Annotated in this window: 50 protein-coding genes, 1 tRNA gene and 1 pseudogene (1 of these 52 running past the window's edge); 32 read left to right on the top strand and 20 right to left on the bottom strand. The window is 68.7% G+C overall.

Translation table 11 applies throughout. From position 1 onward, the window contains the following. On the top strand, positions 1–554 hold the 3' portion of the coding sequence (locus AB0H21_RS31775) for an ATP-binding protein (protein WP_358524046.1). Its footprint begins 424 nt before the window's first position; 554 of the gene's 978 nt are visible here — the last part of the coding sequence; its start codon lies off the left edge, out of view; the stop codon is at positions 552–554. 52 nt (positions 555–606) lie between these two features. Here AB0H21_RS31775 and AB0H21_RS31770 read toward each other — a convergent pair whose 3' ends face one another. Genes AB0H21_RS31770 through AB0H21_RS31760 form a run of 3 tightly spaced genes read right to left on the bottom strand, consistent with a single transcriptional unit; the run spans position 607 to position 5696 of the window. Next, on the bottom strand, positions 607–2211 hold the full coding sequence (locus AB0H21_RS31770) for a CATRA conflict system CASPASE/TPR repeat-associated protein (RefSeq protein WP_358524044.1): 1605 nt from the start codon (positions 2209–2211) through the stop codon (positions 607–609). Further along, positions 2211–2513 carry a CATRA system-associated protein gene (locus AB0H21_RS31765; protein WP_358524041.1) on the bottom strand — a complete coding sequence of 101 codons (303 nt, stop codon included), beginning with the start codon at positions 2511–2513 and terminating at the stop codon, positions 2211–2213. The genes AB0H21_RS31770 and AB0H21_RS31765 overlap by 1 nt, the downstream gene beginning before the upstream one ends. Before the next feature lie 9 nt (positions 2514–2522). Further along, positions 2523–5696: a CHAT domain-containing protein gene (locus tag AB0H21_RS31760; RefSeq protein ID WP_358524038.1), complete on the bottom strand. Its 3174-nt coding sequence runs from the start codon at positions 5694–5696 to the stop codon at positions 2523–2525. 260 nt (positions 5697–5956) lie between these two features. Here AB0H21_RS31760 and AB0H21_RS31755 point away from each other — a divergent pair, with 260 nt between their 5' ends. Further along, positions 5957–6379, top strand: a complete 423-nt coding sequence (locus AB0H21_RS31755) for a hypothetical protein (RefSeq protein WP_358524035.1) — start codon at positions 5957–5959, stop codon at positions 6377–6379. A 130-nt stretch (positions 6380–6509) separates the two neighbouring features. Continuing rightward, positions 6510–6704 carry a hypothetical protein gene (locus tag AB0H21_RS31750; protein WP_358524033.1) on the top strand — a complete coding sequence of 65 codons (195 nt, stop codon included), beginning with the start codon at positions 6510–6512 and terminating at the stop codon, positions 6702–6704. A 231-nt stretch (positions 6705–6935) separates the two neighbouring features. Here the strand turns inward: AB0H21_RS31750 and AB0H21_RS31745 are convergent, their stop codons facing one another. Together AB0H21_RS31745 and AB0H21_RS31740 are read right to left on the bottom strand one after the other, a co-directional pair. Beyond that, a complete protein-coding gene (locus tag AB0H21_RS31745) occupies positions 6936–7448 on the bottom strand; it encodes a hypothetical protein (protein WP_358524030.1) in 513 nt (170 codons plus the stop codon). Next, a complete protein-coding gene (locus AB0H21_RS31740; protein WP_358524027.1) occupies positions 7445–8281 on the bottom strand; it encodes a hypothetical protein in 837 nt (278 codons plus the stop codon). The genes AB0H21_RS31745 and AB0H21_RS31740 overlap by 4 nt, the downstream gene beginning before the upstream one ends. 223 nt (positions 8282–8504) lie before the next feature. Here AB0H21_RS31740 and AB0H21_RS31735 point away from each other — a divergent pair, with 223 nt between their 5' ends. Further along, on the top strand, positions 8505–9092 hold the full coding sequence (locus AB0H21_RS31735) for a hypothetical protein (protein WP_358524024.1): 588 nt from the start codon (positions 8505–8507) through the stop codon (positions 9090–9092). Beyond that, positions 9089–9226, top strand: coding sequence for a hypothetical protein (locus AB0H21_RS31730; protein WP_358524021.1), 138 nt, complete (start codon positions 9089–9091; stop codon positions 9224–9226). Before AB0H21_RS31735 ends, AB0H21_RS31730 begins: the two co-directional genes overlap by 4 nt. Positions 9227–9331: 105 nt before the next feature. Here AB0H21_RS31730 and AB0H21_RS31725 read toward each other — a convergent pair whose 3' ends face one another. Next, a complete protein-coding gene (locus tag AB0H21_RS31725; protein WP_358524018.1) occupies positions 9332–10879 on the bottom strand; it encodes a plasmid pRiA4b ORF-3 family protein in 1548 nt (515 codons plus the stop codon). Between the two features lie 258 nt (positions 10880–11137). Here AB0H21_RS31725 and AB0H21_RS31720 point away from each other — a divergent pair, with 258 nt between their 5' ends. From AB0H21_RS31720 to AB0H21_RS31710, 3 genes are all read left to right on the top strand, one after another. Beyond that, positions 11138–12337, top strand: coding sequence for an RNA ligase RtcB family protein (locus AB0H21_RS31720; RefSeq protein WP_358524015.1), 1200 nt, complete (start codon positions 11138–11140; stop codon positions 12335–12337). Continuing rightward, the gene (gene prfH, locus AB0H21_RS31715; RefSeq protein WP_358524012.1) at positions 12334–12975 is read left to right on the top strand and encodes a peptide chain release factor H; all 642 of its coding nucleotides are present in this window, start codon (positions 12334–12336) and stop codon (positions 12973–12975) included. Before AB0H21_RS31720 ends, prfH begins: the two co-directional genes overlap by 4 nt. Positions 12976–13159: 184 nt before the next feature. Further along, the gene (locus tag AB0H21_RS31710) at positions 13160–13549 is read left to right on the top strand and encodes a hypothetical protein (RefSeq protein ID WP_358524010.1); all 390 of its coding nucleotides are present in this window, start codon (positions 13160–13162) and stop codon (positions 13547–13549) included. Positions 13550–13756: 207 nt separating this feature from the next. Here AB0H21_RS31710 and AB0H21_RS31705 read toward each other — a convergent pair. The 3 genes from AB0H21_RS31705 to AB0H21_RS31695 all read right to left on the bottom strand — a co-directional run bounded on the left by AB0H21_RS31705 (position 13757) and on the right by AB0H21_RS31695 (position 16284). After that, a tRNA-Arg gene (locus AB0H21_RS31705) sits at positions 13757–13830 on the bottom strand. A gap of 584 nt (positions 13831–14414) precedes the next feature. Next, the gene (locus AB0H21_RS31700) at positions 14415–15008 is read right to left on the bottom strand and encodes a thermonuclease family protein (RefSeq protein ID WP_358524008.1); all 594 of its coding nucleotides are present in this window, start codon (positions 15006–15008) and stop codon (positions 14415–14417) included. A 298-nt stretch (positions 15009–15306) separates the two neighbouring features. Then, entirely contained in the window at positions 15307–16284 is a 978-nt protein-coding gene (locus tag AB0H21_RS31695) for a Gfo/Idh/MocA family oxidoreductase (protein ID WP_358524006.1), read from the bottom strand. Between the two features lie 221 nt (positions 16285–16505). Between AB0H21_RS31695 and AB0H21_RS31690 the strand changes: the two genes are divergently transcribed. The 8 genes from AB0H21_RS31690 to AB0H21_RS31655 all read left to right on the top strand — a co-directional run bounded on the left by AB0H21_RS31690 (position 16506) and on the right by AB0H21_RS31655 (position 24945). Then, positions 16506–17258, top strand: coding sequence for a phosphotransferase (locus AB0H21_RS31690; RefSeq protein ID WP_358524003.1), 753 nt, complete (start codon positions 16506–16508; stop codon positions 17256–17258). A gap of 246 nt (positions 17259–17504) precedes the next feature. Then, complete coding sequence (locus tag AB0H21_RS31685; protein WP_358524000.1) at positions 17505–18455, top strand: cobalamin biosynthesis protein; 951 nt, start codon at positions 17505–17507, stop codon at positions 18453–18455. A 149-nt stretch (positions 18456–18604) separates the two neighbouring features. Next, a complete protein-coding gene (locus tag AB0H21_RS31680; RefSeq protein ID WP_358524229.1) occupies positions 18605–20098 on the top strand; it encodes a cobyric acid synthase in 1494 nt (497 codons plus the stop codon). Between the two features lie 587 nt (positions 20099–20685). Beyond that, a complete protein-coding gene (locus AB0H21_RS31675) occupies positions 20686–21048 on the top strand; it encodes a DCC1-like thiol-disulfide oxidoreductase family protein (protein ID WP_358523997.1) in 363 nt (120 codons plus the stop codon). Positions 21049–21373: 325 nt separating this feature from the next. After that, positions 21374–22279, top strand: coding sequence for an ABC transporter ATP-binding protein (locus tag AB0H21_RS31670; RefSeq protein WP_358523994.1), 906 nt, complete (start codon positions 21374–21376; stop codon positions 22277–22279). Further along, a complete protein-coding gene (locus AB0H21_RS31665; protein WP_358523991.1) occupies positions 22260–23060 on the top strand; it encodes an ABC transporter permease subunit in 801 nt (266 codons plus the stop codon). The genes AB0H21_RS31670 and AB0H21_RS31665 overlap by 20 nt, the downstream gene beginning before the upstream one ends. Then, positions 23060–24124 (top strand): helix-turn-helix domain-containing protein, encoded by a 1065-nt coding sequence (locus AB0H21_RS31660; protein WP_358523988.1) that lies wholly within the window; start codon positions 23060–23062, stop codon positions 24122–24124. The genes AB0H21_RS31665 and AB0H21_RS31660 overlap by 1 nt, the downstream gene beginning before the upstream one ends. Positions 24125–24186: 62 nt before the next feature. Next, complete coding sequence (locus tag AB0H21_RS31655; RefSeq protein WP_358523985.1) at positions 24187–24945, top strand: SHOCT domain-containing protein; 759 nt, start codon at positions 24187–24189, stop codon at positions 24943–24945. Between the two features lie 254 nt (positions 24946–25199). On the opposite strand, the gene AB0H21_RS31650 is transcribed toward AB0H21_RS31655, so the two are convergent. Next, on the bottom strand, positions 25200–26162 hold the full coding sequence (locus AB0H21_RS31650; protein WP_358523983.1) for a quinone oxidoreductase: 963 nt from the start codon (positions 26160–26162) through the stop codon (positions 25200–25202). Between the two features lie 247 nt (positions 26163–26409). Here AB0H21_RS31650 and AB0H21_RS31645 point away from each other — a divergent pair, with 247 nt between their 5' ends. After that, on the top strand, positions 26410–28869 hold the full coding sequence (locus tag AB0H21_RS31645; protein ID WP_358523980.1) for a GH1 family beta-glucosidase: 2460 nt from the start codon (positions 26410–26412) through the stop codon (positions 28867–28869). Between the two features lie 145 nt (positions 28870–29014). Here the strand turns inward: AB0H21_RS31645 and AB0H21_RS31640 are convergent, their stop codons facing one another. Next, positions 29015–29620 carry a hypothetical protein gene (locus AB0H21_RS31640; RefSeq protein ID WP_358523977.1) on the bottom strand — a complete coding sequence of 202 codons (606 nt, stop codon included), beginning with the start codon at positions 29618–29620 and terminating at the stop codon, positions 29015–29017. 1299 nt (positions 29621–30919) lie between these two features. Between AB0H21_RS31640 and AB0H21_RS31635 the strand changes: the two genes are divergently transcribed. Beyond that, the gene (locus AB0H21_RS31635; protein ID WP_358523974.1) at positions 30920–31183 is read left to right on the top strand and encodes a hypothetical protein; all 264 of its coding nucleotides are present in this window, start codon (positions 30920–30922) and stop codon (positions 31181–31183) included. Positions 31184–31417: 234 nt separating this feature from the next. Here AB0H21_RS31635 and AB0H21_RS31630 read toward each other — a convergent pair whose 3' ends face one another. Both AB0H21_RS31630 and AB0H21_RS31625 read right to left on the bottom strand, forming a co-directional pair. After that, positions 31418–32671, bottom strand: coding sequence for a hypothetical protein (locus tag AB0H21_RS31630; RefSeq protein ID WP_358523971.1), 1254 nt, complete (start codon positions 32669–32671; stop codon positions 31418–31420). 5 nt (positions 32672–32676) lie between these two features. Further along, positions 32677–33237, bottom strand: a complete 561-nt coding sequence (locus tag AB0H21_RS31625) for a DUF4365 domain-containing protein (RefSeq protein WP_358523969.1) — start codon at positions 33235–33237, stop codon at positions 32677–32679. Between the two features lie 1487 nt (positions 33238–34724). On the opposite strand from AB0H21_RS31625, the gene AB0H21_RS31620 reads away from it, so the two are divergent. After that, on the top strand, positions 34725–35459 hold the full coding sequence (locus tag AB0H21_RS31620; RefSeq protein WP_358523966.1) for a Mut7-C RNAse domain-containing protein: 735 nt from the start codon (positions 34725–34727) through the stop codon (positions 35457–35459). Positions 35460–35493: 34 nt separating this feature from the next. Continuing rightward, the gene (locus tag AB0H21_RS31615; RefSeq protein WP_358523963.1) at positions 35494–36393 is read left to right on the top strand and encodes an aminoglycoside phosphotransferase family protein; all 900 of its coding nucleotides are present in this window, start codon (positions 35494–35496) and stop codon (positions 36391–36393) included. Here AB0H21_RS31615 and AB0H21_RS31610 read toward each other — a convergent pair. Further along, entirely contained in the window at positions 36387–37754 is a 1368-nt protein-coding gene (locus AB0H21_RS31610) for a hypothetical protein (protein WP_358523961.1), read from the bottom strand. The genes AB0H21_RS31615 and AB0H21_RS31610 overlap by 7 nt on opposite strands. 126 nt (positions 37755–37880) lie before the next feature. Between AB0H21_RS31610 and AB0H21_RS31605 the strand changes: the two genes are divergently transcribed. From AB0H21_RS31605 to AB0H21_RS31570, 8 genes are read left to right on the top strand one after another with little or no spacing between them, the layout of a single operon-like run. Further along, positions 37881–38333 carry a hypothetical protein gene (locus AB0H21_RS31605; protein ID WP_358523958.1) on the top strand — a complete coding sequence of 151 codons (453 nt, stop codon included), beginning with the start codon at positions 37881–37883 and terminating at the stop codon, positions 38331–38333. Further along, on the top strand, positions 38330–38839 hold the full coding sequence (locus AB0H21_RS31600) for an ATP-binding protein (protein ID WP_358523957.1): 510 nt from the start codon (positions 38330–38332) through the stop codon (positions 38837–38839). Before AB0H21_RS31605 ends, AB0H21_RS31600 begins: the two co-directional genes overlap by 4 nt. Before the next feature lie 16 nt (positions 38840–38855). After that, a complete protein-coding gene (locus AB0H21_RS31595; protein WP_358523954.1) occupies positions 38856–39731 on the top strand; it encodes a radical SAM protein in 876 nt (291 codons plus the stop codon). Then, positions 39728–40924: a methionine adenosyltransferase gene (locus AB0H21_RS31590; protein ID WP_358523951.1), complete on the top strand. Its 1197-nt coding sequence runs from the start codon at positions 39728–39730 to the stop codon at positions 40922–40924. The genes AB0H21_RS31595 and AB0H21_RS31590 overlap by 4 nt, the downstream gene beginning before the upstream one ends. Further along, positions 40921–41565 (top strand): class I SAM-dependent methyltransferase, encoded by a 645-nt coding sequence (locus AB0H21_RS31585; RefSeq protein ID WP_358523949.1) that lies wholly within the window; start codon positions 40921–40923, stop codon positions 41563–41565. Before AB0H21_RS31590 ends, AB0H21_RS31585 begins: the two co-directional genes overlap by 4 nt. After that, positions 41562–42236, top strand: coding sequence for a phytanoyl-CoA dioxygenase family protein (locus AB0H21_RS31580; RefSeq protein ID WP_358523946.1), 675 nt, complete (start codon positions 41562–41564; stop codon positions 42234–42236). The genes AB0H21_RS31585 and AB0H21_RS31580 overlap by 4 nt, the downstream gene beginning before the upstream one ends. Then, complete coding sequence (locus AB0H21_RS31575) at positions 42233–42856, top strand: FkbM family methyltransferase (protein WP_358523943.1); 624 nt, start codon at positions 42233–42235, stop codon at positions 42854–42856. Before AB0H21_RS31580 ends, AB0H21_RS31575 begins: the two co-directional genes overlap by 4 nt. Beyond that, the gene (locus tag AB0H21_RS31570) at positions 42835–44166 is read left to right on the top strand and encodes a hypothetical protein (protein WP_358523940.1); all 1332 of its coding nucleotides are present in this window, start codon (positions 42835–42837) and stop codon (positions 44164–44166) included. Before AB0H21_RS31575 ends, AB0H21_RS31570 begins: the two co-directional genes overlap by 22 nt. Positions 44167–44171: 5 nt before the next feature. Here AB0H21_RS31570 and gltX read toward each other — a convergent pair whose 3' ends face one another. Further along, entirely contained in the window at positions 44172–45563 is a 1392-nt protein-coding gene (gltX, locus tag AB0H21_RS31565; RefSeq protein WP_358524227.1) for a glutamate--tRNA ligase, read from the bottom strand. On the opposite strand from gltX, the pseudogene AB0H21_RS31560 reads away from it, so the two are divergent. Further along, positions 45535–45756, top strand: a pseudogene (locus tag AB0H21_RS31560) (hypothetical protein); the annotation flags it as partial. The gene gltX and the pseudogene AB0H21_RS31560 sit on opposite strands and share 29 nt — an antisense overlap. A 70-nt stretch (positions 45757–45826) precedes the next feature. Here AB0H21_RS31560 and AB0H21_RS31555 read toward each other — a convergent pair. Genes AB0H21_RS31555 through AB0H21_RS31540 form a run of 4 tightly spaced genes read right to left on the bottom strand, consistent with a single transcriptional unit; the run spans position 45827 to position 49844 of the window. Further along, positions 45827–46900 (bottom strand): ABC transporter ATP-binding protein, encoded by a 1074-nt coding sequence (locus AB0H21_RS31555; RefSeq protein WP_358523937.1) that lies wholly within the window; start codon positions 46898–46900, stop codon positions 45827–45829. Beyond that, positions 46897–47769, bottom strand: coding sequence for an ABC transporter permease subunit (locus tag AB0H21_RS31550; protein ID WP_358523934.1), 873 nt, complete (start codon positions 47767–47769; stop codon positions 46897–46899). Before AB0H21_RS31550 ends, AB0H21_RS31555 begins: the two co-directional genes overlap by 4 nt. Beyond that, a complete protein-coding gene (locus AB0H21_RS31545; protein WP_358523932.1) occupies positions 47757–48653 on the bottom strand; it encodes an ABC transporter permease in 897 nt (298 codons plus the stop codon). Before AB0H21_RS31545 ends, AB0H21_RS31550 begins: the two co-directional genes overlap by 13 nt. Before the next feature lie 21 nt (positions 48654–48674). Next, positions 48675–49844: an ABC transporter substrate-binding protein gene (locus AB0H21_RS31540; protein ID WP_358523930.1), complete on the bottom strand. Its 1170-nt coding sequence runs from the start codon at positions 49842–49844 to the stop codon at positions 48675–48677. Between the two features lie 279 nt (positions 49845–50123). Between AB0H21_RS31540 and AB0H21_RS31535 the strand changes: the two genes are divergently transcribed. Next, positions 50124–50390, top strand: a complete 267-nt coding sequence (locus tag AB0H21_RS31535) for a DUF6504 family protein (RefSeq protein WP_358523928.1) — start codon at positions 50124–50126, stop codon at positions 50388–50390. Beyond that, on the top strand, positions 50390–54031 hold the full coding sequence (gene dnaE, locus AB0H21_RS31530; protein ID WP_358524224.1) for a DNA polymerase III subunit alpha: 3642 nt from the start codon (positions 50390–50392) through the stop codon (positions 54029–54031). The genes AB0H21_RS31535 and dnaE overlap by 1 nt, the downstream gene beginning before the upstream one ends. An 88-nt stretch (positions 54032–54119) precedes the next feature. On the opposite strand, the gene AB0H21_RS31525 is transcribed toward dnaE, so the two are convergent. Then, positions 54120–54797, bottom strand: a complete 678-nt coding sequence (locus tag AB0H21_RS31525) for a hypothetical protein (protein ID WP_358523926.1) — start codon at positions 54795–54797, stop codon at positions 54120–54122. A 631-nt stretch (positions 54798–55428) separates the two neighbouring features. On the opposite strand from AB0H21_RS31525, the gene AB0H21_RS31520 reads away from it, so the two are divergent. Next, positions 55429–57303, top strand: a 1875-nt coding sequence (locus tag AB0H21_RS31520; RefSeq protein WP_358523923.1) for a PQQ-binding-like beta-propeller repeat protein, incomplete at its 3' end; no start/stop codon positions are given.

Raw genomic sequence — 57303 nt, 5'->3', positions numbered from 1 at the left:
CGGCCCGTCGCGCCGACGCGGTGCTGTTCATCGATGAGGCCGAGTCGCTGCTGTCGCGCCGTTTCGAGAGCGTCAGCCAGGGATCCGAGCATGCGGTGAACACGCTTCGTGCGGAGCTGATCCAGCATCTGGACGTCTTCGAGGGAATCGCCGTCTTCGTCACCAACCTCGTGACCAGCTACGACCCGGCGATCAGCAGCCGCCTGCACCATGTGCGCATTCCCGAACCGGACCACGCCGCCCGGCGGGCGATCTGGGCGGCCCATCTCCCGCCCGGGCTACCGCTCGCCACGGACGTCTCCGTAGACGAGTTGGCCGAGACCGAGGGCGTCGTCGGCCGGGACGTCAAACGCGCCGTCATCAATGCCGCCGTGACCGTGGCCAGGGAGGGCCGCGGGCAGATCACCCACGCCGACCTCGCCCGGTCCCTGGCGAACATCATCGCCGCACGGCCCGCCGCCGCGCCCGACGACGGAGAGGTCTCCGAGGCGGAACGGGACTCCCTCAACGGGGTGATCCGGGGACGTCTCGCGAGGGATCCGCAGGACGGTTGACCCCGGACAGGAGCCGTCCCACCTGCTAGGGCGGTGGGATGGCTTCCGTCCGTCAGGAACCTGGAGGCTCCCGGGTATAGGCGGTGATCGAAGAGAAGCGGGTCGGGTTCCGCCAGTCCATCCCGGTGTCGTCCACCGCGCACCCTGCGGCCTTCAACGCCTCCACGATCTTGCCCAACGCCGTCGCCGATCCATCGAACCGCAGGTATGTGCGGCCGTTGAGGTCGGCGATCGGCTTGTGCCGCCCAACATGGACGATCACCGTACGGTCGGGGTAGGAGCCGAGGGCGATCCCCAGTTCGATCAGCACGTTCGGGCGGGGCTGGCAGGTCGGCCGTACTTCGAAGGGGTCCTCGTCCGCCTTGTGGAGCTCTGGGTGCAGGCTCACCACGTCGTCAGGCGAGAGCAGGACGAGCGCCGCCTGCGTATGGTCGGGCGCTCGCACCACGACCTCCCCGAGGAAAGGGGACGCGTCGCCGCTGAGCCGTACCAGCTGGTTCCACTCCAGCGGACGCAGGTCGAGGGCGCGTAGGAAGTCGAAGAACGCATCACGCAGGCGCCGGTCCCTGCCGTGCACGACGAACACGTTGTGCCGTTTTCCGGCTGGGGGGTCATCGTGTGCCCGCGTGCCGTCCGGCTCGGCCAGAGGACGGCGGGCGGTTCCCGTGAGCTCCTCGATGACGCGCTCGGTCCGTTCCCGTCCGGCCTTGATGGCCTCGAGGTCGGCGTCGAGGTGCCGCAGGAACCACTCGGCGCGTTTCAGATCGGCCTGGACCGGCCCGGTCGAGCGTTCGCGTGGCACGGCGGCGACGATGTTGTCGGCCGACCGGCGCACCGCCGTGCGCATCACGGCGAGGTCGTCGGCGGTGGCGATGAGATCCGCTCGGCCCCGCCGCAGACGTTCCAGCCGAGTACCGCCCGGGACCTCGCCGACGAGATCCTCGGTCATGCGCTCGACACGGGTGCGCGGGCGGTGTGACGACTCCCACAGCCGGAGTTGCTGGCGGATCTTCGCGGCGTTCAGCAGGTACCGGGCGAAGGGCGGGGGCTGCGGACCGCCGTCCGACCACAGCCAGGCGCTGACCTCCCTGTCGCGGTGGGCTCCCGCGGCCACGAGGAAGTCGCGATGGGCGTCGCCCCCGCGCTCGGCGGTCGGCTCCCACAGGTGGAATCCGTCAGCGGTGCGCGTCCCCTGGCCGAACCAGCCGGCGCCGGGGAGGCCGCACAGCGCCGCGAGGTCCCGGGCGGTCTCGGCGGACGGGGCGGCGCCGAGACCGGTGAGCCGCGCGAGGTGGATGCGAACAGAACCGAGAAGACCGTCGGCGTTCCTTGCGGACGCCTCCTGCCACAGCCGCGTCGCTTCCTCCCACGCCTGCGGTTCTGTTCCCGAGAGCGCGAGTGACAGGTTGGGGAATCCGCCGATGACCCGCAGGACGCACTGGCGTGAGCCTGTCGTGTCCTGCCGGGCGGCGAGCGTCGTGTCGGCCGCTGGGCCGGGCTTGCCGGGCGGCGGGTCGGAGGGGAGCCCGGCGTCGGCGATCGGGCTGGTCATGCCGAGCCGGTGTGCGCATGCGTCCCAAAGGCTGAGGATCCGGAGCAGATCCCGTTCGTCCTCGGGCAGGGCGAACAGATGGACGATGAAGTCCCAGCCTTCCATCAGCGGCCGCCGGAGCCGTCCTCGGCGAGGCCCAGCCGCCTGGCGAGATCGGTCCGCTCCTCTTCGTGGTCGGGTCGAGGCTCGTCGGACGGTTCCTTAGGTCCGATGCGCGTCACCCGCAGGCCGATGATGATCTTCAGGTCCTCAACGGCCTCGAACAAGGCGACGGCATCGTTCCGATCAAGAGCGTCGGCCGCGGCACGGAGCGCGGGACCGACCTGCCTGGCGCGGTCGGGTGGCAGTTCAGCGGTGGACAGTTCACGCAGCACCGCCCGCAGGTCCTCACGGAGATCGTGCGACACACCTGGAGTCTACGGGCCGACATGGACATATGCCGCCCAAACAAAGGGCCTCTGTACCCGGGTGATGCCGTCCGGGAGGTCGTCTCCGTCCCGCATCGCCCGGACCGCCGCGTGCAGCGCCTCCGCCGATCGCGCCGAGTCCGGGCCGCCGTCCGTGCTCACCCGTGTGTAGAAGCCCTCGGTGACGGTGGCCGTGTCGGGGCCGACCGGCCAGAGCGTGCCGATGACGTGCGTGAATCCCGCGAGATGCAGCGCCCCGGTGAGATGCGCCGCCTCATCGGCGTTGCCGAAGGGCTGCGAGGCCGTCTCGCACGCTGACAGGTACGCCAGACGGGCCCGCCCGAGATCGAGGGCCGCGAGGTCCGCCACCCGCAGCCAGCCGGATGGATCGTCCCGCAGGACGAGGTGGCTGAAGGACGGGTGTGCTGCGGCGCTCGCCGCGTGGCAGGCGAAATGCGCGATAGAGCAGTCACGCAGAACCGACAGGACGGTCTCCTTCGTGGGGGGATCCGTGCCGTCCGCGTTGAGGACGAGCGCGCCCGGCAGATGACGGCGGAGCACGGCGGTCTCAGCGTCGACCGAGCCGAGCCTGACATATCCCGATGTCGAGGGCATCGCCACCACGACGGCCGCGTTCGGATCCGATGGCGCGGCGTCGGCCGACTCCCGCTCGCGAGCCCGCAGAAGCGTCCGCAACGTCGGACTGTAGGAGGGGATCACCCGGTCGAGCATGTTCCGGTTCCGGTCGGCGTGATAGCCCGCCGCATGCAACGGGAGGCGCGCGAACGGGCCGCACGGGACGAGCCACAGGCGAGACGCCACCGGCGCCCTGAGTTCTGTGAGGACGGGTTCCATGATCTCGTCCCACATCCGGCCGAGCAGATCGGTGAGCCGACGCTGCCCGTCCCGGCGTTCCTCCACTCCGGGACCTTCGGTGATCTTGGATATGGCTTGGTCATGCAGGTCGGCGAGGTTTTGGAGGGCGTCGCGGGTGAGTCCACGCAAAGGAAGGCAGGTGACACCCTCGGCGGTGACGAGCAGGGCATCGGTGCGGTGGCGGCTCGCTGTCAGCACCACGACCGGGCCATGCCTGCCGGCGGTCAGCAGCGTGTGCGGATCGGGCGGCCGGGCGAAGCCGTCGAAACCGGGGAGTGCTCTGATCTTGTCGAGTACCGCTTCGAGTTCCCGTGCGGCCTGGTGCCGGGCATGGACATCGCGGGCGTCGCCGTCGACGTCCCAGCCCGACGTGGTCGATTCGAGGTAGGCGCGCAGGCGCGTCAGCCGGTCCGCCAGTCCTGGGTCGCGCGCCCGCAGTGGGGAGAGGTCTTCTCGCAGGTCGAGCACCTGGCCCAGGAGCACGCCGCGGCCGGACTCCAACACGGCCAGTGCCTCCTCCGGCGGCCGTCCTGCGGCCAGAGCCAGCGCGGCGGCGTCGGCGGCCAGGCCGTCGTGCTGGACTATCGCGGCGAACTGGTCGGCCTGCCGCAGTTGCCGGGGAGCGCGCTGCACGAGCATGGCGACGGCGTCGCGCAGAAGGTCGGCCGCGCGACCCGGATCGTCCGCGGCCAGCAGCATGCTGAGCTTCGCCGCCGCCTCGATGCGCAGCAGCAGGGCGGTCGGCTCGGAGGCGACGATCTCCTCCAGCGTTCTCACGGCCTCGGCCATGTCCTCCCTGACGCCTTCGGCCAGATAACGGTCCCTCAGGACCTCACCGAGAACATGGCGCACATAGGCGCCGTGGCGGTCGTCCGGGTTGGTCATGGCGACGGCCTCGCGGCAGTACTTCACCCCCTCGTCCCGTTCTATACGCGTTTCGCCCAGATCGATGGTCACATGACCGAGATGCGCGAGTTGCAGGGGGCGGTCCGGCGAATCGTCGCGCATTCCGGCCGTGGCCTCACGCAGGGCGTGGAGCACCGGTATGAGGTCCTCCCGTCGGCCCGTCACCAACATGAGCGCCCGCGAAGCCGCCATCAGCGCGTCGAGACGTGGTGCCGCCAGCGGGTGCCCGGAGTCGGAGCGCTCGACGCTGTCACGGAGTGAACGAACGGCGGCCACACCGTCGTCGATGTCCAAATAGCGCAGGAACCGCTGGTACCGGCAGAGCCCGGCGATGTGCAGGTGCTGGGCGTAGGCGGGCGCGCTGGGCGGGGTCTCCTCCAGCGCGGCCTCCGCCCAGGTCAGGGCCGCAGTGAGATCGCCCTCGTCGGAAAGGAGGGTATAGCGCTTGTAGGCGGCCACGGCGAAGTTGTGGGAAATGAACGCGGAGAAGCCCATGAAGTGGGGGATCTTATCTGCTATCTCCCAGAAGAGGCTGATCGCCGTGTTGAGGTCCTCCGGATCGTCGGTGAACTCGGAGCGGCGGTGAAGACTGTGTGCGAGTTCGGCGGTCACCAGCCAGCGCTGGTCGTCGGGGAGATCCGGCTCCGCGCGGCACGCGGCGAGCAGGTCGATCGTCTCGGATAGCGCGCTGCCGTCCCCGGTGGCCTCAGCGAGTTGGCCGAGCGCGCCGGCGAGCACCATCCGGGCGTCGGCGAGTTGGAAGACGCTCGGGGTGTCCGAGGCGACCGCCTCCCTGAACACGGCCACCGCCTCCTCAAGGTCGGCCAGGTCCCCGGTGTGGCCATACCTGGTCATGAGGGCGCCGCCGAGAGGCAGCCTCGCGAGCTCGACGTCGGCACACCCGCGGAGCAGGGCGATACCCTCCGCCAGGTCGCCGGGATCACCGAACCGCATGTACCTCTGGTGCAGGACCGCATTCAGTCCGATCAGCGCCTCCACGCCTCCTGTTCCGGCCGCTGCCCGCGCGCTCACGATCGCGGTCTCCAAATGGACGGGGTCGGGGTCGCGGTTGGCGAGTCGGCTGGCAAAGCCGGTGAGCACGAAGCACCGCTCCCCGTACTCGGGGTGGGAAGCGGGCGTGGCTTCGACGATCCTGCTCCATATCGCGGTGAGCCTCGTCAGCAGCACCACGTCCTCACTGTCGACGAGCTCGACGGTATGCTGCCTGACCTCGGGCAGCAGGCTCTCGGCGATCATCGTCGCAAGACCGGCCGGCAGCGCCTCGAACTCCTCGAAGAACAACGGTTTCCCGGCCTGGAGCGCGTACCGGAGCGCAATGCCCCGGCCGATCATCAGCCTCTCGGCCCGCAGCCAGTGGAACCATGCGAGCGCCACCCGCACCGGCACATCATCCGGCCGCTTCCGCAACCACTTCTCAAGCCTGGCGGCTTGCCGGTTCACCCGCCACGAAAGCAGTCCATCATGAGACCCCTCGTCCCGAGCGCGATGTACAGCCTCTGCGACCGCAGCCAACGCCTCATCCCGCATATACCTGACCTACCAGTAGATCTCCCTGGATTGGGGGTGTTTTCCTCATCACGGTGGTCATGCTGCGTCCTGGACGTTGCCGGGTCGCCCGAGCCGGTGGTCGTCTGTGACGGGTGATCCAGGTGTCGAAACGGAAGTCCCGCCAGGGAGGCAACGAATTGCCCGAGGCCGTCGCCGTAGAGCAGGATGACCTGCTGTCGGACGGATCTCAGGTGGGTGGCTTGAGTCCGGGATCTTCGGGGGAACTGGTTACTCCGGATGGAACCAAGTGGCGGGCCCGGCAGCGTAATGCCGATCTCCGGATCGTCAAGCGGCTGATAGCCAAACCGGGAGTGCCGTTCGTGGTCGGCGCGGCTGGAGGGTTTCACCGCTCTGTCATCGCTCCCGAAGATCGGGCGCGGGTCTGGGCTGAGCTGCGTCCTTCGTTCGAAGGCCCCGGCGTGAAGAAACCGCCCGCTGAATGGGTGACGTACACGGCTACATGGTTCGTCAACGATGCCGGCGACGAACTGATCTATCTGGAAGAGCACTGTTGACAGAGTTTGCCAGGCGGATGTGGCATGGCGGCTCGGCCAAGGCGGGATGTAGGACTGGAGCGCCGAGTGCCGAGTTCATCGACGGTCAGCAGGAGATCGCCTATCGGCAGATCACTGCTGCTGTCGCTGGATGAGCGTGTCAGTCTCCGTCCAGGTGGAGTTCCAGCGTCGGGTCCGCTGCGCATTCTCGGGCAAGCTCCTCGAATGCCTGGATGACGTGAAGCTCCTCTGGCGTCTTGACCAAGGGCTGGAGGCGGGCCAGCTCTTCGAGGAACTGTGGCATCTCCGCAGAGGACAAGATCACACTCCCGTACGGGTCGTGTGACTGCCGGGTCATCGACCTCGCCGAGGAGCTCGTCGGGGTTGAGACGGGATTGGGGTGGCGTGCCGGCGCGGGCGTCGCGATGGGCTCCCTGCCTACGATGGTGCGTTGACGCCATTCGGCTGACAGCCACCGGGGGATTCGTCCGCAGCTTCAACGGTGACCCTGCCGTGTGAGCTCGCGACAGTGTCCCCCGACCGTCTGCGCCTCGAAACTCACCCCGTGATGTAGGACTCAGCCGAACCCGACAGCCGTCCGGGGCCGGAGCGCCCGGGCACGGAGCGCGGCCAGCGCCGCGGTCCGCCCGGCATCGGTGAGCCGGTCGCCGACCTCGTCCAGACTCCGCTGACGGCGAAGCAGCCCCAGCAGATCCAGACGGCGGTGGACCACCCCGATGAGCCAGCCGACGTCCTCACCGGTGATCGGCTGGCCGGTGGAGGGAGAATGCCAGCCCTCCCCGGCCATCGCCTCGGCCACCGCCGCACACTGTTCCCGGTATCCGACCCTGCCGGTCAGATGGAGCATCAGTGTGATCTCCGCAGCGACGCCTTCGGCCTGATCGGCAGGGATCAACGCGCTCGTCACCGCTGTCCACAGCGTCGAGCCATCGGCTGCGGCGAGCTTCTTCCCCGCCGGGGTGAGCAGCAGGCTGCGCTTGCTACGCCGTACCGCGCTCAGCTCACGGACCAGCTCACGCAGCGTCCACGCCTCCACGATGTCGGACTCCGAACGTGGCCGGCCGGTCAAGGTGAGCCAGCCGAACCGCTGACAACCCTGGCGAGGACCGTACGCGCCAAGTTGTGGTTGGCCGTGAGCGGGACCCCGCCCTCAGCGGCGGCCAGGTCCAGCAGCCACCACCGCACCGGAGCCAGCCGCTCCGCGGCCCCCTCAGGCACCCCCGGCACGGTCTCCAACTGCGGCATGACCGCCTCAGCGAGCCGTTTGCGTGCCGCACCACGCGACATGGCCCACGTCTCCATCCGCTCGCCGTGAATCGCCTCCAGCCAGCTCCCCCCACCCGGTACGGCACACGGCACCGTGAGGCACTCGCGGGTGACCTGCTCGGCAACGGCCCGCCAGCCCCGCGTCCCGGGAACCAGCTCATCCGCGGCGATCGTCGCCTCCAACTGCGCGGCCGCCAACTGGAAAGCGTCGTTCTCGTGCAGGCCCATCACCTTCCCCCAGACGAGCACGCCCTCGACATCGGGCGGCTCCACCCCGGACGCACTCATCGCCTTGTTCAGCGCGGTGAACCCGGACTGGCGGCTCTGGCGCCAGGCCGAGATGACCTGCGTGGTGGTGTCGGACGCGCAGACGGCCGCATAGCGCGGCAACCTCAGATGTTGGAAGAGCGCGCCGAGCGCCGCGGCGATCTGCAGATGTTCGGCCAGATCGGTCCACCATTTCGTGGGCAGCTGATACCACAACCAGTACTGCAGGCCGTACAGAGTGACGCTGTCGAGCCCTGCGCCGAAGGTCAGCGAGCCGAACGCGGACCGGGCCGCTTCGGCCTCGCCCTTGTCCCGGCGCGCCGGCATGGCAAGCGCCTCCTCCACCCGGCTGTCCACGGTCTCGCCCACCACATCCCGTCGTCGCAAGCGCCTCTGCCTGCGGATATCGCTCGTATTCAGTTTCTCATGGCCTCAGGGTCCAGACGCTGGCACGCGCGCCAGGTCCCCCGCCTCATGCCCCGCGACTTCCCCCCTTGGTGACATTGGCCCGCCCGCCACGCTGCGGAACGGAACAGTCGTGATTGGCCGTCCGAGCGGTGCCCGAGAGGCTGGCCGCGATACGGTCTGAGCCATGCCCCAGCAGACCCCCGCGCTCTTTGATCTGCCCGCCCCGGAGATGCCTCCCGTGACCGGGTCTCATGACCCCGGCCGCTCCGGTCAGCGTTGGCGACGGACTATGACCGCGCAGGTTGTCGTCCGCAATCTCGCCGTGCTCCGCGATAAGGCGCTGGACGATTTCGACAGCGGTGCCTTCATCGGGATCGGCGACGCCGACGACGATGATGAGGACCTCCCCGACACTCGGGAGGTGATCGCATCGACCGCAGAAGGAGCACTCGATTGGTTGATCGATCCGACGGCGGGGCTATGGCCGCTGATGGAGAGCGGCGCGATCCGCCTTGAGGCAGCCGAGCACGCGGTCGGACAAGTAGCCGATCGGGAGTTCCAGGTCTCTTGGTCGGTCCAGGTCCAGGTGGGCGACCTCGCCGCACTGCGAACGATCGCCGTGCACAACGCCCCCGACGCCGCGGACGAGATCAGCGGCAGCTTGGCGGCGGCGTGGAACAACGCGGCCGCCCCCGCGGCCCCGCTTACCGGCATCCCGGCGATCACCTGGACCATCACCAGCACCACCGTCGAGCGTGAGACACGCCGGTGAGCTCGACAATTTACGGGCCGGAGGTCTGGAAAGTTGACGATACCGGCGAGTGGTCGTACTGGGACCTGTGGTTCTGCACGCTCTGCCTGGTCGACCACGCCGGAAGCGTCCTGACATCGCCCGAGACCTCCTGAATTCGGTGATCGAGCACACGGGCGACGAACGCGTGCGGACCCGCGCGCAAGAGGTATTGCAGGGCCTACCGGAAGCCTGAGCCGGGCATCTGGGTCAGTGCCTCGTCACTCGTCATCGCCCTCACCCGCCAGAGTCCGTCTTGCCAGCGCCCGATTGATGGCATCCCGGTCGAAGGGCACCGGATCTTCGGGGTACTCCGGGTTGTAGTCCTCGATCGGGTTGTCGCCGCGGCCGTCCACACAGACCGGGGCAGCGAGTTCCTCGGTGACCACCCTCTCCAGGAGAATCTCGTGCTCCCAGCAATCACCGAGATCGTAGGTGTACCGCAGCACCGATCGCGGTGCGGGCAGCACCCGGTTCAACCGGCATAGGTCTTCATCCCCGCACTCCTCCAACGGCCGGAAGGGGTCGCTGAAGTGGCGTTTGCCGACCCTGAACACATGTAGGTGGTGATCCGACCAGCCGAACAGCCTCCGGATGATCTGGTGCAGATCACCCAGCGAGTAGTTCTCCGGAACCAGGACCCGTCGCCACACCCCGGCGGCGGAGATCTTCAGCTGGTAGCCAGGAATCGCCGGTGCCGTCCGTGGCAGGACGGCCAGGAGCCGACCCGCTTCTGGGTGCCTGCTGCCCCCGACTCCTTCATGGAGGTCGCCGCCCATCATGTCCAGCAGGGCATACCGAGCGTCAATTACCCCATAGCGATCAAGCGCCGCAAGCGCGTAGTCGACCGCCCGCCACGCCCGATCCCCTTCAATCTCCGCATCCAGCCACCAGCGGGCATGCGGCCCCAGCAGAGGCAGGTCACGCACCGCCTGCCACAACACCTCGGCATCACCGCGCTCAGCCACGACCTCGACAACACTAAGCCGTCCGGCAGGGGACGCCTCAGCCGCGGCCCGCAACAGTTCGGGGAGCCGATCAACCACCCTGCGTGAGCCCGGTTCGAGATCCTCGATCCGCCACCGCCACAGCAGCTCCGGCACTTCCTCCGGCGGGGCGGTAGCGATCCGGTGCAGTACCTCCGCCGCGCTCAGGTCCGCGGTGATCGGCAGCGGCAACCGTTCCGCCAGTTCTTTGCGAGCGTGTTCGCCCAGCTCCGTGACCATCAACCGGTCGTCGACCGCACCGAGTGCGACCAGGATCGTCAGCAGGTGGTCGACGGGATGCCGGTCGGCCAGCCTGATGAAGCGCCAGTCCCAATCACCACGCTGCCGCATCTCATGCTCCACCGCCTCGCGCAGCGCCTGGCCCAGCGGCGGTGCCTCCTCCGCCAACAGGTCCAGCGTGACCAGGCAGCAGATCCGCGGGTCCACCTCGCAGGGGTCAGTGATCTGCGCTGCGACCACCTGCTCCAGGGCCGCATACCAGGCGTCAGCGCCAGGCGCCGGCGCGGGTTCGGCCCGTACGGCACGCGAGCCCTCGATCGTGACCAACCCTGCCGCCACCGCGGTCAGCCAAGCCCGCTGCACCTCCGGCACATCGCTGAGGCGTCGGACCTTGGCCGGACACGCCACCCCGAGGGCCAGTGCGGCGTCGGGCACCAGTGCCGGTTTGATCGCGATCGATGGCGTGACCGCCCGACCGGTGCCTACCCAGGAGGCCAGGGCGTGGGCGGCTGTGAACACCGGACTCTCGGCGACGGAGGGCATGGCGGCGAGCGTATCGCCTCGCCGATCTCAAGGTGCGGACCCCGGAACACCCCGCAGCGCGTCGCACGTCGTTGAGTGAGGGTGCGTACCGACATACAGGCCCGCACGGCCGAAAACCGCTTGCCTCGCATGGCGGGCTCAGGGAAATGTGGCGTCCATGATGCGCTGACGGACAACACCCCGCTACTCCAAGATGCCACGGCGCCGACTCGCGCCGTAATGCCACCCACCCATACCTGTTCAGCAAAGAGAGCATCTTTGTCCCAGCAACACTCCCAGCAGGAGCTCCTGCCACCGTCCACCCCGGCCACTGGGTCGGCCGGCGTCACCGTGTTCGCCTCCCCCACAAGCTGGATCGAGTCCGATGCCGTCGCGCAGTGCCACCAGGTGGCAGCCCTCGACGGCATGATGCACGTCGCCGCCATGCCGGACCTGCACCCCGGCAAGGGCGCCCCCATCGGCGCGGCCATGGCGTCGACCATCTTGTACCCGTTCCTGGTGGGTTCCGACATTGGCTGCGGCATCGCGGTGTTCCCCGTCAAGCTCAAGCGCGCCGTACCCGAGAAGCTCGCCGCCCGGTTCCCCGATCTCGATCGCGCACTCGACCCCGAGCAGGACGCCGACGATCCCGCCTGGGCCGCTGTGAAGGGCGACATTCCCGCCGGCCACGTCGAGGGTCTCGGGACGGTCGGCCGGGGCAACCACTTCGTCGAGCTGGCGCGAATCGGGACCGTCTTCGAGCCGGACCACGCGAGCCGTCTCGAACTCGCCGCCGGCGACCTCGTTCTCATCGTCCACAGCGGTTCCCGAGGACTGGGCGAGCGGATACTGAGGGCACACACCGAGGTCCACGGCGCGGGCCCCGCCCCTGATCCCGGCGCCTACCTGGCCATGCATGACGACGCCGTACGCTGGGGATCACTCAACCGGCGGCTGCTGGCCGCCCGGGTCGCCCACGCGCTGGGGACCGAACCCACCGAGCCGATCGTCGACCAGTGCCACAACCTGGTCGAGATCCGCGACGGGATCTACCTGCACCGCAAGGGGGCGGCGCCGGGTGACGGCCGCGACGTGCTCATCGCCGGTACGCGAGGCACCCCTTCCTACCTCGTGGCCGCCCACGCCGGGCCGCACGCCAACCACTCCGTGGCGCACGGCGCGGGCCGCAAGATGTCGCGCGCGGACGCCCTGCGCCGGGGCCGGGCCAAGCACACGGTCGAAGAGCTGCGCCGCACACCGATGGGATCACTGGTGGTGTGCGGCGACCGCCAGCTCCTCTTCGAGGAGGCGCCGACGGCCTACAAGCGCATCGAGCAGGTCATCGCCGACCTCGTCGACCATGACCTGGCCACGCCCGTGGCCACCACCATCCCGCTGGTCACCTACAAGACGCCCGACCTCGGGTCCACGCCCCAAGGGGACCACCGGGACCACCGCCGCAAGCGAGGCCGGCCGTGAGCGTCCACCTGCTCCTGTCGGCCGGGCGCGGCCCGCAGGAGTGTGCCTGGGCCTTGGCCCAGCTGCTGCACCGCCTGGAAGCCGACGCCACCCGGCAGAACCTGGACACCCACCGGATCCACAACGTTCCCGGTGACCGGCCCGGCACCTACCGATCGGTCCTCATCCGAATCACCGGAGTCGGCGCCGAGACGTTCGCCGCCTCGTGGACCGGAACCCTGTGCTGGCAAGCCTCCAGCCCATACCGGACCAGTACCGGCCGAAAGAACTGGTACGTCATCGCCCAACCGTGCCAGGTCGACACCCCGCGCACGACGTTCGCGGAAGCAGACGTCGACATCGTCGCCTGCCGCACCGGCGGCCCCGGCGGTCAACATCGAAACAAGGCCAGCACGGCGGTACGGGCGACCCACCGGCCCACGGGGATCGTCGTCGTGGTCGACACCGAGCGGCAGTTCAGCCTCAACCGCCGCATCGCCATGCGGCTGCTGCGACAGCGCATCGAGCACGGCGACGAGGCGGCAGAGCGCGCTGTCACCACCGCCCGCTGGCGCATTCACGACGAGCTCGTACGCGGCAACCCCACCCGCATCGAACGTCCGGCAACGTCGAATCAGGACCTGGCCCCGCAGAAGTAGACGCGCCGCCGGACGCGTTTCACCCTCTCCCGCATCCACAGCGTCACGCCCGGGCAGGGGTAAGACAGTATCGATAGCGATAGTATCTCTATCGATACTGTCGGCTACGGGGGTGTCATGCGTCGTTTCATCGGGCGGGACCGGGAGCTGAACGTGCTCCGCAACGCCTTCCAAGCGGTTCACGATGCCGCCGGGTCGGCCAGGCCAGGTCAATGCATCCTCATGCGGGGAAAGGCGGCGGGTCGGCAAGTCGAGCCTCGTTGAGGAGTTCCTCCGGCGCACAGAGACGCCGAACCTCTTCTTCACCGCGGCGGGCGGCACGGCGGAGGACGAACTGACGGAGCTGCTCGATGCCGTCGCCAGATCCACGCTGCCGGAGCGAGGACTGTTCTCGGAGGAGACCCCTCACCGCCTGATCACGAATAAGCCACCAGGGTCACCCCGGGTACGGGCGCCGGACATCGCCGAGCGGGCCGGACACAGTATGGACGTGCTGCTCCGGGTGTACGCGAAGTGCATCGACGGGCAGCGCGACATGGCGAACAAGCGGACAGCCGAGGCGCTGTCGGCGTGAAGACGATCTACCACCGGAGGGTCGCGGTCATCCCGTGGCCCTCCGATTTTGTGCCTCTGATCTGGGAAAACGGCCTCGGATCCATCCCGCGTACATCCCGTGGTCACCGACTGGGGGCTGCTTCTGGTGGCATTCGGCTGCTGCTGGTGTCACTCGCCGATCAACGTAAAAGACCAGGTCAGGCGGTGGGTGACCTGCTCTGGCGGGCGCGCCCTGCAGGATTCGAACCTGCGACCGTCGGATTAGAAGTCCGGTGCTCTGTCCAGCTGAGCTAAGGGCGCTCTCGGATAATTGTGCCTGATGCTGGGATGTCTGCGTACCGCTCGGGGGTGAGTCGGCTGGGGCATGTGATCTCGTGACACCAGATGGGAGGGTGAGAGGGATGTCGGGGCATGCGCGAAAGGGGGATAGCGGAGGGCAAGCAGTAGACCCCTCCACCGGATGCGACGAGTTTGCCGCGATGGCCTGCCCTACGCTGCGGTCGAGATGTACACGCGCCACCGTCTCTTTTGAGTGTGACCGGGGGTTGAGCGTGACCGGGCGCGGCCCGCCATTGTCTCCAGGGGCGCGCTGAGCGCGTCGCCCCACTGCGCGACGATCTGCACGTGCCGGGCGAGGTTCTGTGGGACCGGGGTCGCCCTGCCACCAGGTGCCAGGTCAGCGGTGGCAGGCCGGGGAGCCGGGCGCGTAGTCCGGGTGACGGCGCGGCGGTGAACCGATTCAGGCGGGGAGAATTAGAAGTCCGGTGCTCTATCCGGCTGAGCTGAGGGTGCTCTTGGACGGTGCGCAGGTGGTTGGAAGGGTCAGGCGGTCGGACACGGTGTAGCGGCCACCTCGTCGGAGGAGGCCGCTTTGTGCCCGAGAGCTACCTTTCGCAGACGATGCCGTCGCCGTCGCGGTCCCGGTACCAGTGGTACTCGGGGTCGCGGTCGCGGTAGTACGGTCCGTAGCCGTTCCTGTTGGCTTCCGCGCAGGTGCTGAACCGGGGGTCGTTCCCTGACGGTGGGTCGGACGGCGAAGGCGTCGGCTTGGGAGTGGGTTTCGGCGTCGGGGTCGGCTTGGGGGTGGGCTTGAGAGTCGGGCGGGAACCGCTGTCGCAGCGGCCTGACCAGATGCGCAGCCGTGCGGCCTTGGCTGCGGCCTGGTCGTCAAGCAACTCCTTGATGTACGCGGCGTTCGCCCCCACCTGGACCGCCCTGGCGTACCCGTATCGGACCAGATTGCGGTTCACGAACACCCCGGCGCTGTTCCAGGCGTAGAAGAGGTAGCGGCCGGCGGAGTCCCGCGCGGTCTTGTCGCGAAGCAGCTTGACGGTCTTCCCGGCGGCGAGCAGCGTCGCTGTGCGCGTGGTCGCGGCAGCCGCCCAGCACTGGCCCTTGTCCGGGGCGTTCACATCCAGCAGGCGGACACGGAGCGTCTTTCCCTTGTAGGCGACGTCTACGGTGTCCCCATCGACCACCTTACTCACCTTCGCGGCGATGGCCCCTTGGGGAACGGGGGCGGCGTCGGCGGGTAAGGAGGGAACGACAAGGCCGCCGGCCAACAGGGTTCCGGCGGCTAAGAGGCGGGTGCGCAAGGAGGCTCCTCTTGTGAGTGAAGTGACGCAAGGGGAGACGGGAAGTGGAGTCCACGGGTTGTCGTCGTGTCCGGATCCGGACAACCCGCGCTGACGAACGCGCAGGGCGACCAGGAACATGCAGGGCGATCAGCCGGGGATGGGACGCCTGCCGTTGAGAGGAATTGGGCGGGTATTCGGGTCAGAGCACGCCGCGGAGGGGGAGGCCGGCCTTTTCGTAGATTGCGTCGATTACGGACATGTTGGCGATGGCGTCCTCGGGTGGGGTGAGGGGTGTGGTGCCGTCGTGGATGGCCGTGCGGAAGGCGCGGAGCTGGTAGGCGTACGTCGGCTCGCCCGGCACGCGCTCGCGGCGGCGGACGCCATCGACCGTCACGGTGAGGCGGTGGAAGTAGTGCGGGGCGACGAAGTTGGTGATGTGCAGCGTGCCGTACTCGCCCTCCACCCGCGCGGCGATCTTGAGCAGGTGCCCGCCGGACCACATCGAGGCGTTGATACGGCCCGTGGCGCCCGTCGGGAAGCGCAGGTCGGCGGCCATGGCGCGGTCGACGCCCGGGGATCGCAGCAGGGCGGCGGCGGAGACCACAGACGGTTCGCCGGGCCCGAGGGCGCGCAGGCAGTGGACGGCGTAGCAGCCCGCGTCCATGAGCGCCCCGCCGCCGAGCTCCAGGGAGTACCGGATGTCGGAGAAGCGGGGGAGTGGGAAGCACATCCAGGTCTCGACGTGCCGGACCTCGCCCAGTTCGGTGTGCACGATCTCCAGCGCGCGTTCCATCAGCGGGTGGTAGCGGTAGTGGAACGCCTCCATGACGACGAGACGGGACCGCCGCGCGGCCTCCGCCACGCTCGTCGCCTCGTCGGCGTTGGAGGTGAAGGGCTTCTCGCACAGGACGTGCTTGCCCGCCTCGATCGCGCGCAGCGTCCACGCGGCGTGCAGGGCGTTCGGCAGCGGGTTGTAGATCGCGTCGATCGAGGGGTCGGAGATGAGGGCCTCGTACGACCGGTGGACCACGGGGATGCGGTGCTTCGCGGCGAACCGTTCCGCACGGGAGCGGTCACGCGCGGCGACGGCCACGACGTCCACGCCGGGGATGGACCGGGCAGGCCTGACGAGCGCGGTGGGGGTGATGCGTGCCGCGCCGAGAGTGCCGATACGCATGATCAAATCATGCCAGAGGGTGTCGGGTGGTTGGCGCGGGGGAGTGCGGCCAACCGCCGGCTTCGGCGTTGTTTCGGGTTCGGGTGCTCGGGGGCGCTTGGGCTTCTGGGAAAGTGCTGGGGTTTTGGGGAAGGCTCCCGTGGATCCTGGGGGCGCGACTAAACTGTTACGTCATGTTCGTCAGCGCGGCCTTTCCTGAAATATCGCTGGATGGCGGTGATGTGACGGAGGGAGTCGTCCGCGTCGGCGACACGGTGCGCCGGCCGATGCGTCCGTACAGCCCCTCCGTTCACGCGTTGCTCCGCCACTTGGAAGCGGCCGGTTTCGACGGCGCCCCGCGGGCGCTCGGGGTCGACGAGCGTGGCAGGGAGATCCTCTCGTACGTCCCCGGCCGGGCGGCGATGTTCCCGCTGGCCCCGCACGTGATGACCGACGAGACGCTGGCCGCGCTGGCCCGGCTCGTGAGGCGCTTTCATGACGCGGTCGCCGGGTTCGTCCCGCCCGCTGGCGCCGTCTGGGAGGGTGGCTCGTGGGACGACGCCGAGCCCGAGCTGGTGGGCCATTGCGACATCACCCCTCAAAACGTGATTTTTCGCGACAACGTGCCCTGTGCGCTCATCGACTTCGACACGGCCCGCCCGACGACCCGGCTGTTCGACATCGTCACGACCCTGCGCCACTGGGTGCCGATCGCCGACCCCGTCGACCGGGAGCCCGCGCAGCGGATGTGCGACGTCGGCGCGCGGATCCGCCTCTTCTGCGACGCTTACGGCCTGTCCGCGCGCGAGCGTCGCCGGCTGCTCGACCTGACCAGGCTGCGCTTCGACCGTTCGTACGTCGCCATGCGCACGCGGGCGCTGGAGGATGGCGGCGGCTGGGCACGCATGTGGGAGGACGGCGCGGGCGAGCGCATCCGCAGAGCCGCCGCGTGGCTCGACGACAACTGGGACGAGCTGGACGCCCACCTGCGTTAGCCGATTCACTGGCACTCCTGGACAATCTCGAATTCGGTGGGTCGCGGATCCGGAGTCGTGGTCCACCATGCGTCTGGGATGTCCGGAAACCGGGAGTGGGGTCGAGTGAAGCGGGCGGGTATGAGGTCGGCGTACGAGAGCGGGCAGGCGTCGCGTGCGGGGCGGGAGATGGCGGCACGCGGGACGCGGGCCCCGGGAACGGCGGCTCAGAGAACGGCGGCCCGCGGAACGGTAGGGCAGGGGACCGTGGGGCGGGCGCGGGCTCTTGGGCTGGCCGCCGGGTTCGTCCTGGATTCGGTCTTCGCCGATCCGCGCAACTCGGCGCATCCCGTGGCGCTGTTCGGCCGTGCCGCCGGTCTGCTGGAGCGCCGCTTGTACGGACGATCGCGTGCGCGAGGTGCCGTGTACGTCGCCGCGTGCGTCGGTTCGGCGGCGGCCTTGGGGGTGGTGGCCGAGCGGCTCACCCGGCGCAGCCCTGCGGCTCGTACGGCCGTCACCGCCGTCGCCACCTGGGCGGTGCTGGGCGGGACGAGCCTGGGCCGTGAGGGGGCGTACATGTCGGCCGCGCTCGAACGAGGGGACGTGACGGCGGCGCGGGCGCGGCTGCCGCACCTGTGCGGGCGGGATCCGTCGGCTTTGTCCTCTGGGGAACTGGCGCGGGCGACGGTTGAGTCCATCGCCGAGAACACCTCGGACGCCGTGGTCGCGCCGCTGGTCTGGGGAGCGGTGGCGGGCGTGCCGGGGCTGCTGGCGTACCGGGCGGTCAACACGCTGGACGCGATGGTCGGCCACCGGTCGGCGCGGTACGAGATGTTCGGCTGGGCCGCGGCGCGACTGGACGACGTGGCGAACTTCGTGCCCGCGCGGATCACCGGCGTTCTGGCGTCGCTGCTCGCCCCTCTCGTCGGCGGGTCGTCCCGGCAGGCGGCGGCCATGCTGCGCAGGGACGGTCACCGGCATCCGAGCCCCAACTCCGGCCGGTGCGAGGCGGCGTTCGCGGGGGCGCTCGGCGTGCGGCTGGGAGGTCGTAACGACTACGGCGGCAGGATCGAACACCGGCCCGAGATGGGCGACGGGGACCCGCCCGCAGTGACGGATATTTCGCGATCTGTACGCCTGGCGCGCGCCGTGAACCTCGCGTCCGCCGCGCTCGCCTCCGCCGGGGCGTGGGCCGTACACAGGCGGCGGCGCCGGTAGCAGCCACCGCCCGATAGCGGGCGTTGCCGCCTGAGGCGTGGCCGAGTCGCACCCGGCCGCGCTTCCCGAGCCGGCGTGGCTGTTCGTGGTGGGTTGTGGCCGTATGCAGAATTGGTGGGCTCTGGCATCTTTGGGGGGTGCCTACAGGGATGTTGCTCGTGGCGGGGACCACCTCGGACGCGGGGAAGAGCGTCGTCACGGCGGGGATCTGCCGCTGGCTGGCGCGCCAGGGCGTGCGGGTGGCGCCGTTCAAGGCCCAGAACATGTCGCTCAATTCGTACGTGACCGCCGACGGCGCCGAGATCGGGCGCGCCCAGGTCGCCCAGGCGCAGGCGGCGGGGGTGGAGCCGGTCGCGGACATGAACCCGATCCTGCTCAAGCCGGGCAGTGATCGGCGCAGCCAGGTGGTCGTGCTCGGCAGGCCGCTCGCCGAGGTGGACGCCATGGAGTACGGCGCCTACAAGGACCGCCTCAGAGCGGTCGCGCTGGAGTCCTTGGAGCGGCTGCGCGCGTCGTACGACGTGGTGGTGTGCGAGGGCGCGGGCAGCCCGACGGAGATCAACCTGCGCCGGGGGGACATCGCCAACATGGGCCTCGCCCGAGCGGCGGGAATGCCGGTGGTCGTCGTGGGGGACATCGACCGCGGCGGGGTGTTCGCCTCGCTGTACGGCACGCTGGCGTTGCTGGAGGCAGAAGATCAGGCACTCATCAGCGGCTTTCTGATCAACAAGTTCCGGGGCGCGCGCGAGCTGCTCGACCCCGGCCTGGACACGCTGTACAAGCTCACCGGGCGTCCGGTGTACGGCGTGCTGCCGTGGCTGGACGGGCTCTGGATGGACCTGGAGGACTCGCTCGCCCTCGACTCCCGGCGCGGCACACTGCCGGAGAACGCGGGCACCGGGCAGAGCCTTCGCGTCGTGGTGGTGCGGTATCCGAGGATCTCCAACTTCACCGACATGGACGCGCTCGCCGCCGAGCCCGGGGTCGTGCTCCGCTTCGTCTCCTCGGCCGCCGGAGCCGGGGAGATCCGCGAGGCCGACCTGGTCGTCCTGCCCGGTTCGCGGGCCACCGTCTCCGACCTGGACTGGCTTCGCCGCACGGGCCTGGCCGCCGCGCTGCTGGAGCGGCGCGGCCCGATTCTCGGCATCTGCGGCGGCTACCAGATGCTCGCGCGGTCGATCCGCGACGAGGTCGAGTCCGGCGCCGGGACGGTGGACGGGCTCGGACTGCTACCGGCGACCGTCGAGTTCGCCCGCGAGAAGACGCTCGCGCGGCCGATCGGCGAGGCGTACGGGCACCGGGTCGAGGCGTACGAGATCCACCACGGGGTGGTCACCATTGACCGCGAGGCGGAGCCTTTCCTGGACGGGTGTCGGGTGGGCGCCGTCTGGGGCACCACCTGGCACGGGGCGCTGGAGAACGACGGCTTCCGCGGTGCCTTCCTTACTGACGTCGCCGCCGTGGCGGGCCGCGATTTCGTCCCCGCGCCCGGTGTCTCGTTCGCGGCGCTGCGGGAGGAGCACCTCGACGCGCTCGGCGACATGATCGAGCGGCACGTGGACACCGCCGCGCTGCTGTCCCTGATCGAGAACGGCGCGCCACCCAGCCTCCCCGCCCTCCCTCCTGGCGCCCGCACAATGTAGTCCGCCCCGTCTGGGGGGAGGCGTCGAACGTGATAACGCAACAAAGCCACTGGCATGGGTCGATCAGCTATAACGTCTCGCCATGTTTCTTGGCGTGTGGTAGCCGTCGAGGAGTCAATCGAATGGAAGGTCGCTCCGAAGAAGAAAAACCCACCAGCTCGAAGGTTGCCTGGTATGTTGAAGTTATTTCTATACCGGCGCTTGTGGATCACATTAGCAAGAATCCACACAGTTGGATTAGATGGCTGATCGCAGGGCCTGCTGCAGCTTGCTGTGTGGTAGATCTCGTCCGGCGCATGGTCGGTTATTTTGGCAGTAAGTTGCGCCAAAATAAAGATAGAGGCAGTGAGTCCCCTGAGCGATCTTGATGGCGGTCGGCTCGAACAGCGTGCTGCCGAACCCCCTGCGTTGGACTGGATGAGCGACACGCGGCGGGCGAGCCGTTCCCGGGGGACGTGAAGTGGCCTGGCATGTGGGCGGCGGTCGAGACGCGGGCGTGGCCTTACCGCCGCCGAGGGGCGTCCGGGCCGTGCTCCGTGGGTGCCGGTCGCCGGAGCGGGCGCGAGGGCCTATGGGAGAATCGTGCCGTGCTGGTCTACGACGGGGACTGCGGGTTCTGCCAGCGATGCGTGGACTTCGGTCGTGCGCATCTGCCCGCGATGCCTCCCGTGAGCCGTTGGCAGGATCTCGACCTCGCTGAGCACGGTCTGACCCGTGCTCAGGTCACCGAGTCGGTGCAGCTCCTCGGCCCGGACGGGCTGCGCGCCGCGGGCGCCCGTGCCGTCGCCGTGGTGCTGGCCGTGCAACCCCGGATCGGCTGGCGTGCCCTCGGCCGCCTCATGCTCGTGCCTCCGGTCGACTGGATCGCCGAGGCCGTTTACCGGGTGGTGGCGCGCAACCGGCACCGCCTCCCCGGAAGTACAGGCGCCTGCTCGGTCGCCCGCCGCTGAGAGCCGCCCGCGCACGACGGTCGCCTCGCGCACGACGGATCGTCTCCCTGCACGATCGCCATCCCCGCGCACGGTGGCCGCTCCGCGCATGAGGATCGTCCCGCACATGATGGGACCGCGCGCGTGAGGGCCGCCCTGCACGGACACGCCCTGCACAGGTAGTGGTCACTACGCACATGAGGCGACCCCGCGTGTGAGCGCAGCCCCGCGCGGTGAGCGCGCATGTGCGTACGAGGGCGTTGCCGGATTCGGGAAAGGAAGCGTCCCCGAACTGTCCAGGTGTGGTCCTGTCGGGGACGTGCCCGCGCACGCCACCATTCCTCCCATGACAGCAGTGGTGGAGACCGAAGGACTGACCAAGTTCTACGGTAAGCGCCGGGGCCTGGAGGATCTCAGCCTCCAGATTCGTCCCGGCGAGGTTTTCGGGTACCTCGGCCCGAACGGGGCGGGAAAGACGACCACGATCAGGATGCTCCTGGACGTGATCCGTCCCACCCGGGGCGTCGTCCGCGTGTTCGGCGCGTCACCGCGCGACGCGTCCGTCCGCCGCAGGATCGGTTACCTCCCCGGCGAGCTCGCCCTGGAGGGACGCGAGAAGGCGGGCGAGTACCTGCGGTTCCTGGCGGGCGTGCGGGGCGGCGTCACGGCGGGCCGCATCGAGGGGCTGGCCGAGCGGCTGGAGGCCGACCTGTCGGTCACGATGGGCCGGCTCTCGAAGGGCAACAAGCAGAAGGTCGGCCTGATCCAGGCGTTCATGCACGAGCCCGAACTGCTCATCCTCGACGAGCCGACCAGCGGCCTGGACCCGCTCGTCCAGCAGGAGTTCCTGACGATGGTCCGCGAGGCGCGCGCGGCCGGCGGGACGGTGCTCATGTCGTCGCACGTCCTCGCGGAGGTCGAGCACGTGTCCGACCGCGTGGGCATCGTCAGGGCCGGGCGGCTGGTCGCGGTGGAGGACGTCGTCGCGTTGCGCGAGAAGGCCGTGCGGCGGGTGGAGTTCCACTTCGACGCGCCCGTGCCGGAGGAGGCGTTCCGCGACCTGCCGGGCGTGCGCGACCTGAAGGTCGAGGGCGCGAGCGTGAGCTGCACGATCGACGGCCGTCCCGACGCGCTGATCAAGGCGGCGGCGCGGTTCACCGTCGTCCACATGGTGTCGGCCGAGCCCGACCTCGAAGAGATCTTCCTTACCTACTACAGCGAGGACGTGCACCATGCCCGTGTTGGTGCGTAAGGCGCTGCGCGAGTACCAGCGCGCGATCATCGGCTGGACGGTCGGCATCTGCGCGTTCGCCGGGTTGTACATCTCGTTCTTCCCGCAGATGGTCGCGAATCCGGACTTCTACAACCAGGCCGCGCTGGCGAAGTACCCCGACGGCGTCCGCAAGCTCATGGGTGGGCTGGAGAACATCTCCACAGGTGTCGGGTTCCTCCAGGCGGTCGTCTACCAGCTCTTCATCCCGCTGCTGTTCACCATGTGCGCGGTGATCCTCGGCACCAAGGCCATCGCCGGGCCGGAGGAGTCCAGGACGCTGGAGCTCACCCTCACCCTCCCCGTGGACCGCAAGCGGCTCGTGCTGGAACGGTTCGCCGCGCTCGCCGCCGGCCTGCTCGCGGTCGCCGTGCTCTCGCTCGCCGTGATCGCCGTCCTTGGCTCCCTGGTGGACCTGAACGTGCCCTTCGGGCGGATACTGGCGGCGCACACCGGCCTGTACCTGCTTGTTCTCTTCTTCGGTACACTCTCGCTGGCCGTCGGGGCGGCGACCGGGCGCAGGGCGCTCGCGATGGCGGTCGCCGGCGCGTACGCGGTGGCGGGGTACGTCGTGCAGGCGCTCGCCGGGGACGTCGAGGCGATGAAGTGGCTCAGCCACCTGTCGCCGTTCCACTACTACATGGAGGGAAGCCCGCTGGTCAACGGCTTCCAGGTCGGCGACTACCTCGTCCTGCTCGCCGCCGTGGCCGTGCTCGCCATGACCGCTGTCCTTTCGTTCGACCGGCGTGATGTAGGGGTGTGATGGACGTTCTCGCTCACGTGAGCGAGGCCACCGGGGTGCCCGCCGACCTGCTCGGCGGGTATCTTCCGGTCCTCACGGCCGCCGCCGCGACCGGCCGGCTACCCGATCGCGACACCGTCGACGGCCTGCGCGCGTTGGGCGCCGCTGCGGCCGAGCGGGGCGTCCCCGTGCGTGCGCTCGCCGACGCCTGCCTGCTGGCCCGCGAACTGGACGCGCCCCCCGCCGAGGCTCAGGTGCTCGCCGCCGTGCGCCGTGCGCTGGCCGCGTACTACGACGGGTACGAGGAGGCGCAGCACCAGGCCATCCGGCGCGAGGACGAGGCCCGGCGCGAGTTCATCGGCGACCTGTTACAGGGACGGGCCGACCGGCTGGCCGAGCGCGCCGAGCACTTCGGCCTGCGGTTGGCCGAGGGGTACGTCGTCGCGGTGGCCAAGGACGTCGCGCCCGTGAGCGACGGCGACCCGATCGTCCGGCGCGTCGAGGAGGCGCTGGTCACCCGGTTCGGCTCGCACAACATCCTCGTGGCGGCGCGCGACGGCCTGTTGGTGTGCGTCGCGCCGGCCACGCTCACCGCCGCGACCGGCGAGTTCACCCACCACGTGCGGGGCAGCCTCGGCCAGGGCTGGCGCGTGGGCGTCGGCCGCCCCCACCGCGGGCCCGGAGGCGTGGTGACGTCGTTTCGCGAGGCCTGCGACGCGATCAGCCTGGGGGAGCGGCTCGGCCTGCGTCCTCAGGTGCTCAAGGCCGCCGACCTGCTGGTCTTCCCGGTGCTGCTGCGCGACCGCGCCGCGATCGAGGATCTCGTCACGAGCGTGCTCGACCCGTTGCGCGAGGCGCGCGGCGGGCCCGAACCGCTGCTGGAGACCCTGGAGGCGGTGTTCGGCGCGCAGGGCAACCAGGCGGCGGCCGCCCGCAGGCTGGGCATCAGCACCCGCGCGGTCACCTACCGCCTGGAGCGGATCCGCCGCCTCACCGGCTTCTCCCCGGACGACTCGACTCAGCGCTTCACCCTGGAGACGGCCGTCCTCGGCGCCCGCCTTCTGGAGTGGCCGGCACGGGATTGAGGCGCTGAATCCCGTCTTTGTGGTCCTGTCGAAAAAGCGGCGTTTGTCCTACGATACGGAGCGTGATCACCACCCGTGGGCTGGTTTACAGGTCGATCGGGACCTTTATCGGGATGGGCGGGCTCGTTTGCTGCCTGACCCTGCTCTTCCTCGAGTTCCACGCCCTGATGGCCATGCGCGGGGCGTGTTTCGACCGGGTCGTGGGGTGTCCCCAAGACGCCGTGTGGATCATGCCGGTGTCCATTCTGGGCGGCGCGGCGGCGCTCGGAGTGTACGCCCTCGGCCGGCTTCCCGTCGGTCCGAGGCTGAGCCTGCTCGTCTGGCCCGCCCTGTTCCTGAGCCTCGGGTGGGGGTTCATGGAGGCCGCGCTGGCCGGGCCCGGCTTCATGTGGGGCTTTTTGATCTGTGCTGTCCTCTTCACGCTCATGGGGGGAGGGCCGCTGTTCATCCTCGACAGGGAGGCGTTGCGCAAGGTCTTCCTCGGACCGGAGCCCACGCCCGTTCCGGGGGCTTCGGGGCCGAGCGGGGGGAGCGTGCGCTGGACGACGTCCGTGGCGTTGCCTGGTCAGAACGACCTGCCGCGCGACGCCGTGGACCTGGACGACCCTCCGCAGGACCGTCCGACGTACCCGCCCCAGGACCGTCCGGCGTACCCCTCGCAGGGCCGCTCCTCGTACCCCCAGGACGCGCCGTCGTCCGACGCGGTGCCCGACGACCTCGTCGGCCGGCTCGAACGGCTGGCGGTCCTGCACCAGTCCGGCAGGCTGGACGACGACGAGTACGCCGCCGCCAAGGCCCGCCTGCTGAACGGCTCCCGATGACCCCGCCGCGCAGGCGTCCCGGTCCCGACGACGAGAAGGCACGATGAAGAACTGGAAGGCGTTGCGCGCCTGGTCGATCGCGCTGCACGTGATCGCGATCGCGGTGGGCGTCTACCTGGGCGTCCTGTTCTTCGGCCTCGCCACGACACCGGGCTGAGCCCGACGTCGAGGTAAGTCCGACACCGGGCTGAGCCTACGCCGGGCTGAGCTCGACACGGGGGTGAGGCCCACCGCGGCCCGCGATGAGAACGCCCCTACGGGATCAGCAGCAGCTTGCCCGTCGTACGGCGGCCTTCCAGGTCGTCGTGCGCCTGCTTGGCCTCGGCGAGCGGGTACCGGCGGGAGATGTGCACGTCGACCGCCCCCGACTCGACCCAGCCGAGGACGTCCCCGGCCCGCGCGAGCAGTTCCTCCCGCGTGGTGGTGTAGTGCGCCAGCGTGGGCCGGGTCAGGAACAGCGACCCGCCCTGGTTCAACCGCTGCGGGTCGAACGGCGGCACCGGCCCGCTCGCCGCCCCGTACAGCGCCATCATGCCGCGCAGCCCGAGCGAGGCCAGGCTGCCGTCGAAGGTCGCCGCGCCGACGCCGTCGTAGACCACGCGAACGCCGCGCCCGCCGGTCAGCTCGCGCACCGCGTCGGGGAAGCCCTCGTAGCCGATGACGTCGTCGGCCCCCGCCTCCTTGGCGAGCTTCCGCTTCTCGTCGCTGGAGGTCGTGCCGATGACGCGGCCGCCGCGCAGCTTCGTCATCTGCGTGAGCAGCAGCCCCATGCCGCCCGCCGCCGCGTGGACCAGCACGTCGTCCCCGGGCTGCACGGCGTGTACCGAGTGCGTGAGGTAGTGCGCGGTCAGTCCCTGGAGCAGGGAGGCGGCGGCGGACTCGAACGACAGGCCGCCGGGAAGCGGGATCGTCTTGGCGGCCGGGATGACCGCCTTGTCCGCGTACGACCCGATGACGTTCACCCAGCCCACGCGGTCGCCCACCGCGACGTCGGTGACGTCCGGGCCGACGGCCGAGACGGTGCCCGCGCCCTCCGAGCCGGGCACGAACGGCGCCGGGAGCGGGTAGCGGCCCTCGCGGTGGTAGACGTCGATGTAGTTGACGCCGATCGCCGTCACGTCGACGAGCACTTCACCGGGCCCCGGGACCGGGTCCGGCGTCTCGGTGTAGACGAGGGCGTCGGACCCCCCGGGGGTCGTGACCACGATGGCGTGCATGGCGGCGGCTCCTTCGGCGCGGACGGTCTGTTGATCGTCCCCAACCTAACGCGGGCTACTCCTTGTTCCCCGTTCCTCGCCTTGTTTGCCCAAACATTGATTGGTTCCTAGGGTCATGTCCACTGCGCGGGCATGGTCCGCTCCGTGATTAAGTGTTCGAATCGGTGCTGGTACGGGCCGCCGCACCGTTGCTACATCACCGCTTCGCCATGGTTTCACCATGAGGGAACAGACGGGAGGTCATGCGATGACCGCGACGACCATCGCGAACCGGGGACAGACGCTGGCCTTCCCCGCCGGGTTCGTCTGGGGGTCCGCCACCGCCGCCTACCAGGTGGAGGGCGCCGCCCGCGAGGACGGGCGCGGCGACTCGATCTGGGACAGCTTCTGCCGCAGACCCGGCGCGATCGTCGGCGGCCACACCGGCGAGACGGCGTGCGACCACTACCACCGGTACGCCGAGGACGTCCGCCTGATGAAGGCGCTCGGCCTCGCCGCCTACCGGTTCTCGGTCGCCTGGCCCCGCGTCCAGCCGGACGGCTCCGGCCCGATCAACCCCGCCGGGCTCGACTTCTACGAGCGGCTGGTCGACGAGTTGCTCGCGGCGGGCATCGCGCCGTACGCGACGCTCTACCACTGGGACCTGCCCCAGGCCCTGGAGGACCGCGGCGGCTGGACCGCCCGCGACACCGCCTACCGGTTCGCCGAGTACACCGTGGCCGTCCACGACCGGCTCGGCGACCGCGTGAGCACGTGGATGACCGTCAACGAGCCCTGGGTGTCGGCATTCCTCGGGTACGGCATGGGCGTGCACGCCCCGGGACTGACCTCGTCGGTGGACGCCTTCCGCGCCTCCCACCACCTGCTCCTCGCGCACGGCCTCGGCGTCCAGGCGCTGCGCGCCGGGGGAGCCCGCGAGATCGCGCTCACCCTCAACCTCGCCCCCGTGATGACGCCCGCCCAGGTGAACGACCCCGGTCTCGTGCTGTCCCCGGCGGACGCCGAGGCGGTGGGCCGCGTCGACTGCCTGATCAACCGGCAGTTCCTCGACTCGGCCCTGCGCGGGGCGTACCCGGAGCAGCTGCTGAAGATCGTCGACCGGATCGCCGGGCTGGGCCACATCCACGACGGCGACCTCGCCGCGATCCACCAGCCGATCGACCTGCTCGGCATCAACTACTACACCCCGTGTGTGGTGAGGTCCGGGCCCGGCCTGCCCGCCAACCCGGCGTACCCGGGCACCGAGGACATCGAGTTCACCGGCGCTTACGCCCCCACCACCGCGATGGGCTGGCCCATCGTCCCCACAGGCCTGTCCGAGCTGCTCGTCCGCCTGTCGCACGACTACCCCGAGGTCGGGCTCCTCGTCACCGAGAACGGCGCCGCCTTCGACGACACCGTGTCGGGCGACCGCGTCCACGACGCCGACCGCACCGCGTTCCTCGAGGGCCACCTGCGGGCCGCGCACTCCGCCATCGAGGCCGGCGCCGACCTGCGCGGGTACCTCGTCTGGTCGTTGCTGGACAACTTCGAGTGGGCCGAGGGGTACAACAAGCGCTTCGGCATCGTCCACGTCGACTTCGACAGCCAGCGCCGCCTGCTCAAGGACAGCGCGCTGTGGTATCGCGAGGTCGTCCAGCGCAACGGCCTGCGCAAGGAGCGTCCGCGCCGGCCCACCCTGGAGGAGGTCGCCGCCCGCGCCGGGGTGTCCCGGTCGACGGTCTCGCGCGTCATCAACGGGCAGGGGATGGTCAGCGGAGAGGTCCGCGAGACGGTCATGCACGCCGTGAACGAGCTCGGCTACGTGCCGAACTCGGCGGCCCGCAGCCTGGTGACCCGGCGCACCGACACCATAGCCCTGGTCGTCCCCGGCACCCAGGCGACCGGCGAGGACCCGCTGTTCTCCTCCGTCGTCCGCGCGGCCGCCCACGCGCTGGAGGAGGCCGGCAAGCAGGTCACCCTCATGCTGGCCGGGTCGCCGGCGAGCCGCCGGCGCGTCGAGCAGTACGTCTCCGCGGGCCACGTGGACGGCGTCGTGCTCGTCTCCAACCGCGTCGCCGACCACCTGCCGGGCGTGCTGTCCCGCACCGACACCCCGGTCGTGTCGCTCGGACGGCCCGCCGGGGCGGCCGCGCTGCCTTACGCCGCGGGCTCCGCCGCCCTGCCGTACTCGACCGTGGGCGGCGCGCTCTCGTACGTCGACGCCGACAACGCCGGCGGCGCGGTGGCGGCCGTCGAGCACCTGCTCGCGCGGGGACGGCGCAGGGTCGCGATGATCTGCGGCCCCGTCGACAGCGTCGCCGCGCAGGACCGCCTGCAGGGGTACCGCGACGCGCTGCGCCGTGACGACCGCCGCTCGATCGTCGCCGTCGGCGACTACAGCCGGATGTCCGGCATCGAGGCGATGCGCCAGCTCCTGGAGGACGACCCCGCCCTGGACGCCGTCTTCGCCGCCGGAGACCTGATGGCCATGGGCGCCCTGACCGTCCTGTACGAGTCCGGCCGCCGGGTCCCGGACGACGTCGCCGTGGTGGGCTTCGGCGACATCGAGGCCGCCCGCTACGCCATCCCCCCGCTCACGACGGTCCACGCCCCCGCCTCCGACCAGGCCCTGGCCGCCGTCCGCCTCCTGCTCCGCCAAATAGACGGCGGCCCGGTCTCATCGGTCATCCTCCCCACCGAAGTAGTGATCCGCCACTCGTCCTAGTACTCCAGCTGGCGCATCGAGAGATCACGGAGGTGATTGTCCAGCGATCACTACCTGATCGGAAGCTCGTCGTCGCCTTTACTTCTCGATCAGAACATCGGATCTGGCACCCGCCTGTGACCTGCGGCATCACGGTGAAATGGGCTCAGCGAACGGTCACCAGATGGCCGCTGAGGTCGAGGACGACCCGCTCATTCAGCGGATCGGCCAGTGAGAATGATTCTTTTCGGGCCACCGCGTCCGCCGGGCGGACGCAATCCTGCCGAGGCTGCGGGAACGTGAACCGCAGACCTACGGCGACGCTGGCCGGTGATTCGATGACCACCGGTTCTACCTGGGGAGTACCGCCACACCAGTGCCCGGGCAGGGTGACGAACGCGGTGAGGACACGGCCGTCCGCGCTCATACTCGCCTGGCTCATATCGGCGGAGGCTCGTAATTCCCCCAGCCGCCAGAAGGCGTCGGGTGACAGCGCGGGCCATGTCGCGGTTCCCGCCGTCTCGGTGGCGAACCGCCAGGCGGGCAGGTCCACAGGGCCCCGATCCGTCGCGAAGGAACTCGTCGTGTAGGTGGCGGACGTGACTTTCACCGATTGCCCGGCCGGTCTGCCGGTGTGGTCGGCCATGGCGGTGAAAGCCTCCGTTGCCGTGACGACGGGCAGAGTGGCGGGGCCGTCCGGCAGGTTCACCGTGGCCCGGGGAGGGACCTGGGTGGGCAGGGGCCCTGCCGGCTCGAAGCCGCTCCCCATCATCTTTCCGTCACCGAGTAGAGGGAGATCGGATACCAGCACCAGTGGGCGGGGCTTGTGCGCGACGGGAAAGTCGCGCCAGGAATTCAGCGCCGCCCTGTCGTACGTCGGCCCAGCGACGGACTCCTCGATCCCTTTCGCCGGCCCGCATGCCGTCACCCCGAAAAGGAAACCGACGAAGGCACTAACGAGGACCCTCGAATTTCGGCGCATCCATAACTCCTTTACTAGGCAAGACCAAGCATGATTACGCTGGTGCCGGGCGATGTTTCCCTAGGCCGATCGGGGGCACCATCTCGACGGCGAAATCGACTATGACGGCGGCGTGGCCCTATTTGCACGCCGAAGTCGGTCATGACGGTATAGAATTCTTGGAACACCATATAGTCGCCCTCTACTGTGCAACCGCTGATGATGCCCTTCGCGATCAACGGGAGTAGTCGGAATCCAACCCGAACACCGTGCCGCCGCTGTCTCCGTGTCGACATTCAAGAACATGGTCCGCCCGCCTAGCAGCTCTCCGCAAACTCGGCGTTCCGCTCTACCGCCCCGCGTCCAGTTCGTTGCTATCGGCGCTGGACCTTCATAGATTTGGAGTCGTGAAGTCACACATCGTCCAAATCCTCGACCCTCAGCCTTCGGCTTGGTACGAGAACCCGAACAGTACGGCTGCCCGGAGCGGTTGCAGCCAGCACGGCGCTCCTCCATGTGACGATGAAATCGTCAAAAGCGTCATCCTCGCCGATGCTGGGAGCGACCATATCCGGTTGGGCCGTATGCCAACGTGGGCTCCAAGAACTCCAGGCTAACTATTCACTTCCAGATGAGGACACCATCTGATCCGTAGGGAAGGCAGGGGCTTGGTTGGTGAACTGCGGCGCTGCTCGGGTGGTGGATGCGGCGCGGTAACGTGTGATCGCGTACCGCGGTGTTGCTGTATGAACTGCTCTACAGCGGTCAAGCTCAGAGCTCGCTGCCACTGCAGTCATCTGATCCAGAGTTCGGGAGGAATCGGCGTCGATCCTCGCTTCTCGGTCGGCCTCAGACGGATACCGCGCTGAGGCGAGGTCTTCGGCAAGGTCCTCCAGGGTTGCATCGGCGTTCAGCGCGGCGATGACCGCCGACAAGGGCATAGACATGCCGCGCTGCCTCCAGGTCCAGGCAGACCTCGTAGTACTCCTCAGCGAACCGTTGGAACGCCTCCGGTGACGGATCGACGAGCAGCCCGAACAGGTGAGCTGCCCCATCGGGGTCATTCTCGCCGTCCGGGTACTCGATCTTCCCTATCCGCCAATGCTCATCATGCGTCTCGCGCAAGAGGCGGTCACGACCGGCATGCCGTCCTCGTCAGAGAACGCGGGCTCCTCCACACCAGATGACGGAAGACGTCGGCACCGAGTCGAGCACCCCCCGGCCACAGCCCACCGTCCGCGTACGGGCTATCGCCGCCTCGTGGGCGAAGCCCAGATGTACGCACCGGCCGCCGAGAAGACGCTGGAGTATTCATCTCCTGAGCCGTTCTCCATCGAGGCCCTCTCCCAGCTCCAACTCGCATCGAAGGAGTGATAGCGGCTCTCCAATCAGGGCTCAGAATCGCCTCCAGTATGGCCATCGACCGGCAGAGGTCAATGAGAACCGGGATGCTGGGTAGCAAACGGGCAATGTCATGAGCAGCCATGTGCCCAGCACCGTCCAGAATTCTGGATACGGGCCTGGCCCAGCAAGTGCCTATGGATGCCTTCGAAGGCCGGCGGGACAGATTACCGTGAATGCAGACTACGTACGGATCTGGACTATCTCTTATCCAATCTCACTTTGGGCGCGCAAGAGATCGGGATCAACCGCGCCGAACATCTCAGCCTGATTAAAGGCTCCCGCCTCAACAGCTCCGAGCTCCGCCGGATTGTATAACCAGTAATTATTGCCATCTTTCTCAAGGTCTCCCGTTACTCGAAGTAGATCACCATTTTGATGAGCAGAGATTGCTTGTTCGTAATCTGCCCTAGAAAGGCGCACCCTGACACGAGATACAGATGCGCCGTAGATGACGTTAAGCACGATTGTCCCATGTAGACCAAACTTTGGACGACTAAGGTTCGTGACGGTTCCCACGACTACAATCGTACGGCGCGGTTCAGTTGACGCCAGTCGGGTGCTAGCCTTTTCGAGGGCTGGTAGGTCGTCCGGCAAGAATTCCATTGTCCATGCGTCCCCGAATGCCGGGGTCGACCTGCCCACCGGAAACCAGTAGACGGATACTTGCGCGCCATCTGAGCCCGTCACAAGTGAAGCCAGCGCTCGAGTCAATTCATAAGAAACTCCCTGGCCCACCCCTGCATCGAATCCCGACAAGGAGCCGGTGCTAGCAAAGTGCTCGATTGCCTCTCGCGAGGCAATCAGAGATGCGGTCATTTTGTTCATCACATCTCTTCCCGTCGTCGCACTGCCATGCACTACATCCAGATTAGAGGCTAGCCTTTCCGTGCCCGATAAGGATGGATCGGACTGGCTTACTCTGCCAGCCTCTTCAACTTCTCGAATCGGCCCTGTCGGAGTGTACGCCGTCACGACATAGCTTCCGATTCTTGTTTGCCCCATGAATACCTTTTCTAGATATTCACGAGCAAATCTCCACTCTCTTTGCCCGTGATAGGCCGAGGGGCGCCGCGCAGCTTTAGCCGCCGCAAGGAGTATCTGCTTTGCAGATGTGATCAGCGCTTCACCTTGACTCCAGGATATTAAGCCTGGAATCGCATGCGGTTCTTTCTGCCAGTGAACCTCGTCACCTGGTGTTCGAAGTCTGGAGAACACGGATTGCGCACTAGGAAGCCGCGACTTGCTGAGAGTTAAAAGTGCCTCCTCAAGAAGGTCGGTATAATCGTCGTGCGAAGGATCTAGAGGAATGAGAACTGACAAGCGTTCATCTTCATCCCTAACCTCCCACCGCTCGTAGACGTTCGGGCGCCCTCCTCGACTACCCCAGCCCGCAACAGCAAGCAGGGTGATCAAATTCGAAGGATCAAGCGATGCCGCGTTGATGTCAGAGCCTCCCATGTGAGTCATGGTCGCCCTCCCGCTCCCACGCGTAACATAATCTTACAAAGAGCAACATCGTCAAAGATCTGTCTCGTAGGAATTCGAACAGTAGTACGATCTTTGCCGCTGGGTTGGACTCCGGCTAAGTTGACCCAGTAACAGCAGCGACGTAGTTCCGTCCACTCGTGATCCGCCTTCAACCACTCCGCCATGTCTGCAGGACTAAGCATGGCAACCAACAGCCTAGGAACGGACGGGTTTTCGTAGTTCAGCTTCGTCAAGTGTCGGTTGTTCAGCGTCAACGCGAAGTCCTCCCCATCTGGCGGGAGCGGGTACTGCGTAGTTGCCTTCAGTTGGATCTTGAGTGTGGCCTCCGCCTCTTCCGACAGGTGCGAAGTCGCCCCGTGCGTCACATCCCAGTCAATCCCCCGATAGTCCTGGTTGTGCGGCTGGAGGGAACACCCGGCAGCGGCGGCTACTGCATGGAGATAGCCGATCTGCAGTGTCTGCATGCATTCCGTCTTGGGGATGTCTCCCCGCACCACGTACAGACTGCCGTCGGATGCGTTGTGTTCCAGGGTCATGCATGCGGCTCCTGAGACGGCGTAAGAACAGTAGACCTTAACCTGTTTATAGGGCTAGATGCTACTTCTGCATATCTTGCGACCATATAAAGCGTTATGTGGTCACCCAAACCAGAAGCCCGCTTGATGTAAAAGGAGCCATATATGGAACATACGGGCACATTCCGCCCATACGGCAACTTTGGGGCGTATTTGTCGGCGTGAAAGGTCCGTTGCTTGCGGGATGACCACGGCGCGATTGTCGATAAGTATCGAGGAGTTGTGTCGCATCGGACTGAGCAACGCATCATGACTGTCCGTGCAGGCCCGACGACGGTGGACCGGTGGTAGCCCATCGACAGTGGTTTGCCGTGGCCGGCGTATTAAATGTTCGCCTGCATGTACTACGCGGCTCTCCGTCCCGAGGAGGCTTCGGGGCTACGGCAGCAGAACTGCGACCTTCCCGCCGAGGGGTGGGGCCTGATCACGCTTGAGAAAGCGCGGTCACAGGCGAACACGCGGTGGACGAACTCGGGGGAGGCCCACGACGAACGCGGTCTCAAGCATGGGGCCGTGGACGACACGCGGGAGATCCCGATCCCTCCGATCCTCGTCACGATCCTCCGTAAGCATGTCGACAAGTACGACGCGGCCAAGGACGGCAGTCTTTCCAGACGAGCAAGGACCGGCCTTTCTCCTCCTCGACGTACTCCGCCGTCTGGCAGGAAGCTCGGCGGCTGGCCTTCACGTCGAACAGGTTGCGTCTCCGCTGGCGGCTCGCCCGTACGACCGACGGCACGCGGCGGTCTCTCTGTGGCTTAACGCGGGCGTTCCGCCGACCGAGGTAGCGCAGCGCGCCGGCTACGGCGTTGACGTGCTTCTCCGTGTATACGCGAAGTGCCTCGAAGGGCAGAGAGATCGCGCTAACGGCCAGATCGCCAAGGCTCTCAATGATTTAGATCCCTGGACAAGGAAGGGGAACAAGATTCGAACCTCGGGGTGATGCTCATCAACTAGCGATCGGCGGACATCCGCAGCCCCCTGGCGAAGAGGCTCGACATATACCGAGTCCCGGTGCCGCAGGGGAGGTGGGCGAGTTGCAGCGCGGATCAGGCTGCTGGCCCGGCGAAAATCCCTCAAGATCATCCCGTGTATATCCCGTGAACCGTGATCCACGACTGCTCTCGGTGACCTACGGTTGCGCACTAGCGGCGAACATGTCGTCATAACATTCCAAAGTGCCTTTCGAACTGTTGTGGACAGGACCCTCAGCAAGTCAAATCCTCCCAGTTCGGGGCACTTTTCGCGTCTAAACGATCAATTCAGATGTCCCCTCGGTGAAAGCGCGAGGTCAATGGCTGGAGTCTGTGAGCCCCACCCGTGCCGGTCCATCGTGGTCGCTCACCGTGAGCCCACCCACAAGGCTCGCCGCCGTCCCAGGCGGTGCGGGCGCATCTCTCCTGGGGGCTTTGTGGTCGGCGGGCTCGGGCGTGGAGGATGCTGGATGGATGGGTGCCATGGGTGCGGAGCTGTGCTTGCGGGTCGAGGCCGGGTTGTTGTTGTTCCTGGCGCCGCGGGATCGGCATGACGAGCTGCGGGTTTCCTATGACGGCGTCTCGTCGCTGGGGCATGTCGTGGAGTCGGTCGGCGTGCCGTTGCCCGAGGTCGGCTCGCTTCTGGCCGGCGGCAGGGGCGTCACGCCCGCGTACCGCCCCCGGGACGGCGAGGTGGTGGACGTCCGCGAGATGACGCGCCCGCAGCCGGTCCCGACCTCACGCTTTCTGCTGGACGTGCACCTGGGGACGCTGGCCCGGCGGCTCCGGCTCGTCGGGGTGGACACCGCCTACGAGAACGATCTGGACGACGACACGCTGATCGAGCGCGCCAACGCAGAGCGGCGCGTTCTTCTCACGCAGGATCGTGGCCTGCTGCGCCGGAGGATGCTGTGGCTGGGGGCGTACGTCCGGGGAGCCAGGCCCGAGGAGCAGTTCGACGACGTGCTCGGCCGGTTCGCGCCCCCGCTCGCGCCGTGGAGCAGGTGCACGGCGTGCAACGGTCTCCTGGTTCCCGCACACAAGGACGAGGTCGAGACCGGGCTACGCCCAGGAACGCGCCGCAGCTACGACACCTTCGCCCGCTGCCGCACCTGCGACCAGGTGTACTGGCGAGGCGCGCACGCGAGCCGCCTGCAGTCGATCGTGGAGCGCGCAGAGCGCGTGGTCATGACGGCCGCCGCCGAATGAACTCGGAGCAGACTCCGGTCACTCTGCTCCTTGCGTGGAGGGAGATCAGGTGGTGGCGAACTCATTCGCGGAGCGCTCAGGGGAGGCGGTCCGTAAGGCCGCCGGGCTCATTGGTCTTTCCTGCGAAGGGATCGAATTGCTTCGCATCGGGGAGCGGGCGGTCTTTCGTCTGGATGAGGGGCGGGTTATCGCCCGGGTGACACGTCCGGGAGTTGGTTTTGGTGACGCTCGGCGGGAGATCGAGGTCGCTCGCTGGCTGTGGCTGGAGGGAATTCCGGTCGTCGAACCCTTGGCGGGCCAGCAACCAGTGGATGCCGGTGGGCTGACGGTGTCGCTGTGGTGGAGAGCCGAAGGTGAATGGACGGTTCCGGCGGAACTTGGGCGGCTGCTTCGAAGGCTTCACCTGCTGAAGCCACCGGAGTCGCTTTCGTTGCCTAACCTGCACGTCCTTGATCAGGCTCAGGGACGGATCGAGCGAGCTCGGGGACTTTCCGAAGCGGAGCGTGGGGCGCTCTCCGGGGAGGCTGATCGGCTGAGCGACGCGCTGCCAAAGGTGGAGTTCGGGCTCCCGCGGTCGGTGATCCACGGGGACGCGAACATCGGGAACGTGCTGAAGCAGCCGGACGGGCGGGTCGTGATGTTCGATCTCGGTGGGATGTGCTGGGGGCCGCCGGAGTGGGATCTGACGGCGACGGCCGTGTACCGGGATCTCGGCTGGCACTCAGAGGACGAGTATCGGGAGTTCTGCGAGGTCTATGGGTTCGACGTCACCCAGTTGTCCGGGTGGCCGGTGTTGAAGGCGCTTCAGGAGCTGCGGATGGTGTGCTGGTTGGCGATGAAATTCGAGGAGGACGAGGAGATCGCTGACGAGGTGCGGCGGCGGGTGGATGACCTGGCGCATCCGGGAAGGGCTCGAGACTGGCGGCCCTACTGAGGTCGGGTGGGATGGAGGATCGGGCCGATCTGGGCTGTCAGGTCGCGAACGTCGTGGTGGGTGGCGTGGTTGTTGAGGGTGGTGGTCAGGCCGCGGAGGTAGGTACGGCAGCGGGTTGAGCCGGTCTCACGGATGCGGGGTAGGGCAGCGGCGACGACGGTGCAGGCTTCTTCGAGTTCGTCCTGGGCGAGGAGGGCTGCGGCGAGGACGAGGCGGGAGAACGTGCGGCTGCGGGCGTAGTCGGCGGTCTCGGCATCGAGGCACTGGAGGGCGTAGCGGCGAGCGTCGGTGGGGCGGCCGAGGTCGCGGAAACAGTGGGCGAACTCGTCGGCCAGTTCTGACTCGTCGAAATAGGTGATCCACTCCGGTTCCTTTCCGGGGTGGTGCCGGGTGAAGGCTGCTTCGGCGGCGGAAAGCGCGGTGAGGCACTCGGTCTGTCTGCCGGGCAGGGCTGCGGCGGCTCGGGCCTGCATGGCTGCGAACTGGGCTTCGAGGAGCGGGCTGGGATGGTCGCGGATCGCCTGGGAGGCAGCGCGGGCGAGGGTGAGCGCCTCAGTGTGTTCGCCGAGGTAATTGGCCTGATGAGACATGGCGGACAGGACGCTAGCGCCGAGGTGCCGGTCGCCGGCGTGGTGGGCGAGGTTGAGGGCCTGGAGTAGGTAGCGCCGGGCGAGTCCGTGGAGGCCGGTGTCGTAGGACATCCATCCGACGGTCAGGCTGAATTCGGCGACCGCGCTGAAGAGGGCGGGGCCTACGGCCGATGTGTAGGCGCCGTTGAGGAGAGGGGTGACCTGGTCGGTGAGGTACTGGATCGCGGCGGTGCGGGCGTGCGCGCCGCCGAAGCGGTTGTCGAGGCCCGCGAACATCGCTGTGGTGGAGCGGATCGCTTGGACCTCCGTCATGCCTATCTGGCGGGGTCCGGTGTGCTCGGGGCGGCTGGCTGGTGCGGCGAGAAGCCACTGGAAAGCCGGGTCGGAGACCGCAGTGGCGGTTACCTTTCCGGTGAGGAAGCGGCGGCGTTGAATGTCGGCGGTCCATAGCCCGGCGAGGTTGGCGATGAGGTCGTCGGCCGTCTCGACGAAGTCGAGACCGATCTCCGGGGAGTCAGTGGCTCCGGCCATGCCGATGTCGGCGAGAGTGACGCGGCGCCGGAGTTTGCGGCTGAGGGCCTCGGCGATCAGGGCGGGGGTGGCGCCGCGGGGTTGTTGACCGGCGATCCAGCGCGCCACCTGGGTATGGGCCGGGCGGACGGATTCACGCCACTCCTCGGCGATCGCAGTGATGCGACTGGCGAGTCCGAGATGGGAGACACCGGCCTCGGCGATGAGCTCGGCGAGCTTGGTGTTGGGCTGCCGCTCCATGGCCTGAAGCGTAATTCTCCGGTCACCGGAAGATAAGACCGGCGAACCAAATGCACAACGGTTTGCACACATGCACGGCGCTCGTGCGCTGCCGCTGCCACGGTCGGCTGGCGTTCCCTGGTCCGCATGGAACCTGCTTCGACCGCGCCGCCGTCGCCCGCGGGGCGAGCGGCGCTCGAATATGTGACGTGGTGGCGGTGGCCGTTGTTCGTCGAGGGGATCACCGGAACCACCGACCCCGAGCTCGTCCGAGGATGCGTAGTGGCCGTCTCAGGCGACCGGTTCGACGCCGTGCGGTTGCGGCTCGCGACGGGAGAGGCGGTGCTGTCGCGCCTGACCGAACGGGGTTGCTGGCTGGGGCCTGCCCTCTCCGACGGCGACAGGGTCGCCTTCCTGGTCCGTCCGGGCGAGCGGGAGCATTGGGAGGCGCTCGCAGAGGTCGTCGATGACGGCCTGGTCCTGCCACTGACTCCGACGACGCGTTGGGTCGTCCCCCCGACAACCGCTAATGTCCCGAGGCTGCCCGGCTTCCATGAACTGGGGCGCGTGCTCGCCTGGGTGTGCAGCAGGCGCTCATGAGGCGGGAGCGTCGTCTGAACCTCGACGGCCGGGAGCTGCCCGTCCGGGTGGCGCGGTCCGAGACCGACAAGTTCCTCGCCGAACTCGGGCTGCTCGCCGAGGGCGAGACCGTCCTGCTAGTCGTGTCCGAGCTCGTCACCAACGCAGTCCGGTACGGGGCTGCGCCGGTCATCCTGGCGCTGCGGCTGTTCGAGGCCGGACTGTGCGTCGAAGTAACCGACGGGTGCCCCCAGATGCCTGTCGGACGGCCGGGAGACGAGAACGGCGGATTCGGCCTGGATCTCGCCGGGGAGCTGGCAGCACTCAGCTTCCACCCGCTGGCGGAAGGCAAAGTCGTCCGCGCCTTCGTGCCGTTGGCGCCGTCCTCGTGCCCACTCGCCGAGGAGATCGTCCGGCTCGTCGTCGACGGTTGCGGCACCCATGATCTCGAGTCGTCCCGGCTCGCCGTCGCGCGGCTCCTGCGCGACCTGGAAACCGATCTTCAGCTTGTCCACACCGGGAGGTGACATGAGGAAATCAGCCATGACGCCGGAGCCCGCCCCCTGGGAATGGGAGTTCGACTGGCACCTGACCAACCGCTGCAACTTCGACTGCGCGTACTGCCACCCGCAGATCAAGCACGTCCTCAACCGCAAACACCTGAACGAGCCCGATCCAGCGCTGGTGGTGCAGCGGTTCGACGAGACCGGTCGGGTCTGCCTGGTGCACATGTCGGGTGGCGAGCCGTTTCTGTTCCCTGGCTTCGTTGACCTGTGCGCTGGGCTCACCCGCCAGCACTACATCAGCATCAACACGAACCTGGCCACGCCTGACGTCGCGGAGTTCGTCCGCCAGGTCGATCCGGACAGGACAGTCAAGATCGTCGCAGCGTTGCACGTCGGCGAGCGCGAGCGGCTCGGTCTCGGCCTCGTCGACTTCGTGCGGGACATCCAGCTCCTCCAGGGTTGTGGGTTCGACGTGGACGCGCTCTACGTGCTCTACCCGCCGCTTCTCGATCGGCTCGTCGCCGACCTTGACCAGTTGTATGAGCTCGGCGTCGAGCAGGTCCGGGCCAAGGTGTTCAAGGGGGTGCTGAATGGCCGGCGCTATCCCGAGGCCTACACCGAGGAGGAGCGGGAGTTCATCCTCACTCACTCCGGCCAATACCCGTTCAATAAGCCCTACCTGGAAGGTCCACCCGCCTTCCGCGGCTCGCCATGTACGGCCGGCGTCTCCTCGTTCAAGGTGACGGTCACCGGAGACGTCCGCCGGTGCGCCACTGTTCCGGCGAAATACGGGAACCTGTACGACGGCACCTTCACCGCGGCGGACACGCCCGAGCCGTGCCCCGCCGAGCGGGTTCTCGTCCTGTCCCAGTGCCTCGCCTACTCCCTCGTCGCCGAGGAGTCGTCATCATGAGGATCCTCTTTCATGACGGGCTGCCCGACCCGGACGTCCTGCCGTTCGACTGCGCGGAGCGCAAGGGGATCGGGCATCCCGACACACTGGCGAATCTCATCGCCGACGCATACTCACGCGCCTACTCGGCCCACTGCCTCGACGCGTTCGGCACGATCCCCAACCACTGGGTCGACAAGGTCGCCCTGGTCGGGGCCGCCTCGAATGTGTCGTTCGGCTCGTTCGAGGTGCTCAAGCCCGTGGCCTGCCACCTGATCGGCAAGATGACCCCCCGCGTCGGCCCCACCGCCATCCCCCTCGGCGAGATCTTCGAGCGGGTCGTCCGCGACGTCCTAGGCCAGGCGCTCGGCGACACCGAGATCTGGCCGCACCTCACCACCACGACGTACAACACCGCGGGAACGGCCACCGATCACGACTCGAACTTCTACACGCCGTGCGACCCAGAGGACCTGCGACGGGTGCTCTCCGCCGAGACCGTCTGCAACGACACCGTCCTGTGTACCGGAACCTCCGGCCCGGGACGGGCGGGACGGCTCGCCATCTGGCTGGAACGACGGATCGCGGAGATGAGGCTGCCGCAGGTCGGCTCCGACGTGAAGGTCATGGTCGTCCGTGACGGCGAGGCCTTCGAGGTGACGGCCGCCGTTCCGGTCCACCCGGAGGCCGTCCGGTCGTGGCGGGAGTACGCGGAGCTCATCCGCGACGTCCGAGCGGAGCTGGCCGCCGAGCTGCGTGATTCGCATCGAGCGACCCTGCGAATTAACACCAAGGACGGTCCGAACCGCGCCTACCTGGCGCCGTTCGGCACCTCTCTCGGCAAAGGCGACTGCGGTGCGGTCGGCCGCGGTAACCGCGGTCACGGCGTCATCGAGCCGCTCCGGGCATCGTCCGGAGACGCTCCGGCGGGCAAGAACCCCGTCCACCACGGCGGGAAGATCTACGCCGACCTGGCGAACCGGGCGGCCCAGGAGATCGGCTCCAAGACCGGACGCCCCGCAGAGGTGACGATCGCCGCCCGCAACGGGGAGCCGCTCCACGATCCGGCGTTCGTCCTCATCTCCCTCCCGGAGGGTGATGACCGCGCCCTGGCCGAGAACATCGTCCGAGAGACGCTCACCGGCGCCTCGGATGTCGCCGAACGCTTCCTCGCAGCTGACGAGATCCGCAAGTTCCGGGAGGCTACCGGATGACCGCGCCGTTCACCGATGTCCACGAGGCCCACATCAAACGGCTCCAGGCGCTGGAAGCTCACATCGACGACGAGGGCCTTCTCATCGGCGACACCCACGTGATGTTCTTCGCCGAGGCCGAGCTGATGAGCATGCATGCCGACGCACTCCTGTCCGGCACCACGCGCGCCAACATCCTCGAGGTGGGCCTCGGGCTGGGGGTCTTCGCAGAGCAGGCCGCCGCCCACCGATGTGCCACCTACACGGCGATCGAGCCGCATCCGCAGGTGGCCTCGCTGACGCAGGAACGCGTCCTTCGCCGGGTCACCAGGGACACCGTGGTGCATGTTCGTCCGTGGCAGCTCGTCCGGCTGGCGCCACGGCACTTCGACGCCATCATGTACGACACGTGGCCACCGGACGGGCTCGCCGACGCCGACTTCGAGGCGTTCGTCGAACACGTCGCGCTGCCGAGCCTTCGGCCGGGCGGACGGTTCAGCTTCTTCTCCTCTGGCGCATCCGTCTCGCCGAGGCGGGCGGCGATCCTCAGCGAGCGCTTCAGGGACTGGAGTGAGGAGCAGTACACACTGCCGCCCGGCCGCATCCCGATCGCCTGGACGAAGCCGACCACCGACTTCACCATTCCGGTGGCGGTCCGATGACGCCTCAGCATCTGGCGGCCTTCCGCTCCGACGGCCACCTCGTTCTCCCTGGCTGGATCACGGCCAAGGAACTGGAAGCGTTACGTACTGAGGCGGACAACATCATCTGCGACGTCCCTCTGACCGACCGCCGCGTCACGGCCTGGCGCCTTACCGACGGTGACGCCTACGTGCTGAAGGTCAAACCGGTTCTCGACCTGGCGCCCACCGCGCGCGGGCTGGCCGCCAGCCTGGCAGGACTGGCGACCACCCTCCTCGGGGGTGCTGCACGGCTGATCGACGAGAAGATCTCCTACAAGCAGCGAGTCGGCGGAACCGCACCCGAACGGGTCCTCGGTGAAGAAATCCACAAGCACGCCGACGCTGTCTACTACCGGCGCCGAGGTATCGCTGGCCCCATTGTCACGATCGCCGTCTGCCTGGACGACTGCCCGCCCTCGGCAGGGCCCGTCCGCGTTTGGCCAGGTAGCCACCTACGCGACGTCCCCCACCAGCTCACCGAGGATCACGGGCCGGTCGTGCCCGACCAGGAGGCCCCCGACAGCCGGAGCGTTCCCCTGACGGCGGCAGCCGGAACGATCCTCGCCTGGGACGCCCGACTCATCCATGCCAGCGCCCCGAACACCAGCGGCCGTCCCCGCCGCCTCCTCATCCTCGGATACGCTCGATGATCCCTTACACCCAACCAGAGCCATATCACTCCCAATGGGGCGAAGACCGCTGGCTTGCCGAGAACCTCGGTCTGCCCGCCAACGGCATCTTCGTCGACGTCGGCGCCGGTGACGGATGCCGCGGAAGCAACACCCTCTACTGGGAAGAACGCGGCTGGACCGGCCTCTGTGTGGACGCCGATCCCCGCAACCACGCTCCTCTCGCGCGACGCCGCTGCCAGGTCTCTCACCACGCCGTCTCCGCGATGTCTGGCCTCCGCACATTCTGGATGTACGGGCCGCGCTCCTCCCTTTCCGGTCTGGACGTCGACGGTCCCGAGTACACCGCCGTCCGTGTAGAGGCCCGAACGCTCGCCGATCTGCTCCAGCAGGCGGCCATCCAGAAGATCGACCTGCTGAGCATCGACGTCGAGGGAACCGAACTGGATGTCTGGGCCTCCTACGACTCCGGCCTCCACCGACCAGGGATCGTTCTGATCGAGTACGACGACCGCGTCCCCGAGCGTTCGACCGCCCGGATCGTCTGGCGGCTCGGCAAGAGGTACGAGTTGCTTCACCGCACCCCGTCCAACCTGATCCTCCGACGCAAGGGGTACCCATGGAACACATCCGCCACCTGATCGCCGAGGCCCTGGGGAGGATTGCGGCCGGTCGCCCGGTCATCGTCATGTCGATGCACGAGCGGGACGTCTCGGCGTGGGAGCGCCTCCTCACGGACGCCGGGACGCGCCACCTGGTCGTCGCGCTGGAAAGGGAGTTCAAGCCGGGCCGTCCGATCTCCGGCCCGAGCGCCCATCTCGCCTTCCATCACGAGGTCGTCGCGCGTCTGGTGCTCGGCCCGTCCCGGCTGGACGACTTCGATCCGGCGGGCCGTGCGGACCTGATCGTCCCTGATCCGCTCCTCCCTCCGCTCACCGGCGGCCGTATCCAGCTCGGACGCCGCCGCCCCGACTGGGCACTGGTCGAGGACAAGATGCTCATCGACCCCCTCTGGGATTTGGCGGGAATCGACCGGGCGCCGGCGTTGACGTGCGACTCGGTTCGTGACGTCGCGGACTTGGCCCGCGCGGTCGACGAAGGGCGAGGCGTCGTGGCGAGCTGCCAGCACCGCGGTCACGGACCACGCGCCGGAGCTGAGGGCATCTGGTGGTGGCGGAACACTCCGCCCGCGGCCTTCCCGTCACAGGCTCACGACCTACGGGTCAGGTTGATGCCGCTCCTTGAAGGACTGCCCTGTCGAGTGCACGGCATGGTCGCCGCCGAAGGGGTCACGGTGTTCCCACCGATGGAACTCCTTTCTCTGCCCAGGCCGTCGACAGGGACGTTCCTCTGGGCGGGTGCGGTCCCCCTTGGAGACCATCCACGCTCCAGCGAGCTGAGGCGGGTCGCGGAAAGGTCCGGAGCGTTCCTCCGCGATCGGTTCGGCTATCGAGGTCTGTTCGCATCCGATGGCATCCTCACGACGGATGGCTACCGGCCCACCGAGCTGACCACCCGCCTCACCTCGGCCTTCGAGTCCGCTCCGTCGGAGTTGCGCGTCATGCTCCACGCTGCGACCGTGCTCACGCGCGCCGGACTCCCGCTGCCCGACCTCGGTGCGTTGGTCTCGTCCGCTCTCACGTCGGACCTCGTCACCGTCTTCGGGGCTTCGGCGCGGGCCGACATCGCCCCGTTCGAGAGCGGAATCGCGTGGGACGGTATCCGCTGGCTACCCGATGAGGCGACAGACCAGGGCACCCTGACAGTGCGTCCCTGGATCCGTGGGTGGCAGCTCCGTGCAACCGTGCGGAGGGGGAAGCTTCCCGCCGACATGCCCATCGGCATGATCGCGCCGCGCCTCTTTCACCTCGCCGACACCCAGTTCGGGACGTCCTTCGGCGAGGTCACCCCGCCATTCGGTCTAGACGTGTCCTCCGCTCGGCGCCCATGACCCGATCAGAGACGATCGGCCGCCGCCATGAGGCGCGTCAGAGTCCGGTCCCGGCCGAGAACCTCCAGGGACTCGAAGAGTGGCAGACCGACGGTCCGGCCCGTCGTCGCGACCCGGACGGGTGCCTGCGTCTTCCCGAGCTTCAGCCCGCGCTCGGCGCCGATCGCCTCAAGCCGCTCCTTCAGGACGGACGCCTCCCACGGGGCGTCGGTGTAAGCATCAATCGTCGCGATGAGGAGGTCGGCGCTGCCCTCCTTCATCGCTTTCGACCACGAATCTGTGTCGGAGACCGGGTTGTCGAGGAACGCGAAATCGACCATAGAGACGATCTCGCTAAGCACCGTGACACGTGTCTGCGCCAACTCGGCGAGAGCCGTGAAGGCGTCGGCGTCGAACGCGTCGGCCGCCCAGGGAACGTCGGCACCCTCGACCCACGGACGGCAGGCCTCGACGAACGCCTCCGGCTCCATCGCCCTGATGTACTCGCCGTTGAACGCGCGCAGTTTCTTCACGTCGAAGAACGCGGGCGAGGGATTGACGTCCGAGAGCCGGAATTCGGCGATGATCTCTTCCCAGGGCACGATCTCGCGGTTCTCTCCGAGGCCCCAGCCGAGCAGCATGAGGTAGTTCCGCATCGCTTCCGGCAGGTAGCCCTCGTCCCGGAAGTCCTCCAGTGCTACCCGGTCTCGCCGTTTCGAGAGTTTCTGTCGCCTCTCGTTCACCAGTACGGGTGCGTGCGCCCATACCGGAGGCTCATGGCCGAGCGCGTCCCACAGCAGCTGCTGCTTCGGCGTGTTCGGCAGATGCTCCTCAGCCCGGATGACATGGGTGATTCCCATGAGGATGTCGTCGACCACATTGGCGAGCAGGAAGGTCGCCGAACCGTCGCCGCGCGCGATGACGAAGTCCTCCAGCAGCGCGTTCTCGAACGTCGGCTTGCCGCGCACCAAGTCGACGACGACGGTCTCCCCAGTGTCGGGCGTCCGGAACCGCACGGCTCCCTCGGTGAGTCCGCGGTCACGGCAGAACCCGTCGTATCCCTTGTTCGAGTCCCCGGTCCGCGCGATCACATCGTCCCGTGTGCACTGGCATCGATAGGCGAGACCCTTGGCGGTGAGGTTCTGGACGGCTTCCCGGTGCTTCCCGGCGTTCGCTGACTGGAAGTACGGCCCCTCGTACTCCTCAGGCCCCATCCCGAGCCAGGCCATCGCCTCCATGATCGAGTCGATCCCGGCCTGCGTGTTGCGCTCCGCGTCGGTGTCCTCGATCCGAAGTACCATCACCCCGCCGGCTTGCTTGGCCACCACCCAGTTGAACAGGGCGGACCGGGCGTTCCCGACATGGAACATCCCCGTGGGCGAAGGCGCAATGCGCGTGCGAACAGCGGATTCTGACACGAGTCCGATCCTAGCCCGGCCCGCCGCGAGCCACGCGGCATTTACTGCGCACCTTGCCCGAATCCGATCACACGCAGGGCCGATGCCCACCAAGACCACTGTCGCCAAGGCGCTCGCCTACATCCTCAACGACCGCGGAGAGCTCCTGGTCATCCGCCACGTCGAGTACCCCAGCGAGGAGGTGGGCCTCCAGGTCCCGGGCGGCACCATCCGCCCGGGCGAATGCCCTGCGGATGCCGCCGTCCGTGAGGTCACTCAGCCGTTCATGCCGATACGGCCTCCGGAGCCGCCGAGGCGGGGGTGCGCGCGGCCACCAGGACCGGCCGTTCGACGAGGCGCACGCTGGCCCGCTCGCCCAGGGCGAACCGGGCGGCGTCGTGCCCGGGCAGGTCCGCGACGATCTCCGTGCCGTCGCCGAGGCGCAGGAGCAGCCGTACGGACGCTCCGCGGAAGGAGGAGGTGACGATCAGCGCGTCCCCGTCATCGGCGGGGGTGACCAGCACGGTCTCCGGGCGCACCAGCACGTCCACCTCGGACGTGGCGGGACGGTCGCCGTGCACGGGGAGCCGCTGCCCGGCCACCTCGACGAGGTCGCCGGAGAGCCGTCCGGGCAGGTGGTTCATGGTGCCCACGAATTCGGCCACGAACGGCGTCGCCGGGCGGTCGTAGATCTCCGCCGGGGGCCCGGACTGCTCCAGCCGTCCCGCGCGCAGCACCGCGACGTGGTCGGCGACCGAGAGGGCCTCCTCCTGGTCGTGGGTGACGAAGATCGCGGTGATGCCGAGCGAGAGCTGCAGCCGCCGGATCTCCTCGCGCAGCGTGACCCGCACCTTGGCGTCCAGCGCGGACAGCGGCTCGTCCAGCAGCAGCACCCGGGGCTCCAGCGCCAGCGCCCGGGCGAGCGCGACGCGCTGCTGCTGGCCGCCGGAGAGCTGGTGCGGGTAGCGGTCGCCCTGCGAGGGCAGGCCGACCAGCTCCAGCAGTTCGGCCGCGCGGGCGTGCCGCTTGGCCGCGGGCACCTTGCGCACCCGCATCCCGAACGCCACGTTGTCGCGGGCGTTCAGGTTGGGGAACAGGCTGTAGGACTGGAAGACCATGCCCGCGTCGCGGCGGTTGGCCGGGACGCGCGTGATGTCCTCGCCGTCGACGAGCACGGCTCCCTGGTCGGGGGTCTCGAAGCCCGCGACGCAGCGCAGCGCGGTCGTCTTGCCGCACCCGGACGGCCCGAGCAGGGCGATCAGCTCGCCCGGCGCGACCGTCAGATCCAGGCCGTCGAGGGCGACGGTGGTGCCGAAGGTACGGCGCAGCCCCCGGAACTCCACCTGAGCCCCGTTCACGATCGACTCCTTCTGGTTCCCGCGGTTGAGAGGACGAGCAGCAGCAGCCACGTGAGCAGCAGGCTGAAGATGGACACCGCGACCGACAGCTGGGGGTTCGCGCCGGAGACCGTGACGATCCACACCGAGAACGGCTGGAAGCCCAGCAGTCGCGCGATCGTGTACTCGCCGAGCACGAGGGCGAGGGTGAGGAAGGACGCGCTGGCGAGGCCGGACTTGAGGTTGGGGACGATGACCCGCAGCAGCACGACCGGCCAGGACGCGCCGCAGTTGCGCGCGGCCTCTACCAGCGTGCGGACGTCCATCGCGCCGAGCCCCGCGTCCAGCGCCCGGTAGACGAACGGCAGCGCCAGCACGGCGTAGGCGATGACCAGCACGACCGGGAACGTGGGGTTCTGGATCGCGAAGATCGTCTGGTAGAACGGCGTGGCCGCCAGGTAGTCGGGTCCCCAGCTCAGCACCGTGCTGATCCCGGCGACGAACGTGATCGGCGGGACGACCAGCGGCAGCGTGCACAGCACTTCGAGCACCGGCCGCAGCCGGGGCACGCTGAGCCGCACGGCCAGCATGGCGGGCAGCGTGAGCACCAGCACGAGGACGATCGTCGCCACCGCCAGCCCGAGCGAGAGCAGCAGGCTCTGCGCGAAGCCCTCGGCGGTGAAGATCTCCCCGTAGGCGTCGAGGGTGAAGCCCGCCACGGGGTCGTTCACGGTGAACACGAAGGACGCGAGCAGCGGCGTCACGAAGTACAGCGCGGCGACGACGAGGACGACGCCCCGCCAGATGCTCGCGCGCCGGGAACCGCCGCCGCGCGGGCGCCGGGCGGGCGCCTCGACGTCGGGGAGGGCGGCCGGGGTCAGCGCAGCCATCGCGCGCTCCTGCGCTGAAGCGGAAGGTAGATCGCCATGACGATGCCGGCGATCACGACCATGTCCAGGCTGAGAGCCAGGGCGACGTTCTCATGGCCGATCAGCACGTTGCCGCCCAGCGCGTCGGCGATCTGCAGCGTCACCAGCGGGACGACCGTGCCGACCATGGCGGCGGCGGTCGCGTAGGCGGCGAAGGCGCCGCCGAACAGCAGGACCACCCCGCCGAGCAGGGTCGGGGTGAGCACCGGGATGCCGATGTAGCGCCAGAACTGCCAAGCGGTGGCGCCGTTGTTCTGCGCCGCCTCGCGCCACTGCGGCCGCAGCCCGTCCAGGGCGGGGACGATGACCAGCACCATCAGCGGCACCGAGAAGTACAGGTACACCAGGGCCAGGCCCCAGAAGCTGTACAGGTTCCAGCCCAGGTCGCCGAGGCCGAGGCGCGTGGTGAGCACACCGGAGTTGCCGAGCGTCGCGATCCAGGCGAAGGCCAGCGGCACGCCGCCGAAGTTGGCGAGCACGCCCGAGGCCGTCAGCACGGCCTCGCGCAGGGCGCGGAACCGCGAGGTGACCACGGCCTGGGCGAGGAAGGTGCCGAGCACGGCTCCGGCGACCGCGACGAGCACGGACAGCTTCACGCTGCTGAGCATCGCCGTGAGGTACGCGCCCTGGAGCGACTCGGTGAGGTTGGCCACGCTGAGGGAGCCGCCCGCAGTGAGCGCCCCGCCGAGCAGGGCGGCCGCGGGGATGCCGAAGGCCAGGCCGACGAACACCAGCAGGGGCAGCGCCCCGGTCCAGCCGGCGGAGCGGGCCGTGGCCCTGCCGCCGCCCCCGCCCCGCTTCTTCAGGGGGAGGGGGGCGGGGGCCGTCGAGGTCGTCTCAACCATGTGGGAGGGAGTGCCGGGCCGTCAGCCGGAGACCGCGGCGCCCCAGCCGGAGGCCAGGACTTCCTTGGCCTTGGTGACCTGATCGGGGGTCGGGAAGGTGGGCGTTCCGTCGACCTTGGGGAGCTTCTCGACCAGCGCCGCGTCGGCGGTGCCGTCGGTCTGCATCGCGGGCAGCAGGACGGCGCGCGCGTACCCCTTCAGGTAGAGGTTCTGGCCCTCGGGGCTGTAGATGAACTCCTCCCACAGCCGCGCGGCGGCCGGGTGCGGGGCCCACTTGTTGATCGCCTGGGCGTAGAAGTTGGCGTACTTGCCGTCGGAGGGGACGGTGACCTTCCAGTCGACGCCCTTGGCGGCGAACTGGTCGGTGTAGCCGGCGTTGAGGTAGTCCCAGTCGATGCTGATCGAGGTCTCGCCGTTCTGCACGGTCGCCGGGGTCGACTCGACGGGGTTGTAGTTGCCGGCCGCCTTGAGCTTCTTGAAGAAGTCGAGGCCGGGCTGGATGTCGTCGAAGGAGCCGCCGTTGGCGAGCGCGGCGGCGTACACGCCGGCGAACGCCGAGCCCGACTTGGTCGGGTTGCCGTTCATCGCGACCTTGCCCTTGTACTCGGGCTTGAGCAGGTCGGCGAAGGTCTCCGGGCAGGTCTTGATGCGCTTGGCGTCGCAGCCGATGGAGACGTAGCCTCCGTAGTCGTTGTACCAGGTCCCCGCGGCGTCCTTTTGGCCCTCGGGGATCTTGTCCCAGGTCTGCACCTTGTACGGCGCGTAGAGGCCTTCCTGGCTGCCGCTGAGCGCGAACGCCGTGCCGACGTCGAGCACGTCGGGGGCGCGGTCCTGGCCCTTGCGGGTCTTGACGGCGTTGATCTCGTCGGAGCTGGAACCGTCGGGGTTCTCGCTGTTGATCTTGATGCCGTACTTGTCGCCGAACGCCTTGATGATCTCCCCGTAGTTCGCCCAGTCCGGCGGCAGGGCGATGACGTTGAGCTGGCCTTCCTTCTTGGCCGCCTCGACGAGCTTGTCGAAGCCGCCGAGGTCGGCCGCGGAGGTCGCGGTCGCGGCGGAGTTGCCGCCGGCCGAGGTGGAGGCTCCGGTCTCGGCGCCTGTGGTGGGCGCGGAGCCGCAGGCCGCGGCGAAAGAAGTGGCGACGGTAAGGACGGCGGCGAGGCCGGCGATACGCGCTCGTGATGAGTGCACTCTTGCTCCCACTTTCGGAGGTTGTGGGAAGAAGATAGGGGGGCCGGGACAACGGCTCGCGTCTACTCTCCTACGCGTGGGTGTCTTTGTGTGAACAGGCGGTGACGTATCCGATCGCACCTTTTCACGATCGAGGCGCCAGGACAGTGGCCTGGTGGTGAGGTCTTTCCGGGGTGTGCTGATTTGCCCTCGGGACTCTGGGAACGTATGTTCGAAGTAGCACCACCCGTCTTCCCCCGGGTGCTCCAAGTTCCAGAGGCCCAGGGAGAAGAAGCGCCATTGAGCAGAATCTACGGCGATCCCATCGAGGTGTGGACGCGCGACGGCGAGCCCGCCCGTTTCGTCTGGCGTGACCGTCTCTACGTCGTCCGCCGCACCCTCGACCACTGGGTGACCTCCCGCGAGTGGTGGAAGATCTCCGAGGCCGACCCCGGTGAGCGCCGGTTCTGGCGGGTGGAGGCGAGCCCCGGCAAGGACGTCGGCACCTATGAGCTGCGCTTCGACACCGCCAGCGGCGGCTGGCTGATGCTCAGGGCGTGGGACTGATGTTCCCCCACCTCCACGTCGCGTCCGCCTACTCCCTGCGGTACGGGTCGGCGTTCCCGGCCGCTCTGGCCGTGCGCGCCGCCGAGCACGAGATGGACGTCCTCGCGCTGACCGACCGCGACGGCATGTACGGCGCGGTCAAGCACGTCCAGGCGTGCGCCGGGGCCGGGATCGCGCCCGTCGTCGGCGTCGACCTCGCTCTCGGCGAGCCCGGCGGCGGACTGCACGGCGACAGGCACAGCGACAGGCACAGCGACCGGCACGGCGACGACGGCGACCGGATCACCGTCCTGGCCAGGTCCGGCGGGTGGGCGCACCTGTGCCGGCTCACCACCGCCGCCCACCACGCGGGGGAGCGGGGCGAGCCCCGGGTGACCCGCGAGCTGGTCGGACAGCATGCCGGGGAGCTGCTGGTCATGCTCGGCCCCCGCTCCGACGTCGGCCGGGCGGTGGCCGCGCGCCGGGACGAGCACGCCCGCGCGCTGCTCGCCGCCTGGCGGGCCGTCGTCCCCGACGTCGTGGTCGAGGTCGTCGACCAGTTCGGCCACCGGGACGCGAGCACGGCCGCGCGCATGCTCGCTCTGGCCGAGTCGGCGGGTGTGCCGTCCGTGCTGACCAACGCCGTCCGCCACCTGGAGCCGGGGGACTACCGGGTAGGCGACGTGCTGGACGCCGCGCGCAAGCTCGTCCCCCTGCACCCGCGCCACCTGGAGCATTCCGCCTCGCACGCCTACCTCAAGAGCGGCAAGGAGATGTGGCACGTGGCCCTGCGCGTCTGCGGCGGCGACCGGGGACGGGCGACGCGGCTGCTCGCCCGCACACGGGAGGCCGCCGGGCGGTGCGTGCTGGACCCGCTGGAAGTGCTCGCGCTGCGCGGCGGGCGCGAGCGGCTTCACCTGCCGGAGGTCGACGGCGATCCGGTCCCGCTGCTGCGCCGCCGGTGCGAGGACGGCCTGGCGGCCCGGGGGCTGGAACGGTCCAGCGAGGCGCGTGAGCGGCTGGAGGACGAGCTGCGCGTCATCGAGCACAAGCAGTTGTCCGGATATTTCATTGTTGTTTCTGACATAACGGACATGATCCGCGCGATGGGCGTGCGCTGCGCGATCCGCGGCTCGGGCGCCGGCAGCCTGGTCAACTACCTCATCCGCATCGGCGAGGTGAACCCCCTCGACCACGGCCTGCTGATGGAGCGCTTCCTGTCCGAGGGCCGCGAGGGCCTGCCCGACATCGACGTGGACGTCGAGTCCGCGCGCCGCCTCGACTGCTACCGCGCGATCCTCCAGCGGTACGGCGAAAGCCGCGTGGCCTGCGTCTCCATGATGGAGACCTACCGCGCCCGCAGCGCGATCCGCGACGTCGGAGCCGCCATGGGCCTGCCGCCCCACGAGATCGACGTCATCGCCAAGGCGTTCCCGCACATCCGGGCCAAGCAGATCCGCGCGGCCCTGTCCGACCTGCCCGAACTGCGCGACAGCGGCCTCGGCGCCCACGCCCTGGGCACGATGTTCGAGCTCGCCGAGAAGCTGGACGGGCTGCCCCGGCACATCGCCCTGCATCCGTGCGGCGTGCTCGTCGGCAACTCCGGGCTGCGCGACCGCACCCCCGTCGAGCGCAGCCTGCTGGAGTTCCCGATGAGCCAGTTCGACAAGGACGACGTCGAGGAGGCCGGGCTGCTGAAGCTCGACGTGCTCGGCGTGCGCATGCAGTCCGCCATGGCCTACGCCCTCGGCGAGATCAAGCGGGTGGACGGCGAGGACGTCGACCTCGACCGGGGCGTCCCCCACGACGACCGCGCGACCTACGACATGATCCGCACCGGGCACACGCTCGGCTGCTTCCAGATCGAGTCGCCCGGCCAGCGCGAGCTGGTGGCCAAGCTGGAGCCGCGCACGATCCACGACCTCATCGTCGACATCTCCCTGTTCCGCCCGGGACCGGTCAACTCCGACATGGTCACCCCCTACCTGGAGGCCCGGCACGGCTGGCGCGCGCCGCGCTACCCGCACCCGAAGCTCAGGCCCGCCCTGCGCGAGACCCACGGCGTGGTGATCTTCCACGAGCAGGTCCTGAAGATCGTCGACGCCATGACCGGCTGCGGCCTGTCGGAGGCCGAGAAGATCCGTCGCAAGCTCTCCACGCCCGAGGGCCGCGACGAGGCCCGCGCGTGGTGGGAGGACCGCGTGCTCCCCGAGTTCGACCGCGCGACCACCGACCGCGCCTGGCAGGTGCTCGACGCGTTCGGCTCGTTCGGGTTCTGCAAGGCGCACGCGGCGGCGTTCGCCCTGCCCACCTACCAGTCGGCGTGGCTGAAGCGCCACCACGCGGCCGCGTTCTTCGCCGGGGTGCTCACCCACGAACCGGGCATGTACCCCAACCGGGTCATCCTGGACGAGGCCCGCCAGTGCGGGGTCGCCGTCCTGCCGCTGGACGTCAACGCCTCCGGCCGGCAGTGGCTCGTCGAACGCTGCCCCCCGCCCCCGCCGCCGACCGGCGTCCCGCCCGAGCAGGACCCTCCGCGGCGCGTCGGCGAGGGGTACGGCCTGCGGGTGCCGTTCTCGTCGGTCAAAGGCATCAGCGAGGCCGAGGTCGAACGCATGGTCGCCGGACAGCCCTACACCTCGCTGGCCGACTTCTGGGAACGCGCCCGCCCGTCCCGGCCCGTCGCCGAGCGCGTCGTCCAGGTCGGCGGCGTCGACGCGCTGCACGGCCTGCACCCGGGCGGCCCGCGCTGGCGTCCGGGCGAGCTGACCCGGCGCGACCTGCTCGCCCAGGTCGGCGTCCTGGAACGGACCTCCGCCACGGGCGTGCGGACCAGGTCCAGCGCCCGGCGGAGCGCGGCGCGGCGCGGCGAGACCGAACGCGGCTGGACGCGCCCGGGGACCTCACCGGACGCTCCGGCCACTCCGGACCCTGTGAACGCGGCCGCCTCCGCCGTGCAGATCCCGATGGGCTTCACCGAGCACATCACGCCCGGAGAGCTGCCGGAGATGACCGCGGCCGAGGCCGTGCAGGCCGAGCTGGAGATCCTCGGCATGGACGTCAGCCACCACATCATCGCCTTCCACGAGGACCTGCTCGCCGCTATCGGCGTCGTCAGGGCCGGCGAACTGCTCACGATGCGCAACGGCGCCGAGATCCTCGTCGCCGGGGTGAAGGTCGCCACCCAGACCCCGGCGGTGCGCTCCGGCCAGCGCGTGATCTTCACCACCCTGGACGACGCGACCGGCCCGATCGACCTCACGTTCTTCGAGTCGGTGCAGGGCCACTGCGCCGCCACGCTCTTCGGGTCGTGGCTGCTGGTCGCCCGGGGCGTCGTCCGGCGGGTCGGCGCGCGCGCCGTGTCCCTGCGCGCCCTGGACTGCTGGAACCTCGTCGAGCTCGACGAGATCTGGCGCACCGAGGGCATCGGCGCGGTACGGGCGGTGCTGGACACCGTCCCGCGTGACCGGGGCGGCGTCGGAGGGCGCCGCGTGGAGTACGGCAACGGCTACCGGATCTCGCCGTACGCCGACATCGGCCCCGCGGGCGGCGTGCTGACGGCGCCGCGCAGGCTGTGGCACGCCAGCCCGGGCAGCTCGGGACCGCCGCCGTCTGTGCCTATTGCCGCGCCTCCGGCACGGCGGGTTCGGGGCGCCCCTTAGGCGGTGTTCTTCCGTCGTCACTCGGAAGGGGCTCGTCCCTCACCCCTTCCTCCCTCCTCCTCCAGAACACCGCCGCACCCCGAACAGCTCAGTCCTGGGCGGGGTAGGTGTGGCGGGGGAGCGAGCGCAGGGCGGGCAGCAGCTTCAGGCGGGGCGCGATGCCCGAGGGGCGCGCGCTCATGCGCGCCCCGGTGATCTCCCGCACCGTCGCCGCGCACAGCAGGGCGGCCAGCACCGCGACCGCGAGCTCCGGCACACCGAGCCCGGTGAGGTCCTTGCCCTGGGGGGAGTGCGTCACGGGCAGCCGGGCGAGGATGAGGAACACGAAGCCCAGCCAGCTCGCCCACCAGCCCGCGACCAGCACGAGCCACGTCTTGCGCCGCCCCTCGCGCAGCCCCGCGTCCTCCCGCAGGGCGTGCAGCAGCAGCGCGGGGGCCGCCAGGTTCAGCACGGGCACGAACCAGGCGATGCCGATCATCCCCGGCGTGGCGCCGGCCTGCCGCAGCCAGGCGAAGTACGAGCAGCCCGCCGCGACCGTCGTCGCGGCCACCAGCAGGATCAGCACGGCGAACCACGTAACCGCGCCGGTGACGGCGGCGGCGCCCGGGGCGTGCGGATCGTTGCCCAGCGCCGCCATCTGCCGTGCGAGCGTCTTGCCCCGGGCCTCCTCGAAGACGACCAGGCATGTCAGGGTGGCGATCTGGGCCGCGAGCGCCAGGTAGACGCCGACCGCCGCTCTGCTCACTGAGGATCTGGCATAGCGCATGTTGTCTCCCCCCGGCATGCGCCATTAGTCGTGTTCGCTCTGCGACGTAGCGCGACGCCTGACTCACTCCTATCCACGAGATCCCCGCGCTAATCGGCGAGCCGAGGGGAAGATCCGGGACACGCGCGAGATGATCTGAGGTTCGCCCAGGTACGACGGCGGCGACCTGAAGGGACGGCCACGGGCACCGCGATCACACCGCGACGCCAGAGATGATCCGGCTAGACACTTGGGTGGTGCAGGGTTGGATCGCCACGGACGCCGAAGCGCTCGCACAGATGGGCATCCCTGTAGGAGAGACGTCCGTCGAGATCCCAGACAGGATCATTCAGTTCTTCAGAGAGCAGGGTCGTGACTCCCATAACGGATGAAGAGTCGAGGGATTGCTCGCCGGCTTCGAGCGTGAAGCATATCCACACGCGGGCTTCGCCAACGATGGCACCGTGTTACGTTCGTTATACCGTTCCACACGAAATGCTCCTGATATGGGAATAACCTCTTGACCGAGTTTGCCTGGCTGGTCGGGTGGATGCCGAGGAGCGTTGGGTGCCGGAGTTCGAGACGCTGCAAGCAGGAGACCCGCAGCAGGTAGGCCCCTACCGGATCCAGGCACGGCTGGGCGCGGGGGGGGATGGGCCGGGTCTATCTGGGTCGGTCGAGGAGCGGCCGGGCGGTGGCGGTGAAGGTGATCCGCGCGGATCTGGCCGATAACCGGGATTTCCGGCGCCGGTTCGCCCGTGAGGTAGCCCTGGCTCGTGCCGTGAGCGGTTTCTTCACTGCGGCGGTGGTCGATGCCGACCCGGACGGGTCACCGCCGTGGATGGCGACCGCTTATGTGCCGGGGATGTCATTAGATGACGCGGTGAAGGAGTACGGGCCGTGGTCAGAGGCGTCGGTGCTGGCTCTGGGGGTGGGGTTGGCCGAGGCGCTGGAGTCGATCCACGCGGCCAAGGTGGTGCACCGGGACCTGAAACCATCGAATGTGCTGCTGGCCGCCGACGGACCCCGGGTGATCGATTTCGGCATCTCCGTGGCCACCGAGGGCAGCAGGCTGACCCAGACCGGCATGGCCGTGGGCACGCCCGGGTTCATGTCCCCGGAGCAGATGACGGGTGCGCCCGTGGGGCCGGCCAGTGATGTGTTCTGCCTGGGGGCGGTACTGGCGTTCACCGCGACTGGAACTGGGCCGTTTGGGAGGGGATCCTGGCAGGGCCTGTGGTATCGCACCGTGAACGAGGAACCCGACCTTACGGCGCTTTCTCCCAAGCTTCGAGCCGTGGTGGCCCGGTGCCTGGCCAAACAGCCCGGGCACCGCCCCACCGTGGCAGCCCTGCTGGACGAATTGACCGAGAGCGTGGGAGACGGGCGGACCATCGCCGAGGTGTTCACACAAACCATCTGGCTACCCGAACCCGTAGCACAGGCCGTACGCACGCGCATCGCCCCACCATGGGTGACTGCGACCCCGATCGCGCCTGCCCCAACGGGCACTGTGTCGACGCCCATCACCACTGAACAGCCCGATCCACAGCCGGGATCTTCGGCTCAGCCAACGGCCCCAGTATCCAGCGATAGTTCGCAGGCGCAGCAGGCACCTACCGTTGCCGGTACACCGGGCCATGCGGCCCAGCCGAGCATGCCCGGAAGCGGCGTTCCTGGGCAGGTGACGGTTCTCGACCTCGGCGTGCCACATTCGCCTGAAAGCCGTCCCGCAGATATACCCCGCAGACGGGCCCTGATCGCCCTCGCAACTATTGGAGCCGCCGCCGTCGGCTTCACCGGTTGGCAGCTCCTTGGTGACAAACGACAGCCCGGGTCCTCCACCACCGGCGACAGACGACAACTCTGGTCCTTCACCACCGGCGACGCCGTGTCCTCGGACCCGGCGGTCACCGACGGAGTGGTCTACGTCGGCAGCTACGACAAGAATCTGTATGCCGTGGATGCCGCCACAGGCCGCAAACGCTGGTCCTTCACCACCGGCAGCATCGTGGACTCGAACGCGGCGGTTGCCGACGGAGTGGTCTACATCGGCAGCAAAGACAAGAATCTGTATGCCGTGGATGCCGCCACCGGGCGGCAACGCTGGTCCTTCACCACTGGCGACGGAGTGTTCTCGTCCCCGGCGGTTGCCGACGGAGTGGTCTACGTCGCCAGCTTCGACAAGAATCTGTATGCCGTGGATGCCGCCACAGGCCGCAAACGCTGGTCCTTCACCACCGGCAGCGCCGTGGCCTCGTCCCCGGCGGTTGCCGACGGAGTGGTCTACGTCGGCAGCAGCGACAAGAATCTGTATGCCGTGGATGCCGCCACAGGCCGCAAACGCTGGTCCTTCACCACCGGCAACGGTGTGGACTCGGCCCCGGCCGTCGCCGACGGAGTCGTCTACGTCGGCAGCCACGACGGGAAACTGTATGCCGTGGATGCCGCCACAGGCCGCAAACGCTGGTCCTTCACCACCGGCAACGGTGTGGACTCGGCCCCGGCCGTCGCCGACGGAGTCGTC

Origin of the sequence: Sphaerisporangium sp. NPDC051011, assembly GCF_040653595.1 — a bacterium.
GTDB lineage: Bacteria > Actinomycetota > Actinomycetes > Streptosporangiales > Streptosporangiaceae > Sphaerisporangium.
The sequence above is the reverse complement of the archived record's forward strand: the minus strand, read 5'-3'. Positions and strand labels throughout refer to the sequence as shown.

What these genes read in the sequence shown, in the direction of transcription:
- AB0H21_RS31770 (WP_358524044.1), bottom strand. Translation starts at nt 2,211, where the DNA reads ATGGAAGGCTGGGACTTCATCGTCCATCTGTTCGCCCTGCCCGAGGAC.
- AB0H21_RS31750 (WP_358524033.1), top strand. Translation starts at nt 6,510, where the DNA reads ATGAGCGTGTCAGTCTCCGTCCAGGTGGAGTTCCAGCGTCGGGTCCGC.
- AB0H21_RS31735 (WP_358524024.1), top strand. Translation starts at nt 8,505, where the DNA reads ATGCCCCAGCAGACCCCCGCGCTCTTTGATCTGCCCGCCCCGGAGATG.
- AB0H21_RS31725 (WP_358524018.1), bottom strand. Translation starts at nt 10,879, where the DNA reads ATGCCCTCCGTCGCCGAGAGTCCGGTGTTCACAGCCGCCCACGCCCTG.
- AB0H21_RS31710 (WP_358524010.1), top strand. Translation starts at nt 13,160, where the DNA reads ATGCCGCCGGGTCGGCCAGGCCAGGTCAATGCATCCTCATGCGGGGAA.
- AB0H21_RS31695 (WP_358524006.1), bottom strand. Translation starts at nt 16,284, where the DNA reads ATGCGTATCGGCACTCTCGGCGCGGCACGCATCACCCCCACCGCGCTC.
- AB0H21_RS31680 (WP_358524229.1), top strand. Translation starts at nt 18,605, where the DNA reads ATGTTGCTCGTGGCGGGGACCACCTCGGACGCGGGGAAGAGCGTCGTC.
- AB0H21_RS31670 (WP_358523994.1), top strand. Translation starts at nt 21,374, where the DNA reads ATGACAGCAGTGGTGGAGACCGAAGGACTGACCAAGTTCTACGGTAAG.
- AB0H21_RS31665 (WP_358523991.1), top strand. Translation starts at nt 22,260, where the DNA reads ATGCCCGTGTTGGTGCGTAAGGCGCTGCGCGAGTACCAGCGCGCGATC.
- AB0H21_RS31660 (WP_358523988.1), top strand. Translation starts at nt 23,060, where the DNA reads ATGGACGTTCTCGCTCACGTGAGCGAGGCCACCGGGGTGCCCGCCGAC.
- AB0H21_RS31650 (WP_358523983.1), bottom strand. Translation starts at nt 26,162, where the DNA reads ATGCACGCCATCGTGGTCACGACCCCCGGGGGGTCCGACGCCCTCGTC.
- AB0H21_RS31645 (WP_358523980.1), top strand. Translation starts at nt 26,410, where the DNA reads ATGACCGCGACGACCATCGCGAACCGGGGACAGACGCTGGCCTTCCCC.
- AB0H21_RS31640 (WP_358523977.1), bottom strand. Translation starts at nt 29,620, where the DNA reads ATGATGGGGAGCGGCTTCGAGCCGGCAGGGCCCCTGCCCACCCAGGTC.
- AB0H21_RS31635 (WP_358523974.1), top strand. Translation starts at nt 30,920, where the DNA reads ATGCGTCTCGCGCAAGAGGCGGTCACGACCGGCATGCCGTCCTCGTCA.
- AB0H21_RS31630 (WP_358523971.1), bottom strand. Translation starts at nt 32,671, where the DNA reads ATGGGAGGCTCTGACATCAACGCGGCATCGCTTGATCCTTCGAATTTG.
- AB0H21_RS31625 (WP_358523969.1), bottom strand. Translation starts at nt 33,237, where the DNA reads ATGACCCTGGAACACAACGCATCCGACGGCAGTCTGTACGTGGTGCGG.
- AB0H21_RS31620 (WP_358523966.1), top strand. Translation starts at nt 34,725, where the DNA reads ATGGGTGCCATGGGTGCGGAGCTGTGCTTGCGGGTCGAGGCCGGGTTG.
- AB0H21_RS31610 (WP_358523961.1), bottom strand. Translation starts at nt 37,754, where the DNA reads ATGGAGCGGCAGCCCAACACCAAGCTCGCCGAGCTCATCGCCGAGGCC.
- AB0H21_RS31605 (WP_358523958.1), top strand. Translation starts at nt 37,881, where the DNA reads ATGGAACCTGCTTCGACCGCGCCGCCGTCGCCCGCGGGGCGAGCGGCG.
- AB0H21_RS31600 (WP_358523957.1), top strand. Translation starts at nt 38,330, where the DNA reads ATGAGGCGGGAGCGTCGTCTGAACCTCGACGGCCGGGAGCTGCCCGTC.
- AB0H21_RS31595 (WP_358523954.1), top strand. Translation starts at nt 38,856, where the DNA reads ATGACGCCGGAGCCCGCCCCCTGGGAATGGGAGTTCGACTGGCACCTG.
- AB0H21_RS31590 (WP_358523951.1), top strand. Translation starts at nt 39,728, where the DNA reads ATGAGGATCCTCTTTCATGACGGGCTGCCCGACCCGGACGTCCTGCCG.
- AB0H21_RS31585 (WP_358523949.1), top strand. Translation starts at nt 40,921, where the DNA reads ATGACCGCGCCGTTCACCGATGTCCACGAGGCCCACATCAAACGGCTC.
- AB0H21_RS31580 (WP_358523946.1), top strand. Translation starts at nt 41,562, where the DNA reads ATGACGCCTCAGCATCTGGCGGCCTTCCGCTCCGACGGCCACCTCGTT.
- AB0H21_RS31575 (WP_358523943.1), top strand. Translation starts at nt 42,233, where the DNA reads ATGATCCCTTACACCCAACCAGAGCCATATCACTCCCAATGGGGCGAA.
- AB0H21_RS31570 (WP_358523940.1), top strand. Translation starts at nt 42,835, where the DNA reads ATGGAACACATCCGCCACCTGATCGCCGAGGCCCTGGGGAGGATTGCG.
- AB0H21_RS31550 (WP_358523934.1), bottom strand. Translation starts at nt 47,769, where the DNA reads ATGGCTGCGCTGACCCCGGCCGCCCTCCCCGACGTCGAGGCGCCCGCC.
- AB0H21_RS31545 (WP_358523932.1), bottom strand. Translation starts at nt 48,653, where the DNA reads ATGGTTGAGACGACCTCGACGGCCCCCGCCCCCCTCCCCCTGAAGAAG.
- dnaE (WP_358524224.1), top strand. Translation starts at nt 50,390, where the DNA reads ATGTTCCCCCACCTCCACGTCGCGTCCGCCTACTCCCTGCGGTACGGG.
- AB0H21_RS31525 (WP_358523926.1), bottom strand. Translation starts at nt 54,797, where the DNA reads ATGCGCTATGCCAGATCCTCAGTGAGCAGAGCGGCGGTCGGCGTCTAC.